Raw genomic sequence first — 57,671 nt, forward strand, 5'->3', positions numbered from 1 at the left:
GATGACCAAGGTCACCTTAAATCTACCGATCCTACAACAGGCAAAGTGATCGAAGGCGATAAGAATGTAACGTATGTATACAAACTGAAGGAAACCCCAGCAGAGCCTAAGAAGGGTGAGGTCATCATCACTTACGTAGATGAAAATGGCAAGGAAATCGAAAAACCTCGTCAAGACACACCAAACTCACCTTATGACACACCATATAACACCACTGAGGAAGGTGAAAAACCTAACACTATCAAGACTCCAGACGGTAAGACCTACAAGATCGTACCGAAAGGTGACTACCCAGTAGGTAAAGTGGATGAAGATGGGCACTTGGAATCATCTGATCCAGTTAAAGGTAAAGTTGACAAACCTAAGTCAATCATCACTTACGTCTATAAAGAAGTGAAGGAAGAGCCTAAGGGTAACGTTTATGTTCACTATGTGGATACAGAAGGCAAGACTATCAAGTCAGATGTGACGGATGAAGACGCTCAACCAGTGGACAAAGACTACGACACAGTGGTAGACAACCGCCCACAAGAGATTGAATTCGAAGGCAAGACTTATGAATTAGTACCTGCAGGTAACTACACAGTTGGTGAAGTGGATGATGAGGGTCACCTCAAGTCAACCGACCCAACAACCGGTAAGGTCATCGAAGGTGATAAGAATGTCACCTACGTATATAAACTGAAGGAAACCCCAGCAGAGCCTAAGAAGGGTGAGGTCATCATCACTTACGTTGATGAAAATGGCAAGGAAATCGAAAAGCCTCGTCAAGACACACCAAACTCACCATATGACACTCCATATAACACCACTGAGGAAGGTGAAAAACCTAACACTATCAAGACTCCAGACGGTAAGACCTACAAGATCGTACCGAAAGGTGACTACCCAGTAGGTAAAGTGGACGAAGATGGGCACTTGGAATCATCTGATCCAGTTAAAGGTAAAGTTGACAAACCTAAGTCAATCATCACTTACGTCTATAAAGAAGTGAAGGAAGAACCAACTCAACCTAAGGGTAACGTTTATGTTCACTATGTAGATACAGAAGGTAAGACCATCAAGTCAGATGTGACGGATGAAGAAAATCAACCAGTTGATAAGGACTACAACACAGTGGTAGACAACCGTCCACAAACAATCGAAAAAGACGGTAAGACTTATGAATTGGTCCCAGCAGGCAACTACACAGTTGGTGAAGTGGATGACGAAGGACACTTGAAATCTACCGACCCTACTACAGGTAAAGTGATCGAAGGCGATAAGAATGTAACGTATGTTTACAAACTTAAAGAAACTCCAGACAAGCCTGTAGAGCCAACCCCAGACAAGCCTGTAGAACCAACTCCAGACAAACCAGTGAATCCAACACCAGACAACCCAGTGAATCCAACCCCAGACAAACCAGTGAATCCAACCCCAGCAAAACCAGTGGATCCAACCCCAGCAAAACCAGTGGATCCAACCCCAGGTAAACCAGTGGACCCAACCCCAGGTAAACCAGTGGACCCAACGTCAGGTAAACCAGTAGAGTCAACACCAGCTAAAGGACAACTTCCAAATACTGGTGAAACTACATCTGTAGGATCAACTGTACTCGGACTAGTTGCAGGACTTGTAGGATTGGCAGCACTTGGACGTCGTAAAGAGGAAGACGAAAAATAATTCTACTTCCTTTGGTGAATGATTGATTTGGCTTCATTCAAAACGGCAGTTCTAATTGGTGACTAGAATAGGCCTTAAAGCCTCGAAAAAGGGGATGACAATCCCCTTTTTCAACTAGTCATACGCTTAACTAAGAAGCATTAAAATGATATAAGACGAGTCTCCCACCATAAACAGTTTAAAAGTTTTATACTGTTTATCTAAAAAAAGGAGGCTCTTTTCTTATAATCAAGAAAGTAAATGTAATTCTAAATTACTTATTTGAAATTAAATATTATAGTAGCTGCTAACCTGATTCAGAGTGATAATCATCTGGAAAAGATCATATAATTGTTGATGAACCGATGATTGATAAAAGCGACAATTCTTAAATTACATATGTAAAAGAGTTTTATTGCCAAAATCTAGATCCTTTATAAAAAGTAGGATAAAAATGAATATCTTTTCAGTGGATAAGTTAAAATTTTTTTGATAGATATTACTATATAAAAAACGCTTTTTGTGGTAAAATAATACAGATCATAAAAGGAGTGACAAAATGGTAGAACCTAAGTATAAACGTATTTTAATTAAGTTATCAGGTGAAGCGTTAGCCGGTGAACGGGGTGTCGGAATTGATATCAAAACGGTTCAAAAGATGGCCCTTGAAATCAAAGAAGTTCATGACCTTGGAATTGAAATTGCTCTCGTTATCGGTGGAGGAAATCTCTGGCGTGGAGAACCTGCGGCGGAAGCAGGTATGGATCGCGTTCAAGCAGATTACACTGGAATGCTTGGAACAGTTATGAATGCCTTGGTGATGGCGGATTCTCTTCAACAGGTTGGAGTAGATACGCGTGTCCAAACAGCGATTGCCATGCAACAAGTCGCTGAGCCTTATATCCGTGGCCGCGCCCTTCGTCACTTGGAAAAAGAGCGTATTGTTATCTTTGGTGCAGGCATTGGTTCTCCATACTTCTCAACGGATACAACGGCTGCTCTTCGTGCCGCTGAAATTGAAGCAGACGCAATCTTGATGGCTAAGAATGGTGTTGACGGCGTTTATAATGCTGATCCAAAGAAAGACAAGACAGCTGTGAAGTTTGAAGAATTAACTCACCGTGATGTCATCAATAAAGGCCTTCGTATCATGGATTCGACAGCATCGACCATCTCAATGGACAATGATATTGACTTAGTCGTTTTCAACATGAATGAGCCAGGGAACATCAAACGCGTTGTCTTTGGAGAAAATATCGGTACTACCGTTTCTAATAATGTAGAAAAATAAGGAAGTTAGAGGAATAAAATGGCAAATCCAATCGTAGAAAAAGCTAAAGAAAGAATGACTCAGTCTCACCAAAGTTTGGGACGTGAATTTGGAAGTATCCGTGCAGGCCGTGCAAATGCAAGTCTCTTGGATCGTATCTATGTTCAATATTACGGAGTTGATACTCCATTGAATCAAATCGCATCGATCACCATTCCAGAAGCTCGTGTGATGTTGATTACACCTTTTGACAAGTCTTCATTGAAAGATATCGAGCACGCTTTGAATGCTTCTGATCTTGGCATTACTCCAGCCAACGATGGTTCGGTTATCCGCTTGGTCATCCCAGCTTTGACAGAAGAAACTCGTCGTGACTTGGCCAAAGAAGTGAAAAAAGTCGGTGAAAATGCTAAAGTAGCGATCCGTAACATCCGCCGTGATGCGATGGATGAAGCCAAGAAGCAAGAAAAAGCTAAAGAAATCACGGAAGATGAATTGAAGAATCTTGAGAAAGAGATCCAAAAAGTAACCGATGATGCTGTGAAACATGTTGATGAAATGACAGCACACAAAGAAAAAGAATTGCTTGAAGTTTAATCATTTCCAGCAGTTTACAGAGGAAATGAACTCAGTTGGCACTGCTGGCTGAGTTTTATTTCCATTAAGGGGCTATTGATGAGCTTTAGCCAGAAAGAAGGAAAAAATGAATACCAACCTCGCACATGATATCGTGGGCCTTGTGACGGATGAGAATGATCGCTTTTACTTTGTCCAGAAGGATGGGCAGACTTATGCCTTGGACAAGTCTGAAGGAGAGCATGCACTTGGAGAATCCGTCAAGGGCTTTGCCTATACGGATATGAAGCAACGTTTGCGTCTGACCACCCTAGAAGTCACAGCCCGTCAGGACCAATTTGGCTGGGGGACAGTGACTGAAGTTCGCAAGGACCTGGGTGTATTTGTCGATACGGGTCTACCCGATAAGGAGATTGTCGTCTCTCTGGATATTTTGCCAGAAATCAAGGATCTGTGGCCGAAAAAAGGCGATAAACTCTTTGTTCGTCTAGAAGTTGATAAAAAAGATCGGATCTGGGGTGTCTTGGCCTACCAAGAAGACTTCCAACGAATTGCTCGTCCAGCCTACAACAATATGCAAAACCAGAACTGGCCGGCCATCGTCTATCGCTTAAAACTTTCAGGGACCTTTGTTTACCTGCCTGAGAATAATATGCTGGGCTTTATCCATCCAAGTGAGCGCTATGCCGAACCCCGTTTGGGACAAGTCTTAGATGCTCGGGTCATCGGTTTCCGAGAGGTGGATCGGACCTTGAATTTGTCCTTGAAACCACGCTCGTTTGAAATGCTTGAAAACGATGCGCAGATGATTTTGGCCTACTTGGAGGGGAATGGTGGCTTTATGACCTTGAATGACAAGTCCTCCCCTGAAGAGATTAAGGCAACCTTTGGAATTTCCAAGGGGCAGTTCAAAAAGGCTCTGGGTGGCTTGATGAAAGCGAAAAAAATCAAGCAAGACCAGTTTGGAACGGAACTAATCTAAGAGGAGCCCTATGCGAAAATCATTTTACACTTGGCTGATGACAGAGCGCAATCCCAAAAGCAATGCTCCGAAAGCCTTGCTAGCTGATCTAGCTTTTCATGAGTCTGCCTTTCCAAAACATACAGATGATTTTGATGAGGTCAGTCGCTTTCTGGAAGAACATGCCAGTTTCTCCTTTAATCTAGGAGAATTTGATGCGATCTGGGAAGAATACTTAGGTCATTAGTAACAGGAGATAGTGGTGAGCCGGGGATGGTCAATTCTCGGTCACTTTGTTATAATAGAGAAAACTTACAGAAATAGAGAGGTTCTTTATTTGAAAGAACATTCAATTGATATTCAATTAAGTCATCCAGATGATCTCTTCCATCTATTTGGATCCAATGAACGTCATTTGCGTTTGATGGAGCAAGAGTTGGATGTGATCATCCATGCACGAACAGAAATTGTCCAGGTCATTGGTCAAGAAGAAGATTGCGAGAAAGCTAGACAAGTCATCGAGGCTTTGCTGATCTTGGTGAATCGTGGTATGACCATCGGGACGCCGGATGTCGTAACAGCTATTCAAATGGTTCGTAATGATGAGTTGGATAAGTTCGTCGCCTTGTATGAAGAAGAAATCATCAAGGATAGCTACGGCAAGCCCATTCGGGTCAAAACGCTGGGGCAAAAGATTTATGTCGATAGTGTCAAGCACCATGATGTGACCTTCGGGATTGGACCAGCCGGGACAGGGAAAACCTTCCTAGCTGTGACTTTGGCTGTCACCGCCCTCAAGCGTGGTCAAGTTAAGAGGATCATTTTGACCCGTCCAGCTGTAGAAGCAGGAGAGAGCCTTGGTTTCCTTCCAGGAGATCTCAAGGAAAAAGTAGACCCTTATCTACGACCAGTCTATGATGCCCTCTACCAAATCTTAGGGAAAGATCAGACTACTCGGATGATGGAACGAGAAATTATCGAGATTGCCCCTTTGGCTTATATGCGGGGACGGACCTTGGACGATGCCTTTGTCATTTTAGATGAAGCGCAAAATACCACCATCATGCAGATGAAGATGTTCTTGACCCGTCTTGGTTTTAACTCCAAGATGATTGTCAATGGAGATACCAGCCAGATTGACCTCCCTCGAAATGTCAAATCCGGTTTGATTGATGCTCAGGAGAAATTGAAGAACATTTCTAAAATTGACTTTGTGCATTTCTCTGCCAAGGATGTCGTTCGCCATCCGGTAGTAGCAGAGATTATCCGGGCCTACGAGCCCATTCCGAATCCAGTCCTCAAAGAAAAACTGGATGTGGAAGAAGAAGCAGAATAAAAAAGGGAGTGGGAAAGAACTCAGACTAATTAAAAAGAGTTCGTTTTCCCACCCCCGCACAGTTGATTAGGTCGTCTTTGGAGCTTTAAAAGCGAACAAAGATGCCAATCAACCACTGCGTCATGTAGTTATTACTATCATACAACGAAGGCTGGACACTTTTTGCCCAGCCTTTTAAATATTAGAAATTAAACCAATTCATCAATTGGTGTGAAGTTGCGTTCTAGACCTTCTGCAACTGGTTGGCTTGTGATATGGCCTTGGTAAGTAGTAACACCTTGGCGCAAGCCTTCGTCGAGGGCGATGGCCTTATGGAAGCCATTGTCAGCCAAAGCTTCGACATAAGGAAGGGTTACATTGGTGAGGGCAATAGTAGAAGTACGAGCGACAGCGCCTGGGATATTGGCAACGGCATAGTGGAGCACACCATGTTTTTCGTAAACAGGCTCCGTATGTGTTGTCACACGGTCTGCTGTTTCGATAACACCACCTTGGTCCACAGCTACGTCCACGATGACAGAACCTGGACGCATTTGTTTAACCATATCGTCTGTCACTAATTTAGGAGCTTTAGCCCCAGGAATCAGGACAGCTCCGATAACAACATCGGCATCACGGACACTGGCTTCAATGTTAAATGGATTGGACATAAGGGTTTGGATTTGATGACCAAAGACATCTTCCAGAACAGCCAAACGTTTAGCGCTGATATCTAAGATGGTCACTTGGGCACCGAGTCCAAGTGCGATCCGAGCTGCGTGGGTTCCAACGACTCCACCACCGATGATGGTAACTTTCCCTTTAGGAACACCAGGTACCCCACCTAGGAGGACGCCAGATCCACCTTCTTGTTTAGTGAGGAAGTGAGCCCCGATTTGCACCGCCATTCGTCCAGCAACCTCACTCATTGGCACCAAGAGAGGCAATTGTCCTTCAAGGTCTCGTACAGTCTCGTAAGCTACCCCAGTTGTCTTGGCAGTCACCATGGCATCAGCTAATTCAGGAGCAGCAGCCATGTGCAAGTAGGTGAAGAGCAAGAGGTCTTCACGAAGGAAGTCGTATTCTTCAGCGAGGGGTTCTTTGACCTTGACCACCAATTCAGCTGCCCAAGCTTCTGCAGCAGTTGCAACGATAGTCGCTCCTTGTTTGGCGTAATCTTCATCGCCAAAGCCAGAACCAAGTCCAGCATTTGTTTCTACCGAAACTTGATGGCCTTTCTTCACCAAGCTTTGTACACCTGCAGGTGTCAAGCCAACACGATTTTCATTGTTTTTAATTTCTTTTGGGATACCGATTAACATGATTATTTCTCCTTACTTAGATATGGGTGTAAAAAGGCCATTGGTGTGAGATTCCTCTCCTAACTCAATGACCTTTTCACTCCTTATCCAACTCTTTTGATTGATTGATTTTATTGTATAGAAAAGTGGGTTAAAAAGCAAGAAAAAATTGAAGTTTCTTTCCTCAAGAAAGTATGGGAAACGAATGGGGGATGAACAAGCTCATTGCTGTTCATGATCAGGACAACCCAGCTTCTGGACGAGTGATGGCCAAATTAGGGATGAAATATTCTCACGAGGAGCCCTACGCGATGCTAGACCTGCATGAAGAAGGGCGAATGGTGACGAGAGTTCATTATGTCCTCACGAAGGAAGAATATTTGGCAGAAAAATGAGTCAGGATATTGACAAAAGGCCACTCTCCATGATATAGTAGATAGGTACTGCTGGTTTAGCTCAGTCGGTAGAGCGCATCCATGGTAAGGATGAGGTCGCCGGTTCAATCCCGGCAACTAGCATAAAAGAAGAGAGAAGCTTAGAGAGGATCTAGGCTTCTTTTTTTGCGAGTCTATCTTTAAAAGTCCGGCTTTTTTCAACAATTTTCAAAAAAACGTTGACAAGCACAGAAATCCGTGGTAAAGTTAGAACAACAAAGAGAAAGGAGAAAACCATCATGAACAAAGTAGATGTTTTGATGACACAATTGAATACACAACTTCTCCAATCTCAGTTGAGTTCCATTTAAAAAATGAATGAAACCCAAGATGGAGGAGTCTGTCTTGGGTTTTTTGTATGCATTTTTGCCTGCCTTAACTGAATTGGTGATAGGCATCAGAAGGCCCAAGTGTGGACTGAGACTGCTCTCAGCTCCTTACTTGGGTTTTTTCTGTGCCAAATTGAAAGGGGAGAAGATGATAGGAGCTTTATGGAAGTACATCTGGGAGCATAAGTGGCTGTATCTCAGCATTGCTGTGGTCCTAGTGATTTATGATTATACAATTTTAATACCGACACAGGTCATTCAACGACTAGTCGACCAGCTGAGCAAGCAGACCTTGACTCAGGCAAGTTTTACGAGAGATATTGCTCTCTTGTTGGGAGCTACTTTTTTAAATTACATTTCTGCTTACTACTGGCATCTGAAGTTGTTTCAAGCTTCGGTCCATTACAAGGCTAGGCTACAGGGGCAAGCTTTTCGTAAGCTCGTAGCCATGAGACGGCCATTTTATGAAAAGTTTCGCTCAGGGGATCTCCTGACTCGTTTTACCACGGATGTAGACGGGATGATGGGGATGGTCGGCTATGGGATGCTGATTGTCCTTTATGGGGGAGGCTTGTTCATCTTTATTATTCCAGCTATGTTCTTGATTTCCTGGCAGTTGAGTTTGATTTCCTTTATTCCTATGAGTTTTCTGGTTTTATCAACCTATCTCCTGGGGAAAAAGGAAGAGATCTATGTGGATGAAAACCGTGATGCCGTGGCTCACTTGAATGATGAGGTCCTAGAATCCATCGAAGGGATTCGGGTTATGCGGGCCTATAGTCGCAAGGAGCGTCAGGTGCGACAATTTCAAGAGCGGACAGAAAGTTTGGCCAAGACGGGCGATAAGATCGCCTCTATTCAAAATGCCTTTGGTCCTTTTGCCCTCTTCTTTATAGGGGTTTCAACCGTCCTTCTTTTGGTCTGTGGGGGCCACTTCTTGAAAACTGGACAGATTAGCTTGGGTCAACTGCTAGGTTTAGAATTGTATCTAGTGGCCTTGATTGAGCCGATGTGGATGCTAGCAGATTTCATCTTAGTCTATCAAACAGCCAAAACATCCCACAAAAAATTGTCAGAATTGGTCGAAGAGGATGATGACTTGGAAAGAGATGGGGACGATTGGCTAGAGGAACTGAATGAGGTAGTTTTCGAAAACTATTCTTTTACCTATCCGATGGCGGAGAAGGAGAGTCTTTCGCAGATTTCTTTGCAGTTCAATAAAGGGCAAACCATTGGGATTGTGGGTCGAACAGGAGCAGGAAAGACAAGCTTGGTCCGTCAATTCTTACGACAATACCCACTTGGGCAAGGGACATTTACCATTAATGGGGAGCCCGTTGCTCGTTACGTGAGACGCTCTATTGAGGAAAAAATCGGTTACGTCTCTCAGGAACACATCCTATTTTCGAAGTCTATTTTAGAAAATATTTCCCTTGGTAAGAAGGGAGCTAGTCAAGAGGAAATCATGGATGCTATCGCTCAGGCAGCCTTCGCAGATGATTTGGAACGGATGTCGGATGGCCTGGATACTTTGATCGGAGAAAAGGGAGTATCCGTATCGGGAGGGCAGAAGCAGCGGATTTCTCTGGCACGTGCCTTTTTACGTGATGCCCAGTTGCTCCTCTTGGATGATTCTTTATCCGCAGTGGATGCCAAGACGGAACAGGCCATTATTGAGACCATTCAAAGAGAGCGACAAGGAAAGACAACCTTGATAGTCTCCCACCGTCTCTCAGCTGTCCATCAGGCAGATTGGATCCTTGTGTTAGATCAAGGACGGATTTTAGAAGAAGGAACAGCTAGTGATTTACTGGCTCAAGAAGGTTGGTATTATGAACAATACCAACGGCAACAAAGACAGGAAGGAGAATAAGATGGGTATTTTAAAACGACTATTACAAAAACTATCCCTTTTTCCTGGTATTTTTGGGCTAGGTTTCATCTGTCTTTTGCTGGCAACGATTTTGTCAGATCTATCGCCATTTATTCTACAAAAAATGATTGATGGTCCCTTGACAGCCTTGAGTCAGGGAGGAGAGTTAGGAGCACTCTATTCTATGGGTGTCCTCTATCTGATTGTTTTGGCAGTGGGTCAGATTTTCAGTTATATAGGCAATCGGGTTTTGATCCATGGAGGCAATAAGGTAACTGCACAGCTACGCGATCAAGCCTTCCTCGTGATGCAACAACTACCGATTTCCTACTTTGATGACAAGCCAGCAGGGAAAATTGCTACACGAATTGTTAATGATACAGAGACCTTACGGACTCAATTTTACAATTCCTGCATGTATTTGGTGATTCATTTGATGCGTTTCTTCTTTATCATGGGAGTTCTCTTTACTATCAATCCCATGATGGGTCTCCTCTTATGCTTGATTTTCCCTATCTTTTACGGGATTCAGGCCTTGTATAAGCGCATGACGGACAAGCCCATGAAGGACTTCTTTGATTCCAGAAGTGAAATCAATACCCTGGTAAATGAACTGCTTCATGGAGCGAGTATGATCCAACTTTACGGACAAGAAGAGCGCGTGATTGAGGAGTTTGATCAGACGACTGAGAAGATGACTGTGGCTAATGATCGTTTGGTCCTAGCAGACTCCATTGCCTCTTGGACCCTGACAGAATTCTTGAAATACATCGTCATTGCAGGAATTTTAACCATTGCAGGCCTATCCTACCTTGGTGGGGATTTGGGGATGACTGCTGGTTTCTTGTTTATCAATCTCAATTATGTTATTCAGCTCTTTGATCTGATGGCCAATTTGATTCGCCGTCTTCCGGATATCCGACGCTCTCTGGAAACAGGGGAGCGGGTCTTGACTTTCCTAGACGAAAAGGTAGAGGCAGATGCAACAGAAGAGATCAAAATAGACAGGGCAGCTGTGGAGTTTGATCATGTCACTTTTGCTTATGAAGAAGGCAAGCCAGTTCTGAAGGACATTTCCATCCAAGCTCATCCGGGTCAAACCCTTGCCTTGGTTGGCCATACCGGTTCGGGTAAATCCTCCATTATGAACTTGCTCTATCGTTTCTATGATCCGCAGGAGGGGGAAATCCGGATCGACGGCCAGAATATTCGCCATTTCTCTAGAGAGAGTCTTCGCTCCCATATGGGAATTGTCTTACAGGATCCCTATCTGTTCTCAGGGACCATTGCTAGCAATGTGGCCATGAGTCTAACAGATATCGACCGTGATCGCGTCTTGGATGCTCTAAAACAGGTCGGTGCCCTGCCTATGATCCAGAGATTAGAAAAGGGAATCGACCATCCAGTGGTTGAAAAGGGATCTGCCTTCTCAAGCGGGGAGCGCCAATTGATTTCCTTTGCGCGGACCCTCTACATGAACCCGAAAATTTTGATTCTGGACGAAGCAACCTCCCACATTGATACGGAGACAGAGGAGATCATTCAGAAGGCTATGGCAGTCCTGCAAAAGGGCCGGACGACCTTTATTATTGCCCACCGCTTATCGACCATTCAAGATGCAGATCAGATCTTGGTTCTATCAGAAGGGCGCATTGTCGAACGTGGGCAACATGCAGACTTGATTGCTCATGGTGGCATCTATGCCCAGATGCAAGCTATCCAACAGACGGTTGAATAAAAGGGCATTCTTCAAATAGTAAAAGTAGCGTGTATTCTAGTATATACGCTATTTTTATGCTATAATTGAAATGATAGTGAGGTGATCCAAGATGTATATTGAAATGGTTGATGAGACCGGTCAAGTCTCTGAAGAAATGATCAAACAAACCCAGGAAATTTTAGAATTTGCTGCAAAAAAATTGGGCAAAGAAGACAAGGAAATGGCAGTGACCTTTGTAACCAACGAACGTAGCCATGAATTGAACTTGGAATACCGGGACACGGATCGCCCAACGGATGTAATCAGTCTGGAATACAAACCAGAGATGGACATTGCTTTTTCAGAAGAAGATTTAGAAGACCACCCAGAATTGGCAGAGATGATGGCTGAATTCGATACCTATATTGGAGAGCTTTTTATTTCTGTAGACAAGGCGCGTGAGCAAGCAGCTGAGTATGGTCATAGCTTTGAGCGCGAGATGGGCTTTTTAGCAGTGCATGGCTTCCTTCATATCAACGGTTATGATCACTATACGCCGGAAGAAGAAAAGGAAATGTTTGGCTTACAGGAAGAGATTTTGACAGCCTATGGACTCACAAGACAATAAACGAAAATGGAAAAATCGAGAACTGATTGCCAGTCTTGAATTTGCTTTAACAGGGATTTTCACAGCCTTTAAAGAGGAACGAAATATGCGTAAGCATGCACTTTCAGCTGTCTTAGCGATTGTTGCAGGCTTCCTTTTTGGCATTTCAGCAACAGAGTGGCTCTTTCTACTCTTAAGTGTTTCTTTGGTCATTGCCTTTGAAATCATGAATTCTGCTCTTGAAAATGTAGTGGATTTAGCGAGCAATTACCACTTTTCCATGCTAGCTAAAAATGCCAAGGATATGGCGGCAGGAGCAGTTCTCGTTATTTCGGGCTTTGCCTTGGTGACAGGTCTTATTATATTTGTGCCCAAGTTGTGGGCTCTAGTATTTGGATAAGAGGGAGACTTCCCTCAAGAAAGGAAACTATGACATTTAAATCAGGCTTTGTAGCCATTTTAGGACGTCCCAATGTCGGGAAGTCAACTTTTTTGAACCACGTCATGGGACAAAAAATTGCCATCATGAGCGATAAGGCGCAGACAACGCGTAATAAGATTATGGGAATCTACACGACCGATAAGGAACAGATTGTCTTTATCGATACCCCAGGGATTCACAAACCCAAGACAGCGCTTGGAGACTTCATGGTAGAGTCGGCCTATAGCACCCTTCGAGAAGTCGATACCGTTCTCTTTATGGTACCAGCAGACGAGCCACGTGGGAAAGGCGATGACATGATCATCGAACGCCTCAAGGCTGCTAAGGTGCCGGTTATTCTGGTGGTCAATAAGATCGACAAGGTGCACCCTGACCAACTCTTGGCGCAAATCGATGACTTTCGTAGTCAGATGGACTTCAAGGAAATTGTGCCGATTTCAGCCCTTCAAGGAAACAATGTTTCGCATTTGATTGATATTTTGAGCGAAAACTTAGAAGAAGGTTTCCAATATTTCCCTGCTGACCAAATTACAGACCACCCAGAGCGTTTCTTAGTTTCTGAAATGATCCGCGAGAAGGTCTTGCACTTAACGCGGGAAGAAATTCCCCACTCTGTTGCCGTAGTGGTGGATTCTATGAAGCGGGATGAAGAGACAGATAAAGTCCATATCCGAGCAACCATCATGGTCGAGCGCGATAGCCAAAAAGGCATTGTCATTGGAAAAGGTGGGGCCATGCTCAAGAAGATCGGAACCCTTGCGCGTAAGGATATCGAGCTGATGCTAGGGGATAAGGTCTTCCTAGAAACCTGGGTCAAGGTCAAGAAAAATTGGCGGGATAAGAAATTGGATCTTGCTGATTTCGGATACAACGAAAAAGAATATTAAGAAGAGGTGGGCAGAAGCCTGCTTCTTGTTTTTGAAAGGAGTTCTATGCCTGAATTACCAGAAGTAGAGACGGTCCGACGCGGTCTTGAGAAATTAATTCTTGGAAAAACCATTCAGTCAGTGGCAGTAAAGTATCCAAAGATGATTCAGACGGATCTGGATGCTTTTCGACAAGATCTCCCAGGTAAAGAAATTCGGGCCATGGGGCGCCGTGGGAAATATCTCTTGTTTTATCTGACGGATCTGGTCCTCATCTCGCATTTGCGGATGGAAGGCAAGTATTTCTTTTATCCAGACGAAGTCCCTCTTCGCAAGCATGCTCATGTCTTCTTTCATTTTACAGATGGTAGCACTCTGGTCTATGAAGATGTCCGCAAGTTTGGGACCATGGAAGTCATCACACCTGACCTTGTCGACAGCTACTTTTTGGCGAAAAAGATTGGTCCAGAGCCGACAGAAGCGGATTTTAAAGAACCAGCCTTCCAAGCAGCTCTTAAACAATCAAAGAAACCCATTAAATCAGCTCTTTTGGACCAAAAATTAGTGGCTGGTCTGGGCAATATCTATGTAGATGAGGTCCTTTATCGAGCCAAGGTTCATCCAGCCCGTTTAGGTCAAAGCTTGACTGCTAGAGAAGCCAAAGCCGTTCGCAAAGAAACAATTGCTGTGCTGGCTCAAGCTGTTGAAAAGGGTGGCTCCACCATTCGCTCTTACAGCAATGCTTTTGGCGAGGATGGCACCATGCAGGAAGAACACCAGGTCTATGGGAAAACAGGCCAGCCTTGTTTGCGCTGCGGGACACCGATTGAAAAAATTCAGCTGGGGGGACGCGGAACCCATTTTTGCCCTCACTGCCAAAAGGAGAACTAGATGGCGAGAATCATCGGATTAACAGGAGGGATTGCTTCAGGGAAGTCGACTGTGACCTCCTATTTGAGAGAAAAGGGGTATCCTGTCATTGATGCTGATCGAGTGGTCCATGACTTGCAGGCACCAGGTGGAGAACTCTATCAAGCTTTGGTAGATCATTTTGGAAGGGACATCCTTCTAGATACAGGAGACTTGAATCGTCCTGCTCTGGCTCAACGCATCTTTTCAACCCAGAAAGAGATTGCCTGGTCCAACCAAGTACAAGGGGACATCATTCGCAAAGCTCTGGCGCGAGAACGGGACCGACTAGCTGCAACAGGAGACCTCTTTTTCATGGATATCCCCTTGTTAATCGAGCAAGGATATCTGGACTGGTTTGACCAAGTCTGGCTGGTCTATGTGACGGAAGATACTCAGTTGCAACGTCTAATGGAAAGAAACGCCCTAACGGAGGTCCAGGCGCGCGATCGTTTGGTAGCCCAGATGCCTCTAGATGAGAAAAAAGCTCTTGTCGATCTCGTGATCGATAACAATAGCCAGCGTGATCACCTCTATCAGGAAATCTATCGGGCTTTAGAACAAATAGAAAGAAGATGATCCTATTTCACTGGAAATCAATTGGCGTAAAAATCTTTTTATTGCCTGGATTGGCTGCTTTTTCGTAGGTGCCAGTCTTTCATTGGTGGTCCCTTTTATGGCTCTTTTTGTGGAGGAGTTGGGGGTAAAAGGTCCGGCAGTTCCTTTTTATGCTGGGATTGCAGTCGCCTCCTCCTCTTTGACTTCCGCTCTAATGGCCCCAATCTGGGGGAGTTTGGCGGACCGTTATGGTCGGAAACCCATGATGTTGAGAGCCTCGATTGCCATGACCTTGACCATGGGAGGAATTGCTTTTGTCCCCTCCGTCTTTTGGTTGTTGCTCCTACGCTTATTAAATGGTGTCTTCTCAGGCTTTGTCCCTAACAGCACGGCTCTCATTGCTAGTCAGGTGCCAAAGAATCAATCTGGATACGCTCTAGGAACCTTATCGACGGGAACTGTTGCCGGTACCTTGATGGGCCCCTTGTTGGGAGGATTGATTGCAGAGCAATTTGGTATGCGGAATGTCTTTCTCCTCGTTGGTTTTTTCCTCTTTCTCGTCTCTGTCCTGACTTGGTGGGGCATTGAGGAAGACTACCAACAAATATCCAAGGAGGAGCACCTTTCAAGCTGGGAATTATTGACTTCTATCCAGCATAAGGACATTTTACTGGGTCTCTTTTTGACCAGTATGACCATTCAGATGATCGGTCAGTCCATTTCTCCCATTCTTCCACTCTATGTAAGAGAGCTTGGCCAGAGCGACAATGTTATTTTTGTATCTGGGCTGATCGTATCAGCGATGGGGATTTCTAGTATCCTGACATCGGGATGGATGGGAAAGCTCGGGGATAAAATTGGCAACCATCGCCTCTTACTTTTAGCTCTTCTCTATAGTGGTATCCTCTATATCTTCTGTGCCCTTGCTCAGACCCCTTTTCAATTAGGCTTTCTTCGTTTCCTATTTGGGATTGGGACAGGAGCCTTAATGCCCGGAGTGACGGCTCTCTTAAACCGCATGACTCCCAAGGAAGGAATTTCTCGGATTTTTAGTTACAATCAACTCTTCTTTTATATAGGGGGAGTTCTTGGTCCCATGATGGGCTCTAGTATTGCTATGCATGTCAATTACCATTGGGTATTCTATGGGACTGCTATCCTAGCCTTTATAGATTTGGCCTTCCTTTTATTCATCTTTAGAAAGTATTTGAAAGTGAGAGAAATCAGTGCGCATTAAAGTACAACTAACCTGCACGAGCTGTGGTAGTCAGAATTATTTGACAAGTAAAAATATGAAGACCCATCCTGAAAAAATTGAAGTTTTGAAGTATTGTCCTAAAGAGAGAAAAGTGACATTACATCTTGAAACGAAATGATTTTTATGGTAAAATAGATAAGATTTTAAGGAGTTTTTTAATTATGACTAAACCGTTGATTACTATTTTATTGGTACTATCTGTATTAATTGTTATTGCTATCTTCATGCAACCAACTAAAAATCAATCTAGCAACGTATTCGATGCAAGCTCAAATGACTTATTCGAACGTTCAAAAGCTCGTGGATTCGAAGCAGTCATGCAACGTTTAACAGGAGTCATGATTTTCCTTTGGTTACTGATTGCGATGATTCTAATGGTATTATCCAGTAAATAAGATAGGCTTAGACATTGTCTTTGCCTATTTTTTCATCTATGGGTCGTTTGATAGGGAGTTTGTCACTTGTAAAGAAATCTCTCTGAAAGAAAGAAAATAAAGGAGGCTGGGTGACCAGCACAAGATATGAAAAGTAAAATTATTGATTATTTAAAACAGGAGGGAAAAGCTCAGGTTGATCAATTGGCTCAAGCCATTGGGAGTACTGACGCCAAAGGTTTTCGTGAACTGATTAAGACCATTTCGCTGATGGAGCGACGTCGTCAACTAACCTTTGAAGAAAATGGTTTTTTAAGTCTCCTTGATGCCAAGCCAAAAGGCGTCATTACTGTGAAAGGGATTTTCCATGCTCATAAGAGTGGCTTTGGATTTGTCAGCTTAGAGGGGGAAGAAGAGGACCTTTTTATTGGACGAAATGATGTCAACCATGCCATTGATGGGGATACAGTTGAGGTTGTAATCACCAAGGTCGCCGATCGGCAAAAGGGGACCGCGGCAGAGGGGAAAATCATTGATGTCTTGGAGCACAGCCTCCAAACAGTCGTCGGCCAAATCGTTTTGGATGAGGAAAAACCCAAATATGCAGGCTACATCCTTTCAAAGAATCAAAAGATTAGTCAACGCATTTACGTGAAAAAACCTGCCCTACAATTAGAGGGAACGGAAGTTCTCAAGGTAGCTATTGAACAGTATCCAAGTCGGAAGCACAACTACTTTATAGCCTCAGTACAAGATGTGGTTGGGCATGTGACAGATCCTGGGATCGATGTCTTGGAAGTTTTAGAGTCTATGGATATCGTCTCAGAATTTCCAGAAGCAGTCCTCAAAGAAGCAGAAAGCATCCCAGACCAGCCTAGTGAGAAGGATATGGAGGGACGTTTGGACCTTCGAGATGAAATCATCTTTACCATTGATGGTGCCGATGCCAAGGACTTGGATGATGCGGTTCACATCAAGCGCTTGGAAGGTGGGAATTTTGAGCTTGGCGTTCACATAGCAGATGTCTCTTATTATGTAACCGAAGGTTCTGCCTTGGACAAGGAAGCCCTCAACCGCGCGACCTCTGTCTATGTCACAGACCGGGTCGTGCCCATGTTACCTGAGCGTCTATCAAACGGGATTTGTTCCTTAAACCCTCAAGTGGATCGCTTGACCCAATCAGCCATTATGGAGATCGACCAGCGTGGTCGGGTCCTTCGCTACCAGATCACCCAAACGGTCATTAAAACGACTTTCCGTATGACCTATAGCGATGTCAATGAGATCATTGCTGGGGACCAGGAGAAGCGTGAGGAATACCAAGCTATTGTGCCAAGTATCGAAGCCATGGTTGCTCTTCATCAGATCTTAGAAGGAATGCGGGAAAAACGAGGAGCTCTGAACTTTGATACCAGTGAAGCAAAAATCCTAGTCAATCCTCAAGGAAAACCAGTAGACATCGTCTTGCGCCAACGTGGGGTTGCAGAACGGATGATTGAATCCTTCATGCTGATCGCCAATGAGACAGTAGCAGAGCATTTTGCCAAACGAAAACTTCCCTTTATTTACCGGATTCACGAAGAACCCAAAGCAGAGAAAGTGCAAAAGTTTATCGATTATGCTTCTAGTTTTGGCCTTCCAATTTATGGGACAGCTAGTTCCATGAGTCAGGAAACCTTGCAGGACATCATGAAGAAGGTAGAAGGGGAACCCTATGCTGATGTCTTGTCTATGATGTTGCTTCGTTCCATGCAACAAGCGCGTTATTCCGAGCACAACCACGGCCACTATGGGCTAGCAGCTGAGTTCTATACTCACTTCACCAGTCCGATTCGCCGGTATCCAGACTTATTAGTCCACCGCATGGTGCGAGAGTATGGAAAAGATTCTGAAGTGGCTAGTCATTTTGAACAGGTCATTCCAGATATTGCTAGCCAATCCTCTAGTCGGGAACGCCGCGCCATTGATGCCGAACGGGAAGTAGAAGCCATGAAGAAGGCAGAGTACATGGAAGACTATGTTGGCGAAGAGTACGATGCTTTGGTGTCCAGTGTCGTCAAGTTTGGTCTCTTTGTTGAATTGCCAAATACCGTAGAAGGTTTGATCCACATCACCACCTTACCTGGTTTTTATCATTTTAACGAGCGAGATTTGACCTTGCGTGGGGAAAAATCAGGCGTGACCTTCCGTGTCGGTCAGGAGATCCGAATCAGGGTCGAAAGAGCGGATAAGATGACTGGCGAGATTGATTTTTCTTATATCCCAAGTGAGCTGGATTTGATTGAAAAAGTCACTAAAACATCGGGTCGTAAAGATCGAAATGGACACTCTAAGCGCGCTTCTTCTAAGAAAGAAGAACGAAAGCAAGGAGGCATTAGAGAGAACAAGCGCAAGCATTCTTCAAAAGACAAGAAGAAAAAGAGTAAGAAATCTTTTTACAAGGAAGTAGCTAAGAAAGGAGCTAAGCATGGCAAAGGGCGAGGGAAAGGTCGTCGCACAAAATAAGAAAGCAAGCCACGATTATACAATTGTTGAAACCATTGAAGCAGGAATGATCCTGACTGGTACAGAAATCAAGAGTGTTCGAGCAGCTCGTATCAACCTCAAGGATGGATTTGCCCAAGTCAAAAATGGGGAAGTCTGGCTCAGCAATGTTCATATTGCTCCCTATGAGGAAGGCAATATCTGGAACCAAGACCCAGAGCGCCGTCGCAAACTCTTGCTGCATAAGAAGCAAATTCAAAAGTTGGAGCAGGAGACTAAAGGAACAGGGATGACTTTAGTTCCTCTTAAGGTTTACCTTAAGGATGGCTATGCCAAGCTCTTGCTAGGCTTAGCCAAAGGGAAGCACGATTATGACAAACGTGAATCCATCAAACGGCGGGAACAAAATCGGGACATTGCTCGTGTCATGAAACAATACAATACGTGTTAAAGTAAGAAATAGGAACAGCTGAAGCAAGAGTCTAAAACTGTTCCTATTTTTAAATTTCTTTTCTTGAAACCGCTTGCATTTTTATCTGGATAAGGGTATACTGAAGGTAGCGTTGGTATAGTTGTTTTTCGTCGGCTTGAAAATGATTTTCTAGCCTCTTTTGTAGTCATAAAGGAGATCGACTATGAGAAAACTACTGGTCAAACTGATGATTGCTTTGATGGCCTTTGCCTTGATTCCAGTTCAAGTTGCGCAGGCCTGCTCAGCCTTCATTGTTGGGAAGGAACTCACGACAGATGGTTCCATGCTCTTTGGGCGGACTGAAGACTATCCTTATGCTCCCGATGGTGGTCGCCACAATAAAACCTATGAAGTGGTACCTGCCAAAGACTATAAGGATGGAGATATGTTGGAGGACGAATCCAACGGCTTTGCTTATCCCCACTTGAGTCATGAAATGAAATATACCGCAACTTATGATGCAGCCCATGGAGATGGTTCCAACGGGAACTTCGGAGCACACGGCTTTAACGAAGCAGGCGTTTCCATGACTTCTACCGTATCTGCAACCCCACACGATAAGATTTTGAAAGCAGACCCACTGGTGAAAAATGGCTTGGCTGAAGCTGCTATGGTGGACTTGGTTCTTCCACGTGTCAAAACAGCTCGTGAAGGAATTGAGTTGGTTGCCAAGGTACTTGATGAAAAAGGATCTGCCGAAGGAAACATCATTGTCGTAGCAGATAAGAATGAACTCTGGTACATGGAAATCCTCTCTGGTCACCAATATGTAGCCATTAAATTCCCTCAAGACCGCTATGCCATCTTTGCCAATACCTACTATCTAGGACATGTGGATTTCAAGGACAAGGACAATGTCATTGCTTCGAAAGATGTGGAAGCAGTTGCTAAAAAGGCAGACCACTACAAGACTGATAAAGATGGTAACTTCCATATTGCAGACTCTTATGGTCCAGATGAATATACCGAACGCAACCGCTCACGGACCTATGCAGGGATTACCTTGATGGATCCTAAAGCGGACATCAAATATGATGATAAGCACTTTGACCTTTTGCGCAAACCAACGGATCCTTCTAAAAAGTATAGTCTAGAAGATGTTTTCGCTGAACAACGGAACCGGTTCGAACACCTCAAACAATACACACCAGATGACTTGGTGGAACCAGGTAAAGAAGTCGATACCAATAAATACAAATATGCTTTGGGAAATGAAAACGTCATTAACGCCCACGTATACCAAATTAAGAAGGACTTGCCGACTCCATTTGGTGGTGTCGTTTGGTTAGGTCTCGCTCAAAGCCGGAACACGCCTTATGTGCCATTCTATGGTATTGTCAACGATACCTATGGTCCGTTTAAGGTACGTTCTGCCAAGTACGATCCAACTTCTTGGTATTGGGCTGTTTGGCATATTGACCAAATGGTCATGAAATACCCAGACCTCTTTGGCAACAGCATCCAAGAGAAGTGGAAAGAAATGGAAGAAGGCTGGATCAAGGAACAAGCTGCTTTGGATCAAAAATACAGTGGACTCACTGATGACCAAGCGAAAGCTACTGCAGACGAAGTAACAAGTGACTCACTTAAACGTGCGGAAACCATCTTCAAACAAATCAAACAAGTTGAAAGTGAGATGGAAGATAAGATTCGTACAGAAAAAGGTTTGGAAGCAGACTTTGTATATGATGGCTACAACAAGGCCAATCTGGTAGCAGCAGCCCAAGCTGAAAAAGATGCATCGAAAGAAACAGATAAGAAGGAAGAAACAGCTTCTAGTCAATCATCTAGCAAGGCAAGTGATTCAAATAGCAGTCTATCTGCCATCTTAGGAGTTTTAGCTCTTGCAGGATTTGGCTTGGCAGGTTTCTACTTTAAAAAATCAAAAAAGAATGAAAATGAAGAATAAAAAGACAGAGACTGTTAGATCAGCATCCTGTCTCAAATAGATTCTAAAAGAGTGGAATAGAAGTCTTCGCAAAAGAAGCTTGCAATTCCACTCTTTTTATTGTTATTTGCATATAATTTTTGTATGATAAAGATAAATAGAAAGAAGGAGAATAGATGGATGTCTGAAAAATTGATTGCCTATAAGCGGATGCCCTTGTGGACCAAGGATACCATGCCTGAAGCAGTCCAAAGAAAACACAATACCAAGGTAGGAACTTGGGGAAAGATTACTGTCCTCAAAGGAAAACTTAAGTTTATCGAGCTGACAGAAGATGGGGAAGAAGTAGCTAGCCATGTTTTTGAAGCAGGTGCGGATAATCCTATGGCACAACCTCAAGCTTGGCACCGTGTAGAGGCCCTTACAGATGATGTGGAATGGTTCTTGGAATTTTACTGTGAGCCCAAAGATTATTTCCCCAAAAAATATAATTGTAACCCCGTCCATTCGGAAGTGCTAGAAGCCATGGAGTCCCTTTCTCCAGGGAAAGCCTTGGATTTAGGGTGTGGACAAGGACGAAATGCTCTCTTTTTGGCCCAGCATGGCTTTGAAGTGACAGCAGTCGATCAAAATGAATTAGCACTAGAGATTCTACAAAGTATTGTAGAACAAGAAGATTTGGAAATGACTGTGGGGCTCTATGATATTAACTCGGCAGCCCTAACGCAAACCTATGACTTGATTGTCTCAACAGTTGTCCTCATGTTCTTGCAAGCGGACCGCATTCCAGCGATTATTCGAAATATGCAAGACCAGACCAATCCAGGTGGCTATAACTTAATCGTTTGTGCCATGGATACAGAGGACTATCCTTGTCAGGTTCCTTTCTCCTTTACATTTAAGGAAGGCGAGCTAGCAGATTACTACGAAGATTGGGAACTCATTAAATACAATGAGAATCCAGGGCATCTGCACCGACGTGATGAACATGGCAATCGGATTGCCTTACGCTTTGCGACCATGTTAGCAAAGAAAAAATAAATAGCTCTCTAGACAAGGAGACCCTTACAGTCGTCCTTGTCTTTTTATGTCTGAAAACCTTCTGAAAATACTTGATTTTTTACAGAAAAGGAGTAGACTGTTAGTGTATCTTACAAGAATTTTGAGGAGAAGCGCGTGAAACTCTATGTTCAACTGATGATTATCTTTACCATCTCTTTAATCGGGGAAGGGATATCGACCCTCTTTCATTTGCCGATTCCAGGAAGTATTATTGGCTTACTGATTCTATTTCTTTGCTTGCAGTTTAAATGGCTTCGTATCCGCCATGTGAATCTGGTCGGATCTTTTCTCTTAGCCAATATGACGATTTTATTTTTACCTCCAGCGGTTGGGATTATGGATAAGTTTGATGTCATCAAGCCCTATTTATTTCCCATCATTTTGATTATTCTAGGGGCTATCATCATCAATGTAACCCTCATTGCCTTAGTCGTCGGTTTTATCAAGACTCGGTATGAGGGGGATTATGAAGGAGGTAAGAAATGATGGAAAGTTTGTGGTCTAATCCTCTCTTTGGGATTTCTTTATCGGTCTTTGCCTATCTGATTGGGATGATGATTTTTCGTCGCTTCCCCCATCCCATCACGACCCCTCTCTTAGTTGCTACAGTGTTGATCATCGCCTTCTTGAAGCTGACAGGGATTTCCTATAAGGCCTATAATGTTGGGGGAACTTACCTTAGTAATTTGATTGTGCCTTCAACGGTTGTCTTAGGTATTCCCTTGTATAAGAGTTTCCATTTGATGAAGCACCATGCCAAGAGTATTCTTTTAAGTAGTTTTCTAGCAGTAGTGGTCAATACAGTTTTCACAGCTGTCTTGGCTAAACTTTTTGGGATGAAGTACTTTCTAGCTATTTCCCTCTTTCCTAAGTCTGTGACAACGGCCATGGCAGTGGGGATTGCTGAAAAAATGCAGGGAATTACTACCATTACCCTGGTTGTCGTTGTAGCGACAGGAATCCTGACCAGTGTGCTAGGACCAACAATTCTTAAATTCATAAAAGTAGAGGATCCTGTTGCCATTGGTTTGGCCCTTGGGGGTACAGGTCATGCGGTGGGAACTGGTACAGCCTTTCAGTATGGTCAAGTAGCCGGAGCTATGGGAGGCTTGGCAATTGGGATAACTGGCGTTTTCTACGTCTTTGTAAGTCCCCTTGTGGCGAGTCTTATTCTTTCTTAAAAAGGATGATAGTGGTCAGAAAAAGCTCGGAAGAAGTTCCGAGTTTTTTATTGTGCAGTTAGATAGAGAAGGTAACTGATAATTTGAAGGTCAAATAATTTTCAGATAGATTACTAATTGGTTACAGTCCTTGTAAGCGCTTGCCAAACCTTAGATCAAAAGGTATACTAAAAGAGGTTATACGGTTAATATCTAGTTAAAGGAGTTCAATATGAAGAAACGTTATGCTCGATCAGCCTTGGGCTTGATCACTGCTCTCTTCCTCTTTGCCCAACCGGTAGAGGCCTGTACAGGTTTTATCATCGGTAAGAAGTTAACAGCAGATGGGAATGCTTTGTACGGACGTACGGAGGACTTAGAACCGAACCACAATAAGAACTTTGTGGTTCGAGAACGAACTTATAACAAAAAGGGAGATGTTTTTGAAGATGCTACCAATGGCTTTAAATATGAGCTTCCGGAAGTAAGTTATAAATATACGGCTGTCCCAGATGTTACCCCAGAACAGGGTGTATTTGATGAAGCTGGTTTTAATGAGCATGGTGTGTCCATCTCAGCGACAGTCTCAGCTTCTGCGAATGAGAACATTCAAAAGGTTGATCCTTATGTAGAAGATGGCTTGGCTGAGTCTGCTCTCACCACTGTCGTTCTTCCGAGTGTCAAAACGGCTCGTGAAGGAGTCGAGCTCATTGCCAAAATTGTGGAAGAAAAAGGGGCGGCAGAAGGAAATATTGTGACGATTGCGGATAAGGAAGGAATCTGGTACATTGAGATTCTTTCTGGTCACCAATATGTAGCGATTCTCTTCCCAGAAGATCGCTATGCAGTCTTTCCAAATACCTTCTTCTTAGGACATGTAGATTTTTCAAATAAGGAACGGACTATTGCCTCCAAGGATGTTGAAAAAGTGGCCCGTGATGCAGGAACCTATAAAGAAATCGATGGGCAGTTCCATGTATCTCAATCCTACAACCCTCCTTTGCATGAGGCAGATCGTTCTCGTGTTTGGTCTGGTATTAAGTCACTGGATCCAGATGCAGATGTGAACTACGATGACGAATATTTTGACTTAATGCATACAACGGATCGGAAATTGACGCTTCGAGATGCGATGAATCTCCAACGCAATCGGTTAGAAGGAACAGACTTCAAACCTCAAGATCAAATGGAGTTAGATGGAAAAGGGATCCCAGAAAAAGGGAAATTTGATGAAGTCTATAAATACCCGATTTCGAACCCGAATGTCATGGAAGCCCATATTTTCCAATTAAAGGACAATGTTCCGGATAGTGCTGGTGGGGGAACCATGTGGTTAGCGATGGGAAGCCCACGAAATGCTCCTTACCTGCCTTACTATGGCAATATCACCAATACCTACCAAGCCTATCAAGAATTAGGGACAGCCTATAATCCCCAATCTTGGTATTGGACCATGTCTCGCATTAATGATTTAGTTGCCAAATATCCTGATTTGTTTGGAGATGGAGCCATCCGTACTGAAATGGAACGCCTAGAATCTCAATGGATGGCTGAGCAAGAAATCAGTGATCAAGAACAAATTGCCCTCGCTTCACAGCCAGAGCAGGCGAGCCTAAAAGCGACAGAAACGAGCATGACTCGGGCTCAAAAGACCTTCGATCGTCTACAAGAAATTCGTCAAGAAGCAGAAGAAAAGGTGATTGCTCAATATGGACAAGGTGCTATTGACGATTTAACAGATGAAGAAGATGCAAACCAAGAAGAAGAGATCAATTTGGTACCATTTGATTATGACTTCGTCATCACGATTGGCTTAGCCCTTGTGACAGTGTTAGGACTAGGTGTCTACTTTATTCAATCAAAGAAAGCAAAGGGAGGTAAGAAGGATGAATAAGTTTCAACGAATATTGCTCTTCCTATTTCTGGTCTTAGCAGGGATTGGGATGGAGTTTGAGCTAGGCTCTCTCTCTCAACAAGAGTTTAGCCAAGTAGCAGGAAGAGATTTGGTTTTAAACCTGCTCGTTTTAGCGGTGATTGTCGTTCCTCTTTATCTCTTTATTAAACGACTTGCAAAAAGATTTGAGGTTCCTCTGCTTGTTTTGTGGGCTACCATGTTTGGCGGTGCTTTTGTTGCTGGCTGGCTCAGCTTTTCAGGGAACAGCCTCATTGACCATTTCAATAGTCATCTCATTCAGGATGTTAGTACCTTTAATAAATGGACAGATGCTTTGACAGCTCCTTTTGCTGAAGAATTTTTCAAAGCTCTAGTGGCCTTCTGGATCCTCTTGATTTTGGGTCGTAAGGATTTGAAATCGATTTTAATTGCCGGCTTTGGATCTGGTCTTGGTTTCCAAATCATTGAAGATCTAGGTTATGTGGCGCGTCAAACGCGATCTGGAGACCTCTCAGCAGTAACGGAGGCGGTGAACCGCATTTCTGGTGGCTTAGCATCTCATGCAGTCTACACAGCTGTTGTATCTGTTGGTGCTTTTCTCATCTTATCTCAATGCACCAAGCAAAAAGAAAAGCTCTTTGGTCTTTGGTGTGTGGTTTCCACGGTGGCCAATCACTTCTTATGGAACTCCCCATTCTATGAAACAGATCATCGGGTTAATATTTTGGTAGGCTTGCTCTTTGCCTTCCAAGTAGGAACCTTTATTGAGGTCGTTCTCTTTGCTCATAAAAATCCGAATCTAAACCTTTTAAAGAAAAACTAAGGAAAGATTCAGTAGGTATCATACATGAAAAAGCTTAGAAACTTTTGTTTCTAAGCTTTTTTTCTAGATTTTATTTGCTTTCTTCTTTTTTCTTTAGACCAAAGAAGGCTAAGACGGATGTCAACAGAGCGAGCATGTAGATAGCAGGAGAGTCGGAAGTTCCTGTTTCTGGTAGGGTAGCAGAGCCCGCTGTGAATGTTTTAGCGACTGTCACTGACAAGTGATGGTTGTTGGCCTTGATCTGTGTATCGTCTTTAGCAGATGTTAAAGTATTCTTTGTTTGGCTAGCTAGTTGATTAGGAGAATTCGTACCAACTAGAGCTGGAATGTATGTTTGATCCATTTTACCGGTAGATGGATTAGTTGGTTGAGCATTTTTACCGGTAGATGGGATAACTGGTTGGTCATTGCTTCCTGGGTAGGACTTTAGATTAGCAGGATCTGTTCCTTGTTTGATTTCCTCAATATCTGTCACACCATCTCCATCTGTATCTTTGCTAGCAGAAATAGAAATGGTACGAGAATTTGGATTGATGGTTGCATAGGCTGTGAGATCTGCCTTAGCAAGGTAATCTGCAAAGGCAACGTCCATGGAAGGACCTTCCTCACGAGCTCCACCTAACATGGTGTAGCCATCCCCTCCTGCTGCTAAGAAGTCATTGGTAGTCAAGTAGTAATCTTTAGCTAGGTTAAGAGGTTCATATTGACCGGTTTCTGGATTTTTAATTTCGATATAGAGGACGCGTTTTTCAGCTGGTAGGGTTGTATCGTAATAAACTTTTGCTCCAGAAACTTGGAGGAAGCCTCCGCTTGGTTCAAGAAGGGGTTGTCCGTTTTCGTCAAGAACAGTTTTGCCATCTTTTTCTTGTAAAATAGATCCAAGAGATTTAGCAAACATATCAGCAATATTCTGACCGGTTACTTTAATTTGAGAGATGGTATTCCCAAATGGAAGAACAGCAATGACGCTTCCTTTGGTGATTGGCTTGTCTTTGGCAATGGTCTCGCGCAAGCCACCACCGTTGGTTACAGCGAGGTTAGTCTTATGACTAAAGCCGGTTTGACCGTATTCGTAGAGGGCATCCGCTACGACATTTCCAAGGTTGGTCTCGCGGACACGGACATTTTCCCGTTGACCATTTAGTTCTACAGGACTATTGTCACGAACGACTTTAGCATTCTCAGCATCGTATTGTTCTTTGATCTTTTGGACCATGGCAGCTACTTTGGCATTTGGCACTACATTTTTAGTTGAAGCTGCTGAAATTTGTTGAGGATTTCCAAGCAATTGGTTGGCTTGGTAGGTGATTTTACCGATATTGTTCAGGTAGCTACCGGTTTGGTTATAGGTTACGTTGTCTCCGTAAGTGGTTGATTGAACAGTATGGGAATGCCCGTCAATAACGGTGACGCGTTTACCTTTCAGTTTTGCATTTTTAGAAAGTTCCTCAGCTAAAGTAGAGCCCCGCCATTCGACTGGAGTGGTTGTATCCACACCTAAGTGAGCAAGGACAACGTAGTTTTTGTAAGTCTTGCCCTCAGCAGTAGCGCGTGCTTCAATCTCATCAATGACCTTGTTTACTTCTGAAATAGGATCTGTGAAAGTAACACCTTGGACATTCTTAGGGTGGGTTTTAGTGGCTGTTTCAGGCGTTGTCACTCCGATGACCACAAACTCATCCCCAACAACATTCTTATCTTTATCGACAATGGTGGAAGCTTCAAATAAGCGAGCACCGTTGATGTAGGTGTTGGAACTGAGAAGTGGGAAGTTTAAGATTTCTTTGTATTTCTTAGCCTCATCCAGACCAAAATCGAACTCATGGTTTCCGACTGCCATGGCATCGTAGCCAATTTCGTTCAAAATTTTAGCTCGTTCTTCACCTTTTGAACTATTTGAAATCGGTAGTCCTTAGAAGGCATCCCCAGCATCTACGACCAATGTAGATGGATTTTTCGCCCGTTCTTCATCGATGACTGCTGCTAATTTAGCATCTCCAATCACACCCTTTTCTTCGACGATCCGACCATGAACGTCGTTGGTATGTAGGATATTTGCTTCAGGCAAGTCAGCTGAATTCTCTGTAGCACCTTTTGAAGTAGCTGTACTGCCTTCTGTTGAAGCAGGAGTAGCATCCGTAGCATTTGTTGAAGTAGCAGCTACTTCAAGGTTAGTTTCAGGAGCTGTTTGCTCATCTGCAGCTACCTGGGAAGCTAGGAAGGCAGGAGCAAGCATTAAGATTGGTAAAAGAAGTTTCTTCTTTTTCATAAACGGTCCTCTTTTCTATTTCGTTCCATACTAAATATTATAGCTAAAAAGGAAAGAAAAGAAAAACGTTTTCTGACACTTGGGCAAATAATCTTGTGTGAGCATTGATGTTTCAGCTAGTTGGCCTTATCCATAAAAAAAGAAAACTTTCGTTTTCTCATTTTCTTATTCAGTTATAGGTTGGTTCCAAGTGGTAAAGTCAGTCACACTTAATACGACCGTTGCGATTTCGATTGGTTCTTCTTTTGCACCAGTTGACAACCATTTCGTGATCACGGCTTCAATCGTAGCTGCAAAGATCTCAACAGCATACTTATAAGGAATTTGGAATTTATTAACCAAATGGTCTTTGGCGTGTGGAGTATCGTCAAGAAGTTGCAGGGTGAAATTTTTCATTAGAAAATGAAACTCTTGATAATCCATCTGCATTAAGGCATAGATAAAGTCATAATTATCTTGAATATATTGAAGTGAGGCGAGAAAATTTGCTCGATTGACAGTGCTTGTAGCGAATAGTTCTCCCAACTCGCCTAAGAGTTCAGATTTTAGCTGGTTGAACATATCTTGTTTGTCTACATAATGGAGGTAGAAAGTACCTCGATTAATGCCTGCTTCCTTTGTTAATTGGCTAATTGTAAGGCTTTCAAGTGATTGTTCAAGAAGCAGGCGTGATAGGGCGCTTCGGATAGCATTTTTAGAATTCGTTTTTCTCTTTTTTCGGGTCATAGTTCCTCCTTTATCATGTAGTTTGGTATAAATATTGTTCACTAATCATCATATTATACAGAAATCAAATTGAATCATCAACAGAATAAAATTTTAGTATCATTCTATAAGTCTAAATAGCTTAAAATCAGGTCTTATTCTTATACTGAGAAAGCCGTTTTGGAAGGATTATAAAATTTTTTCCCAGATCTACTATCAAAAGGGCTATTATATAAAAATGAAAGAAAAACTTGAAATATCAGTTATTTAAACGCAAATAATCATTCATACTTATTTGTTATTATATCACAAACTAAGGAGAGGAGGGCAGATGATGCTTGGAGATTTCTATACCAGGAACTAGATAAGATCAAGCGTTTCCTTGTCTATTTTTGCATAGAAAAGTATTAGTTTTTGCTCCAAATTTCTCCATAAGTTCGTGCCTGTCATAAGCTGGTTCATTTCAGGTATTATAGTCGTTTTAAGAGATTGATTATCCTTGGTCTTCTGGTAAAAAAGGACTATAATAAAGATAGAAACTTGTGTTTAAGTGGGAGAAAAGATATGGCTTATATTGAGATGAAACATAGTTACAAGCGCTATCCATCAGGAGAAACTCACATTATTGCCAATAAAGATGTTACTTTTGAAATTGAGAAAGGGGAATTGGTCATCATTTTAGGGGCATCTGGTGCAGGAAAATCAACGGTTCTCAATATTTTGGGAGGTATGGATACCAATGATGAAGGGGATGTTTTAGTGGATGGGAAAGCCATCTCAAGCTTCTCCTCGCACCAACGAACGGATTATCGCAGAAATGATGTTGGCTTTGTCTTCCAGTTTTATAATCTCATCCCTAATTTGACAGCCAAGGAAAATGTTGAGTTGGCTTCTGAAATTGTTTCTGATGCCCTAGACCCTGAACAAGTCTTGAGAGAGGTTGGATTGGGAGAGCGATTGAACAATTTCCCAGCCCAGCTATCTGGTGGGGAACAACAACGGGTAGCTATTGCGCGCGCAGTGGCGAAGAATCCTAAGATTCTTCTTTGTGATGAACCAACAGGGGCTTTAGACTACCAAACTGGCAAACAGGTTTTAAAGATTCTTCAAGACATGTCTCGTAAGAAAGGGGCAACAGTGATTATCGTCACCCATAATGCTTCCTTGGCACCAATAGCCGATCGTGTCATTCAGATGCATGATGCCCAAGTAAAATCGGTGACCATCAATAACACTCCACTAGATATCGATAACCTAGAGTATTAGGGAGGTTGTTCATGAAGCAAAAAGTATATTGGAAAGATTTATTCCATTCCTTCACTAGTTCCAAAGGGCGCTTTATATCCATTTTAACGCTGATGATGCTGGGTACCTTAGCCCTGGTCGGTTTAAAAGTAACGACCCCAAATATGCATCGAACTGCCCAAATCTTTATAGACCAACAAGAAATGTTGGACCTAGCTGTCATGGGAGATCTTGGTTTGGACAAGACTGACCAAGAAGAGCTAAAAGGATTGACGGGGGCCAGCTTGGAGTTTTCCTATCTGACAGATGTGACGGTTGACGGAAAGGACGAAGCTGTTCGACTCTTTTCTACTCCAGAAACCATTTCACGCTTTCAGCTGGCTTCAGGACGGATTCCGCAGAAGCAAGATGAGGTCGCTCTAGCAGCATTTTGGAAAGATCGTTACCAGATTGGGGATCAGATAAGGATACATGAAAAAGCAGGAAGTCCATCTGTTCTAAAGACAAAAAACTATCGAATTGTTGGATTTGTAAAGTCTGCTGAGATGTGGTCCGAAAAAGACTTGGGACAAGCTAGGAGTGGGAGTGGTTCCTTGGATGCTTATGGCGTCCTCTCAAAAGAAGCCTTTACTAGTCCTGTTTATAGCCTTGCTCGGATTCGGTTTGATGATTTGAGGGGGCTCAATCCATTCTCAACTAGCTACCAAGATCGTCTGGCCTCTCATCAAAAGGACCTGGAAAAACTCCTAGCTGGAAATGGTCAGGAGCGCTATCGAAAACTGCAGGCTGATGGGAAACAAAAGATCCAAAAAGGACAAGAAGAACTTGATGCTGCAAACAAACAGTTAGTAGACGCAAGTGAAAAAGCAGGTCAAGCACAGACACAATTGACGGAGCAATCCAATAAACTGAATCAACTGTCTACACTCTTGCCCCAGGAAGAATTAGAAGCGAGACGACTCGAGTTAGCAGAAGCCCAAAAGCAACTAGATCAGCAATTGGTCAACATACAGACAGGTGAATCAGAACTAGCAACTAAACAGAAGGACCTTGAAAAGGCCAAGGAAGAATTGGAGAATCTAGTTCTACCAAACTATCATGTTTATGATCGAAAAACTATTCCAGGCGGACAGGGTTACCTCATGTATAGTAATGCCAGTGCCAGTATCTCCGCGGTAGGCAATCTATTTCCTGTGGTGCTCTACGCAGTCGCTGCCATGGTCACGTTTACAACCATGACTCGTTTTGTCGATGAAGAGCGGAGCCATGCGGGCTTGTTCAAAGCCTTGGGCTATAGAACAAAAGATATTTTAGCAAAGTTCCTCTTGTACGGCTTGGTTGCTGGAACAGTTGGGACAGGCATCGGAACTCTTCTCGGTCATTATGTTTTATCAGGAACCATTTCGCAGATTATCACTCAGGGGATGGTCGTAGGAACTAGTCAACAGTATTTTTATGGATCCTATAGCATTTTAGCCTTGGGGCTCTCCCTTCTTTCTAGCGTCTTTCCAGCTTATCTAGTTGCTAGGAGAGAGTTGAAGGAAGAAGCCAGTCACCTCCTTCTTCCAAAACCACCAGTTTCTGGATCCAGTATTTTGCTCGAACGGCTTTCGTTTTTGTGGAAACGTTTGAGTTTCACCCAAAAGGTGACCGCTAGAAATATTTTTCGCTACAAACAGCGGATGTTGATGACGGTATTTGGTGTTGCTGGTTCGGTTGCTCTTCTCTTTGCGGGTCTGGGAATTCAATCCTCAGTCGGTGGAGTACCCCAACGCCAGTTTGGGGAAATCCTCAAGTACGATATGATTCTCTCGACCAAATCCAGTCTGACAGACGAAGAGGAAGAATCCTTGAAGAAGCGCTTGAAGCAAGCAGATATTAAAGAGACAGAAGCCATCTTTACAAAACAAGTGGAGGCTTCTTATTCTTCCGGACGTGGAAAACAAAGCTTGACCTTAATGGTGTCCTCTAAAGACAGCTTGGAACCCTTTATCAGTCTCCGCTCAGAAGAGGGAAGACTCGACCCATCCAATGGGGCGGTGATTACCAGTAAATTAGCGCAGCTGGCCAAGGTGGGCGTTGGGGATGACTTGCGGATAGATGGGCATACGATTAAGGTGGCTGCGATTACCGAAAATTATGTAGGCCATTTTATCTATATGAATCAAGCGACCTATCAGAAAACCTATGGAAGAAGCGCTAAGCACAATGCCTATTTGGTCCGATTACAGTCTTCTTCTCAGCAGTTCGTTCAAAAGGTTAGTCGGGACATGATGGACGAAGGGGCGGTGCTTGCTGTTACGCAAAATACTTCCTTGATTACTCTCTTCAATTCTGTAGCCCAATCATTGAATAAGACCATGATGATTTTAGTTCTGGTATCCATTTTGCTAGCCATTGTTATTTTATATAATTTGACCAATATCAATGTGGCAGAACGAATCCGTGAGTTATCAACTATTAAGGTACTCGGCTTCCATCATCAAGAAGTCACCCTTTATATTTATCGAGAAACCATCCTCTTGTCTCTTGTAGGGATAGGATTGGGTTTGCTAGGAGGCTTTTATCTCCATCGCTTCTTGATTGCTATGATCGCCCCAGATGCCATTCTCTTCTATCCGCGGGTAGCCCTTGGTGTCTATCTTTATCCTATCGCTGGCGTCATTCTGATCCTAGCTATCTTAGGAATCTTGGTCAATCATCATCTTCGCAAGGTAGACATGCTGGAGGCTTTGAAATCTGTTGAATAAAAAAGAAACTTCTACCCTAGGGTGGAAGTTTTTTAGAGCTTTGGTATAATGAGAGAAGGAGAAGAGACATGACAAAAATTGCTTTGCTTTCGGATATACATGGGAATACAACTGCTTTAGAAGCTGTGCTTGAAGATGCCAAGCGTGCAGGTGTGGAAGAATACTGGCTATTAGGGGATGTTCTTATGCCGGGGACTGGTAGACGCCATCTCTTGAATCTTCTTGAAGAATTGCCCATTACCGTACAGATTTTAGGAAATTGGGAAGATAGTTTGTGGCGAGCGATGAAGGGATTGCTAGATCCATCAAGGGCTAGCCACCGCTATTTGATGCGCCATTGCCAATATATTCTTGAAGAGATTCATCCAGAAGAAATAGAGGCCATGCAAAGTCTGCCCATGCAAGTGCATCGGGAAGTTTCTGGCTTAAGAGTGGGCATCACCCATCATTTGCCGAACAAAAACTGGGGACGAGAATTAATTCATATAGGGGACCAGAAAGATTTTGATCGCCTCGTAACCAATCCCCCTTGTGATATAGCAGTCTATGGCCACATCCATCAGCAATTTTTCCGATATGGAAGTGGCGGAGAGCTTATCCTTAATCCGGGTTCCATCGGACAACCCTTCTTTTTGCAGGCCAATCTTCGAAAGGATCTCCGGGCCATGTATGCCATCCTGGAGTTTGATGACATGGGCTTGAAAGATGTTGACTTTCGACGGGTAGCCTATGACATTGAGAAAGAACTCCAACTCGCCAAGGATGTGAAACTCCCTTACTTTCAAGTTTACTATGAAAGTTTAGTCAATGGGATTCACCATACCCACAATCATGAGCTTCTACATGAAATAGCCCAGCGAGAGGGACATGATGTAGAAGTAGATGCATGGTTGAGGGACTTTTTTAACTAGTGTAACAGTTGACATTACAACAAATAAGGGTATAATAGACTAAAAGAAAGAACTTTACCGTCGGAAGAATAAATGTACCTAGTTACTGATGGCTTTAGACCCAGTTTAAGACATCCCTATCTAGATGGAAGAGAGGAGTATCCATGCAAATTTCAAGTCGTTTTACTATTGGAACCCATGTATTAGTCATGATCGCTTTAAAAGGAGACTGTACCAAAGTGACCAGTGATATGATTGCTGGCAGCGTCGGGGTGAACCCTGTCATTATTCGGAAAACCTTGTCCCAATTAAAAAAGGCAGGCTTGATCCATGTAGCGCGTGGAACAGGTGGGGCCGAGATGGCCAAAGAATTGGAAGACATAAGTTTGTTAGATATCTACCAGGCGGTTGAATGCCTTGGGAAGACTGGTCAATTATTTGGTTTCCACGAGCACCCAAATCCAGCTTGTCCGATTGGAAATAGCATCCATGGCGTCCTAGATGGGAAGCTGGAAAAGATTCAATTGGCCATGGAAAAGGAAATGGCTCAGACCAGTCTCAAAGAAGTGGTGGAGCAAACCAAGAAACAGATGGAGCTAGCAACCGTTTCTTGATTTGAGTCTGTAAGAAACTTGAAATAAAAAAGCCTTTCAGTATAGACTGAAAGGCTTTTTGTGTTCATTGAGTAAAATAGCAACACTCCTTCTAGCTTTACTTCACTAGGGCTACGAAGCTGACTAGAATAAATCCAATTGCAAAAATCCATGTCCAGTAACGATTAGGAATGAACATGAAGGAAGAACGATCGCGAAAAGCAATGCGTTGTCCTGTTGCTTCATCAATCATATACCGCACTTGATCGGAAACAAATTTTTTTGTCAGTAGATAATTAATGCCAGCAGCAAATATGCCCCAAACACATCCAAAAATAATGCTATCATTTTTTTCGTTTATATTAAGATGCAGAACTGAATAAATCACATTTGCTAAAAATGCTCCGATGATGAAAGCAAGGGGAACGAGCAAGCCTTTACCACGCCAAACAATCATAAAACAATCTCCTTATTACTAACTTAATCAAAATAGAGCAAGTCTTTGCTAGTTTCGGTAAAGAGGCCAAAGCCATCTTTTGTCACATAGCCACAGTCTTCAATCCGAACACCGACTTTTCCAGGAATATAGATACCTGGTTCGACAGAGAAGCACATGCCTTCTTCGATGACCATGTCATTTCCTTCCATGATAGAAGGAAATTCATGCACATCCATCCCAATGCCGTGTCCGAGGCGATGGTTGAAGTATTCGCCGTAACCTGCTTTTTCAATGACACTGCGAGCAGCGCGATCGACGTCGTGAGCCGTCACACCAGGTTTGATCATATCCAGAGCAGCTTGTTGAGCTTCTAAAGTTAAGTGGTAGATTTCTTTTTTGAAGTCATCTGGTTTTCCAACCGCAACGGTACGAGTCATATCGGAAGCATAGCCGTTCACCATACATCCCAAGTCGAAGAGAAGAAGAGCATCCTTTTCAATTTTGTTGCTTCCAGGGATGCCATGAGGGTTGGCTGCATTGTTGCCGGTTAAGACCATGGTTTCAAAGCTCATTTCGTAGCCCAAGCGTTTGATGCCAAAGTCGATCTCTGCGACGATATCAGTTTCAGTTTTTTCCAGAGAGATGGCGTCAAATCCCATGTTGACAGCCTTATCCGCATATTGACCAGCAACTAACATTTTTTGGATCTCATCAGCAGATTTGATCAAGCGCATGCGGTTAATCCGAGGGCTGAGATTGGTAAATGTTGCTTGTTCAAAGACTGAACGAAGTCCATGGTATTTGGTCAAAATCAAATTATCAAATTCCAAAGCGACTTTTTTGGCTTCTGGATTGGCGCTAGCTCCTTTGATTTTTTCCCAAGGATTTTCAGAATCCACATAACCAACCACTTGGAAATCCACAACAGCAGTCGCCCGTTCTACCTCAAGAGCAGGAACAAACAGAAGTGGTTCATGGTCTGGATAGACAAATAGGAAGAGCTGACGTTCGTGAGGATCGCTATAGAATCCTGTTAAGTAGTTGATAGTGACAGGGTCAGAAACTACTGCAATATCCGTTTTTTCGGTTTCAAGAAATGCTACAATTTGATCTAATTTAGACATAAGCTACCTTCTTTCTATTGATAATATTTTGTCAAATTTTTCCTAAAAAATCAAGAGTTTGCAAAAAGATGTTAAAATGCTTGAAAGTGTTTACAAAAAGTGATAGAATGGTTGTTATAGAAGACTGAAAACGAAATTTTCAATAAAGAAAGGAAGTATTATGAATACAGACGATACTGTAACCATTTACGACGTTGCCCGAGAAGCGGGTGTCTCAATGGCAACTGTTAGCCGTGTCGTGAACGGAAATAAGAACGTTAAGGAAAATACTCGTAAAAAAGTATTGGAAGTCATTGAACGTTTGGACTATCGTCCGAATGCAGTTGCTCGTGGACTTGCGAGTAAGAAAACCACAACGGTAGGTGTTGTGATTCCAAATATTACCAATAGTTACTTCTCTACTTTAGCTAAAGGAATTGATGATATTGCAGAAATGTATAAATACAACATCGTCCTTGCCAATAGCGATGAAGACGATGATAAAGAAGTTTCTGTTGTTAATACTCTATTCTCAAAACAAGTCGATGGGATTATATTCATGGGCTACCACTTAACAGAAAAGATTCGTTCTGAATTCTCACGTTCTCGGACGCCGGTGGTCCTTGCTGGGACAGTCGATGTCGAACATCAATTGCCAAGTGTCAATATCGATTACAAGCAAGCGACAATAGACGCGGTTACACTATTGGCTAAACGAAATAAAAAGATTGCTTTTGTAAGTGGCCCCTTAGTGGATGATATCAACGGTAAGATTCGCTTGGCTGGTTACAAAGATGCTTTGAAAGCAAAAAAATTGTCTTATAGTGAAGGCTTGGTCTTTGAGTCTAAATACCGCTATGAAGAAGGCTATAACTTGGCTGAACGCATCATTGCGTCCAAAGCAACAGCAGCCTTTGTGACTGGGGATGAATTGGCAGCAGGTTTGCTCAATGGTCTAGCTGATCAAGGTGTGAAAGTACCTGAAGATTTTGAGTTGATTACCAGTGATGATTCACAAATTACTCGTTACACCCGTCCAAACCTTTCAACTGTTGGCCAACCACTTTATGACTTGGGAGCTATCAGTATGCGGATGTTGACCAAAATTATGCATAAAGAAGAATTGGAAGAAAGAGAAGTTCTTTTAGCCCATACCATCAATCATCGTGGGACTACTAAAAAGTAAAAACCAAGAGGCTGGGACAAAAGTCCTAGCCTCTTAACTGTCTTTGGATTGTCGAGCAAGACTCAGTGATTGAGTGAGCTCTACTACGCTGATTTCATCAGCTTTTACAGAGCTACTCAACTGTGAGGAGGTGGGACGACGAAATCGAATTCTAACGAGTTACCGATTTCTGTCCCACTCTCTTTTTCTTGTCTCTATATGAATCTCCGGTAAAACTTGAAGGGGTCTGCCAAATCGGGTATAATAGAGGGTATGAAAGTTTTACTGTATCTTGAAGGAAAATCCGTTTTACAAAAATCAGGGATCGGTCGTGCCCTCCAACATCAGATGCATGCCTTGGATTTGGCTGGGATTCCCTATACGACAGATATTTTAGGAGATTATGATGTGGTCCATATTAATACCTATGGTCCTCGGAGTTTGTTACTCTTACATGCTGCCAAACGTCGGGGGAAAAAGGTCATTATGCATGGGCATTCCACACGGGAAGATTTCCAAAATTCATTTATCGGGTCCAATTTGTTTGCTTCCTTATTTGGCAAATACTTGGCTCACATGTATAAAAAAGCCGATTTTATTATTACCCCTTCGGAGTATTCTAAGCAGCTGATTCAATCCTACGGGGTCAAGACTCCTATTGTCGCTGTTTCCAATGGGATCGATTTGTCTAAATATAAAAAAGATCCTAAAAAAGAAGAGGTTTTTCGGAAGCACTTTAATATCCAAGAAGGAGAGAAGGTCGTTCTATGTGCGGGTCTCTACTTTAGACGAAAAGGGATTGAAGACTTTGTAGAAGTTGCTCGTCGGATGCCAGATGTCCGCTTTATTTGGTTGGGATCGATTAATAAATGGTTGATCCCTCGCGCTATTCGTCGTTTGGTAGAGAAAGACCATCCGAGCAACGTGGAATTCCCTGGCTATTTTAAAGGAGCTGTTTTCCAAGGGGCCATGACGGGTGCGGATGCCTTCTTCTTCCCATCTTACGAGGAAACGGAAGGGATTGTTGTCCTAGAGGCCTTAGCGGCTCACCAGCATGTCGTCCTCCGGGATATTCCAGTTTATCATGGTTGGGTGGACCAAGAGTCGGCAGAATTGTGTCATTCGGTGGATGAATTTGTGGACTCTCTTGAAAAAGTCTTGTCTGGTCAAGTGGATAAGCGAGATGCGGGAGACCGGGTCGCTCAAAGTCGCTCAATTGATTTGGTAGCCGATCAACTAGTCAAAGCCTATCAGCAGGTATTGGAGATGTAATATGCGTATTGGATTATTTACAGATACTTATTTTCCGCAGGTATCGGGGGTTGCGACCAGTATTCGAACCCTAAAAACGGAATTGGAGAAGTTGGGACATACTGTTTTTATCTTTACGACGACGGATAAGGATGTCAACCGCTATGAGGACTGGCAAATTATCCGCATTCCAAGTATCCCTTTCTTTGCTTTTAAGGATCGGCGGATTGCTTATCGAGGGTTTACCAAGGCTTTGGCCATTGCCAAACAATACAAACTGGATATGATCCATACACAGACAGAGTTTTCTTTAGGACTACTCGGAGTTTGGATTGCTAAGGAGCTTCGGATTCCAGTGATTCATACCTATCATACCCAGTATGAGGATTATGTGCGTTATATTGCTAAGGGGATGGTTATCCGACCAAGTATGGTCAAATACATCGTCCGTGGTTATATGAATGACTTGGATGGGGTAATCTGTCCAAGTGAGATCGTCTATGACCTCTTGCTGAAATATAAGGTCAAGGCTGAAAAACGGATTATTCCAACAGGAATTGAGTTGGCAAAGTTTGAACGACCTGAAATCACGCAAGTGGAGACGCAAGCCCTTCGTGAAAAATTAGGAATTCAAGAGGGTGAAACCATGCTCTTGAGCTTGTCACGGGTTTCTTATGAAAAAAATATCCAAGCAGTTATTGCGGCATTGCCTAAAGTGTTAGAAGAAAATGTGCATATTAAATTGATTGTGGCAGGAGATGGGCCTTATTTAGGGGATTTGAAAAAACAGGTGCAAAAATTAGGCATCGAACAGGCTGTGATCTTCACAGGGATGATTCCACCGAACGAAACAGCCCTTTACTATAAGGCGGCAGATTTCTTCATTTCTGCTTCAACGAGTGAGACGCAAGGTCTTACTTATCTGGAGAGCATCGCTAGTGGGACCCCCTTAATTGCTCAGAAAAATCCTTATTTAGATAATGTGATCAATGATCGGATGTTCGGAATCTTGTATGACCAGGAAGAAGATTTGGCTGCAGCTATTTTAGAAGCGACCATAGCCACCCCAGAGAAGGATGAGGCTAAGTGGGAGGAGAAGCTGTATGAAATTTCTTCTACAAACTTTGGTCGCAGGGTCTATGAGTTCTATCTAGACGCCATTATTTCGAAAGATTTTTATAATGAGCGTCATCCTGAGGAAAGTCGTACCAAACGGGTAACCAAGTCCATTGTGAAAATTCCACAAAAGGTCATCGCTATGCCAGTGAATGGGTCTGTGCGAATCATGAAGGGATCTTTTAAACAGGTCAAGAAAATTCGTCATATCACCAAGTTGTTGGATTAGCCTTTATCCAATAAGCAAGGGGCCTAAAGAAGGGCTTCTTCCTTATTGGATGGGAGTTTTTTTCTCTTGCAAAAATTTTCAATCGTGCTATAATACTAGTCAGAGACATATCAAATCTAGGAAATCTGATAGAGAGCGCGTGGAGCTGGAAATCGCGTAGAGGATGGATTTGGGACTACTCGAGATACTTTTATGCAAACATAAAACGGTGGCCACGTTAGAGCCAATCAGAGGTGAGACTCTTTTTGAGTGTCATAAATGAAGGTGGAACCACGTTGCGACGTCCTTTTTGGATGTCGCTTTTTGTTTTTCTTGATTTAAGACTACAAAATAAGGAAACACTTCTGTTTTAGAAATAATAGATAACCAATATAAGGAGAACATCATGATTAAGATTACTTTCCCAGATGGCGCTGTTCGTGAATTCGAATCTGGCGTTACAACTTTTGAAATTGCTCAATCAATCAGCAATTCCCTAGCTAAAAAAGCTCTTGCTGGTAAATTTAACGGCAAACTCATCGATACGACTCGTGCGATCACTGAAGATGGAAGCATTGAAATTGTGACACCTGATCACGAAGATGCCCTTCCAATCTTGCGCCACTCAGCAGCCCACTTGTTCGCTCAAGCTGCTCGTCGCCTTTTCCCAGACATCCACTTGGGTGTTGGGCCAGCGATTGAAGATGGTTTCTACTACGATACAGACAACCAAGCAGGTCAAATTTCTAACGAAGACCTTCCTCGTATTGAAGAAGAAATGAAGAAAATCGTCAAAGAAAACTTCCCATCAATCCGTGAAGAAGTGACTAAAGACGAGGCGCGTGAAATCTTCAAGAACGACCCTTACAAGTTGGAATTGATCGAAGAGCACTCTGAAGACGAAGGTGGCTTGACCATCTACCGTCAGGGTGAATATGTGGACCTCTGCCGTGGACCTCACGTCCCATCAACTGGTCGTATCCAAATCTTCCACCTTCTCAATGTAGCTGGTGCTTACTGGCGTGGAAATAGCGACAATGCTATGATGCAACGGATCTATGGTACAGCTTGGTTTGACAAGAAAGAATTGAAAAACTACCTTCAAATGCGTGAAGAAGCCAAAGAACGTGACCACCGTAAACTTGGTAAAGAGCTTGACCTCTTCATGATTTCTCAAGAAGTTGGCCAAGGACTTCCATTCTGGTTGCCAAATGGTGCGACTATTCGTCGTGAATTGGAACGCTACATCGTAGACAAAGAGTTGGCTTCTGGCTACCAACACGTCTACACTCCACCACTTGCTTCTGTAGAACTTTACAAGACTTCTGGTCACTGGGATCACTACCAAGAAGATATGTTCCCAACTATGGATATGGGTGACGGTGAAGAATTTGTTCTTCGTCCAATGAACTGCCCGCACCACATCCAAGTATTCAAACATCATGTTCACTCTTACCGTGAGTTGCCAATCCGTATCGCTGAAATCGGTATGATGCACCGCTATGAGAAATCCGGTGCCCTCACAGGTCTTCAACGTGTACGTGAAATGTCTCTTAACGATGGTCACCTCTTTGTGACTCCAGAACAAATCCAAGAAGAATTCCAACGTGCCCTTCAGTTGATTATCGATGTTTATGAAGACTTCAACTTGACTGAATACCGCTTCCGTCTCTCACTTCGTGACCCTCAAGATACTCACAAGTACTTTGACAACGATGAAATGTGGGAAAATGCCCAAACTATGCTTCGTGCAGCACTTGATGAAATGGGCGTAGACTACTTTGAAGCAGAAGGGGAAGCTGCCTTCTACGGTCCAAAATTGGATATCCAGGTTAAGACAGCTCTTGGTAAAGAAGAAACTCTTTCTACGATCCAGCTTGACTTCTTGCTTCCAGAACGCTTCGACCTTAAATACATCGGAGCTGATGGTGAAGAGCACCGTCCAGTGATGATCCACCGTGGGGTTATTTCAACTATGGAACGCTTCACAGCTATCTTGATTGAGAACTACAAGGGTGCCTTCCCAACATGGCTAGCACCACACCAAGTAACCCTTATCCCAGTTTCTAATGAAAAACATGTGGACTACGCATGGGAAGTAGCGAAGAAACTTCGTGACCGTGGGGTTCGTGCCGATGTGGATGAACGCAATGAGAAAATGCAATTCAAGATCCGGGCTTCACAAACGCAAAAGATTCCTTACCAATTGATCGTTGGTGACAAGGAAATGGAAGAGAAGGCTGTAAACGTTCGCCGTTATGGTCAAAAAGAAACAGAAACTATGCCAGTAGATGCATTTGTAGAATTGATTCTTGCAGACATTGCAAACAAGTCTCGTGTAACAAACTAACAGATAGAAGAGAGTGGGACAGAAATCGGTAATTCGTTAGAATTCGATTTCGTCGTCCCACCTCCGTACAGTTGAGTAGGGCTGTAAAAGCTGATGAAATCAGCGTAGTAGAGCCCACTCAACCACTGCGTCTTTCTCGACAATCCAAAAACAATTAAGAGGCTAGGACTTTTGTCCCAGCCTCTTTTGTGGATTGAAAATAATTATTCAAGCGCTGTTTTAGTGACCTCTATGTTGTGATTATTATTTTTTCCATTGCATAACCTTTTTCTTTCTCTTTCTTTACAAATCAAAGTATAACTCCCATTTTTCAAAGAAATTTGCTATAATGAAAGGACAGAGATTTGAAGAAGCAAAGAAAAAATAGAAGTAGGTACATGTATGAAGAAAATTCTTGTTGTAGATGATGAAAAGCCGATTTCGGATATTATAAAATTCAATATGGCCAAAGAAGGCTATGAAGTCTTGACTGCCTTCGATGGGAAAGAAGCACTGGCTGTTTTCGAAGCTGAGAACCCAGATATTTTGATCTTGGACCTCATGCTTCCTGAAATTGATGGTTTGGAAGTAGCACGTACCATTCGAAAGACCAGTAATGTGCCGATTATTGTCTTATCTGCTAAGGATACAGAATTTGATAAGGTCATCGGTCTTGAAATTGGGGCGGATGACTATGTGACCAAGCCATTCTCAAATCGTGAGCTTCAAGCTCGCGTAAAAGCTTTGTTGCGTCGGACAGAACTAACGGTAGAATCACAAACAGAGTCTACATCAGATTCAGAGATTGTGATTGGGGATTTGAAAATCATTCCGGATGCCTTCCTTGCTCAGAAAAAGGGCAAAGAGCTTGAGTTGACCCATCGCGAATTTGAGTTGCTCTATCACTTGGCAACTCATGTAGGCCAAGTCATGACTCGTGAGCATTTGCTGGAAACAGTCTGGGGCTACGATTATTTTGGTGATGTTCGGACAGTGGACGTAACGATTCGACGTTTGCGTGAAAAAATCGAAGATATTCCTGGCCGTCCAGAGTATATTTTAACGCGCCGTGGTGTCGGTTACTATATGAGAAATAATGATTAATCACATCAAAGAAGTCATGACCTCTTATAATTTTGTTTTTATTTTAATCACTCTTGGATTCATTATCGTGGTAGCCTTACTGATCCTAGAAAATCGTCGGGATAACATGAAGCTACGCTTGTTGAATGATAAAATTAAGAGTTTGATTGCTGGAGAGTATTCGGATATCATTGATTTACAAGGGGGTCCTGAATTAACAGAGATTTCCAACAGTATCAATGATTTATCTGAAGTGATTCGTTTGACGCATGAAAATCTGGAACAAGAAACCAAGCGCTTGACCAGTATTCTTTCCTATATGACAGATGGGGTCTTAGCGACCAATCGTCGGGGACAGATTATTTTGGTCAATGAAATGGCTGCCAAACAACTCAATGTCGTGGTCGAAGAGGTCATGAATATCAGTATTCTAGATCTGCTTGGCATTAGTGAAGAGTATGAACTGCGTGACTTGATTACCAATGTTCCAGAATTGACGATCGATTCGCAGGATGAAAATGGGGAGTACATCTCTTTACGGGTTCGCTTCGCTTTGATTCGGAGAGAGTCTGGTTTTATTTCTGGTCTGGTTGCCGTCTTGCATGACACAACCGAACAGGACAAGGAAGAGCGGGAACGTCGTTTATTCGTATCCAACGTTAGTCATGAACTCCGAACACCGCTGACCAGTGTGAAATCCTACCTGGAAGCCTTGGATGACGGAGCCATTTCGGAGCCAGTTGCACCGGAATTTGTCAAAGTATCTTTGACAGAGACCAACCGGATGATGCGGATGGTGACGGATTTATTGAGTCTTTCACGGATCGATAATGAAACCAGTCAATTGGATGTTGAATTGACCAACTTTACAGCCTTTATCACCTTCATTTTGAACCGCTTTGATAAGATGAAGAACCAGGCTGGCGAGAAGAAATATGATATTGTTCGTGATTATCCTATTTCTCCTGTCTGGGTTGAAATTGATACAGACAAGATGACACAGGTCTTAGACAATATCTTAAATAACGCTATCAAATATTCCCCAGATGGTGGGGAAATTCGTGTGGGGATGAAAACAACAGATGCCCAGTTGATTATCTCGATTTCGGATGAGGGCTTAGGCATTCCTAAAAAGGACCTCCCACGAATTTTTGACCGCTTTTATCGCGTGGATAAGGCACGTAGTCGCGCCCAAGGTGGGACTGGTTTAGGACTGGCCATTGCCAAGGAAATTATCAAGCAACACAAAGGATTTATTTGGGCCAAGAGTGAATATGGAAAAGGTTCTACTTTCACGATTGTCCTACCATATGACAAAGATGCTATCCTGGATGATGGATGGGATAATGAGGATGAATAAGAAAACTAATGGATGAAAAAGGGTTTAAGTATAGTATTTTAGCTTCAGGATCGAGTGGTAATTCATTTTACCTAGAGACACCTAAGAAAAAAATTCTAGTAGATGCAGGCTTGTCCGGGAAGAAGATTACAGGTTTGCTTGCAGAAATTGATCGCAAACCCGAAGATCTTGACGCTATATTGATTACACATGAACATTCGGATCACATTCATGGTGTTGGTGTACTAGCTCGTAAATACGGGATGGACCTATACGCCAATGAAGCTACATGGAAGGCCATGGAGGGAAGCAAGTACCTTGGGAAGGTCGATGACTCCCAGAAACATCTTTTTGAAATGGGCAAGACCTTAACCTTCGGGGATTTGGATGTGGAAAGTTTTGGTGTCAGTCATGATGCTGCAGCTCCCCAGTTCTATCGGTTCATGAAGGATGGCAAGAGTTTTGTCATGCTGACGGATACAGGTTATGTCAGTGATCGAATGGCAGGGATTGTTGAAAATGCAGATGGCTATTTGATCGAGTCCAACCACGATGTGGAAATCCTACGAGCTGGCTCTTATGCTTGGCGATTAAAGCAGCGGATTTTATCTGATTTGGGCCACCTCTCTAATGAAGATGGTGCAGATGCCATGATTCGGACTCTAGGCAATAAGACCAAAAAGATTTATCTGGGCCACTTATCGAAGGAAAACAATATCAAGGAATTAGCCCATATGACCATGGTTAATCAACTGGCTCGAGCAGATCTAGCAGTGGGGCATGATTTTGACGTCTTGGATACATCTCCAGATACAGCGACTCCATTAGTAGATATCTAGATGATTAAAAAGAGAGTGGGACAGAAATCGGTAATTCGTTAGAATTCGATTTCGTCGTCCCACCTCCGCACAGTTGAGTAGGGCTGTAAAGCTGATGAAATCAGCGTAGTAGAGCCCACTCAACCACTGCGTCTTGCTCGACAATCCAAAGACAATTGAGAGGCTAGGAGTTTTGTCTCAGCCTCTTTTAGGTCAGTATTGTAGGCTTGAAATGAGTGGAAGGATAGGAGCAGTTAGTTTGAAATATGTATATATAGCAGTAGGGTTTATTTCCTTAGGATTAGGGATTATTGGGATTCCATTACCTATTTTACCAACGACCCCATTTCTTTTATTAGCTATGGCTTGTTTTGCCAAGAGTTCTCAACGCTTTGAAAAATGGTTGCATGGGACCAAGCTGTACCAAACTTATGTTGCAGATTATCGGGAAACAAAATCGATCTCCAAGAAGCGGAAAAAACGAATTATTTTACAAATTTATCTTTTGATGGGGATTTCCATTTACCTGGCTCCACTCTGGTTTGTTAAATTAGGTCTAGTGGGATTAACTATTTTTATAAGCTATTATTTGTTCAAAGTGATTCCGGATAAAGAAGAATGATATAAGGAAAGAATAGGTCCTAAATCCTATCTTGAAAACAAGGGAAAGGAGTGCGATACGCACTCTTTTTTGGTATAAACAAGTCAACCTTACAGCCACAAGGGTTTGAATAGGTTGAATACGAGATTGACTACGACATAAAATTTACAAATTTTTCAACAACGTTATAGCGCTGATTGTCGTTTATGTGCGTGTATAGATCAAGCGTTGTTTGAATGTTATTATGGCCTAATCGGTCTGATATCTCTTTAGGTTGGATACCAGATTCAAACAATAAGCTAGCGTGTGTATGCCGTAACCCGTGGGGGGTGATAGGTTTTAAATTGTATTTCTTGATAAATTTTCTAAGTTTTTTTGAAAATTCATTAGGCACAAACATAGTACAGCATGAGTTTGTAAAAATTAAATTTTCACCTTGTAAAAATGATACGCCATTTTTAAAGTATTGCTTTTTTTGTTCCAGCTTCCAACTCTTTAAAACGCTGATAGTATAATCGTCAATAGGTATAATACGCTTACTTGCTTTTGTTTTTGGGGTTTGTAAAACTTGTTTTCCGTCAACGTAAGCGGTGGTACGACTTACTGATAAAATCTTTTCTTCGAAATTAATATCAGACCATTTAAGGGCTAGTGCTTCACCACGCCTTAAACCCGTATAAGCTATTGTGTGCAGAAGGGTATAAAATAGCGCACTCTCTTTTTTTGCCAAGTTTAGAAAAGCGTTTAACTCTTCTTTAGTGTAACAGTTGTCTTTCTTTTCTACTTCTTTAGATTTCGGTTTGATTATTTTATCAATCGGGTTACTTTTGATAATATCTAACATTACAGCATACTTTAAAATACGATTGATAATCGAAGCATAATTGGCATACATGGAGTATTTTTGACTTAATTTAATAAACAATGATTGGCAAAATATGACTGTTATTTTGTCTATGTTCATTCCTTCAAAATATTCAGCTATCATATAATCAAGTTTTTGTTTCGTATTGAAAGCAGTAGAAGCCTTGACGGTGGTTTTGTAATTTTCAAACCACAGATCCGCTACTTCTTTAAAGGTCTTTTCAGACTGGCTTGAAGAAAGCCCATTTTCTTCCACATTAAGCAATAAATTTCTTTCCGCTTGTTTGGCTTCCTTGATGGTTTTAAACCCCCGGCGCGTGGTCCTTCTCTCTTTTCCAGTCAAAGGATCTACGCCTAAATAAGTTTGGAATAAGTAACGGGTTTCCCCATTCTTCATAGTGTATTTTTTAATCATGTCTTTCCTTTCTTTTGATAGCTTGCCCGCATAGTTGAGAAAGTGAAAGAAAAATGTTAAAATACAAGTGTAATTTTTTTCATGTCCTTCCTTCCTAGCTTGCCAAAGGCCGGGAAGGTTTTTTTATTTGTACAAAAGTTCAATTAATTCTATTCCTGAATCTGAAAAGATTCCTGAATCAATTAATTTTTGTTTGCTGGTTTCCAAATATTCCGGGTTATCTAACCTTTTAGAAATCTCTAATTGTTCGGAATAATAACGCTTAATGAAATTACTTTCTTCACCTTCTAAGCCTTTATACATTCCCTCAACAGATTCGGCAAGAACCCTAACTTCCTTATTTTCCGGGAAGGCTTCACACAACGGCGCTAGTTTAGAAAGATTATCTAAGGTATTTCTTAAAGAATCTGAATAGATTTCAAGATCTGAAGTAGTCATTAACGGAATAGAAGACTTTTCTATTTGTTTCATGGCTTCACTTGCCCCGGCAAGTTGATCAGTTTTTATTTTTTCTTTATCAATTATCTTTATATTTCCATTTATATCAGCTTTTAGAAACAAAGCTACTAAGGCACAATATAAACCAACAAAGAAAGGTACAGTCGTCCAAAAGAAACAAAGGGACAAAAAGCCTTTTTTCTTTTGACCTGAATAAAAGTATTGCGCCCCAAAAATCCCTAAGAATACAGCTAAAAGAATGTACATTAACTTATTACAAATATATTCTTTGGTTTCAATTTTATAGAAGCTGTACCCTACTAATTCAGATTCTGACGCCGTTCGCTTGGTATTATTACGGCTTCCGTTCTTCAATGGCTTCAAAGGGTCTACTGTTGCTTTATGATAAACCTTGTTATAAATGGCCTTTTCAGGGTTCTTAATATAGCCCATTCCTTTTTTTCCATATAAAGGGTTTACTGATCTCTTTAAGGTTCTGTTTATTTTCCCGGTTGTCCTAGCCTTAAAACTCTTTTTAAGGCTGGGCGTTCTAACTCCAATTTTCATTTTTAACTCCTTATCTAAACCAAAGCCTTGTATTCTTCTTTTACCATGATTTCATCTGTGACCGTGGTCAAGTGGTAATACTCCATAAATTTTATATAGTTAAAATCCGCCTTATTTTCTAGTTGTGAAAGGGCGTCTTTTAATAAATGATGGATCATGTTTCTGTTTGCTTCGTTTTCACAGCGTACCCTAGCATTAGTATATTCCGCCGTGGTATGGTCCAGGTGGCCCAATTCATGAAGCAATACCTTTATTCTTTCCTTTTTATTTAGCTTATCAGAAATAAAGGCTGTTCTAGTGATAGGATCATAAAAACCAACTTCATCCGGTAACAAGTCGCCGTTAAAAGTATGTACAGTTATATCATGATCTTTTAAAATTTCTTTTTCAGTCAAGGTATTATACCCCTAATCATTCGTTTCCTTTAAATAGGCTTCTATTATGGATTGAATGATTTTTTTCTTTTCATCTGTTAGTTCCCGACCACCGAAAAGCATGACATTATTGGCCATATCTTCAATATTGATCTGGGCGGGTTTATCAATATGATCACTAGAAGCATGATTAGGGTTTTCCGAACGCCCTAATAAGTAATCAGTTGAAACACCGAAATAATCGGCTATTTTTGCTATATGTTCCGCCGAAGGGGCTTTTTTATTTTTCAAACTATATAGGTAATTTGTACTAAAACCTAAATCTTCAGCAATTTTTTGCAAGCTAATTCCTTGTTTTTTAGCTAACATTTTTATTTTTTCGAATGTCTCGAACATTGATTTATCAACCTTTCTGAAGGATTGACAAAAAATATTTATATTTTTGTGTAAAAATGCTTGACAAATTTTACACGAAAGTATAAAATAGTTTTTGTAAGTGAGAAACAACTAAAAAAACAACTAAAAAGATAAACAATAAATTAAGTTTTGGCGAACCGGTTTTATTGTTAATATCAATGTTTTTATTATGCCTTCATTTTACACAAACGAATAAAATAAGTCAAGAAATAACACAAAAAAATAGTTGAAATTTTAGTTGTTTTCTTCTTACAAATTAAAAAAGGAGGAAACATATATGCCGGATATTGACGTAGGACGCAAGAAAGTAGTTGCTTTCCTAGAAGCAAACAATATCAAAAAAAGCGATTTGGCTTCTGTATATGGGCGGGACCGCCAGGAAGTAACAAACATTTTGAGCGGTTCAACCCGTGGGCCAAAAGCCAACAAGTTTATTTTGCAAGTCATAGCTGATTACAATATCGACTAACAAAGAAAGCGCCCAATAGAAAATTGGAACGCTTCGGAAATTTTAACTACTTACATTATAACACAACTAAGCTTGCCCGCATAGTTGAGGGGGTGAAGGATGGAAAATATAAATTTACCGCCTTTGTTAAATGACGAAATAGCAAAGATGGCTATTAAAGAACTTCTTCAATTTGCAAAAGAAGAAGTTAGAAAAGAGTTGGAAGCGGAACGGCTACCAATCAACCAGAAAGATCTTTGTAAAAGGTTTGGCTTTGACCACGGTTACATTAAGAGATTAAGACGCCGGGGCTTGAAGTACAGAAAGCAAGGACGGGAAAAGATGTACGACCTGAAGGACGTATATGAGATTTTAGAACAAGAAAAGGAAATTGAAAAATGTTAGAACCAAGTTTGACCAGTCAAGTGGCCGGAGTGCTACTAGTTGCCGGATTTTCTTTCACAGCCGGTTTTATTACCGCTGTAAGAGATTACCGAAAAGCGGAACGCAAAAAGAAACAAGCTGAAAAAGTAGCTGAATTACAAGCCCTTTGGGAAGATGAAATTAAGGCGCACGATCAGAGAGTTATTGAAGAATACAACAGCCAAATGGCCCTATTAAGAAAAGCTTCAATTTCTGATAATGATTGGGGAATGGCTGAAGTTCTTTAAAAGAAAGGAATGAAAAATGGCTACTTTATACGAATTAACAGGCCAATATTTAGACATTTACAATTTAGAAATTGATGATGAAACTAAATTAGACACAATCGAAAGCCTGGGACTTGATGAAGAAATTGAAGCAAAGGCAGAAAATTACGCTAAACTGATCCGCAACCTTGAAGCTGATAAAAAGGTTTATAAGGATGAAGAAGAACGCTTCAAAAAGAAAAAAGAAAGCACTGATAAGAAAATTGAGCGCTTAAAACGTGACCTTCAGGCTTCGATGGAAATCACCGGGAAAACAAAAATCAAAGGTGAACTATTCACCATTTCAATCCAAAACTCAAAAGCTAGTGTCATTGTTGATGAAGCAAACCTACCTAAAAAATATTGGGTTAAAAAGGTAACTGAAAGCCCAAATAAAAAGGCACTTTATGAAGTTTTGAGCGAAGGCAAGAAAGTAAAGGGCGCTACACTTCAAGAAAACCGTAGCTTACGGATCAAGTAAATGAAAATTTTAGCTATTGATCCATCATCAAACAAGGCAGAAGATAGCACTTCTGGGATTGCCTATCTCAATAATGCCCGTTTGATTAATCATTGGGTGGTGCCTAAAGGGCTACCAGCTATTAAACAGTGGTTTGATGAAGTAGGCTATGAACTAGCCCCGGACGTGGTAATTATTGAAAAATTCGAAGCGCGTGACAATGACTTATCAAAGGATAATTCAGTTTTGGAAACTATCGCTTACTTTCAATTATTTTTCCCGGAAGCTATTTTGCAACGTAACGCCGGCTATCAATCAGATATACCAAATGAACTACTAAAGGCCCTGAACCTTTGGAAGTTTGACAAAAGCCATCACCAGGATGTGAGGGCGTCGGTCCGGCTGGGCTTGTTTTGGGCCGTAAGAAATGACATTGAAGAAGTTGTTTCGGATATTGGGAAGGTGGTGATAGAAAATAGCAATACAGCTTAAAAAATGGCAAAAAGAAGCCGTTAAGCGTAGTGATAGACTAACAAACGGGATCTTTTTGGAAGCCCTTGGGGGCCGTGGCAAAACAATTTGCGCCCTTGAAATCTGTAAGCACAAGAAAGCTAAGAAAGTCTTAATCTTAAATAACCGCTTATCCATTCTTGAGGGTTGGAAAGAAACGGTTGAAAAGTTCAACTATTCGGATAATTGCGATTTTGAAATTATCACGGATAAAACTTTACAGAATAGGGTCAAAAAGGGCTTTAAAATCGCTTGTGACGTCTTAATAATAGACGAATGGCAGAATATGTCAAGCGACAAATTGAGCACCTTATATCGCAAAATAAAGCGTAAATACGCTATTGGGTTATCTGCTACCCCAATCCGGAAGAAAGGGCAGAATTTCTACCCTTTGGAAAAAACAATTTTCGGTTATGCTACGCCTAATCAGAATTTTGAGTGGCAGAAAACACATGGCCAAATGGTTTATGATCCGTTTTCTTACTCTAAGGAGAAGTGGAAAGACTTCAAAGATTATGAAAGCTACGTCAACAATCTCCCTAACTTCTTCCGCTGGGAAGAAATCGAAAAGATTGAGCAAGCAACGGAAAACAACGGCTACAAGATCCGCTTTTATAAAAACACTTTGAAAGTCGGAAATCCGGAACTTTTAAAGAAATTCAGGAAGCTGAATTTAGTAACGGTTGATGGAAAGACGGCCATAGCTAAACAATCCTTTGGCCGGGCTACCTTTGAACGCTATTTAAAACAAACCGGGGTGGAAGTTGACTTTCCAAAGTTAAAACCAACAAACAAAGAAACCCCGCTTTTGACCACGCTTGACGGTTTAATAGACCGAACCCCTGAAGATATGCTGATAGTAAGTAAGTCTAAACAGGTTGTGAACGTGATCCACGAAAGACACCCGGAAATAGGAATATGGACCGGGGACCGACAGGAAGGCCTAGAAAAAAAAGTAGTGGTTGCTACTAGTCAAGTTTTAGGTGTCGGAGTGGACGGCTTACAGCATAAGTATAAGACTATCGTAGTGCTGGACCCGGTAAGTGAAGAATCCGGGGAATATGACGATTATAGGCAACTACTTTGGCGGGTTACTGGGAGCCGGCAACAAAATGATGTGAACGTTATTGAATTTTATTTTAAGGAAGGATAACAGATGAATATTGAAGCTATCGTATTCGGTACACTAATTTTTATGGTAGGTTTCCTTTTAGGGGAACGCGCAACAAAAGACGAAAAGAAAGAAAAAGAGGAACAAAACAATGACTAAAGTAACAGCTAAATACTATGTATTCCGTGACAAAAAAGAAGGCGAATTTTTGGAAAGCTACGAAGACCGCGGACGCCTAGCTTTTCAAAATGACTACACTGACGAAATTCAAAACGCCTTAACTATGAGCGAAGAAGGTTATGAAAAACAAAAGAAAGAACTCAAAAACCTTGCGAAAGCCTTTGGTGCTGAAATTATTGAAGTCAATGCAACTTACGAACTCACTTATCCTAACGGTGATGAAGTCCGCGAAATTGAAAAAGATGATTCAGATGAGCTTAAACAAATTTTGGCAAAAACATTAGTAGATGGACTTGTTGGACGAAAACCATTCTGGAGAGGTGAATAAAATGGCCTTTAAACTACCTGAAAATAAACCACAGATACCAAAGGACACCCCGCGAAATTTCTTCCTCTACGGTGAAACCATGTCAGGTAAAAGCTACCTTGCAAATGAGTTCCCGGCGCCTATCGTCTTAAATACAGATGGTAACGCTGAAGCGAATACCGTACCTTCAATCCAGCTTGTGAATGAAAAGGACGAACAAGGGCGAATTACTAAAAGCGTCATTTCTCAAATTGGTGAAATTCTTTTGGCCTTACAAACTCAAAAGCACACATACCAAACCGTGGTAGTGGATGTTATTGATGATGTGATTGAAATGATCAAAATTGCCGTTTGTGATGAATTGACACCGCCCGGAAAGCCCCGCTTGAAATCCTTGTCAGAAATTCCTTACGGGAAAGGGTATGACTTCTTCAATCAGGCGATCACTGAAATGGTAATTGACTTAAAGGCCCTTCCTATGAATGTCATTTATATCAGCCGGCAAGTTTCCGAATATGATGATAACGGCAACGCTACCAAGGATAAACCAAGCCTTAAGGATAAGTATGTAAACCTAATCAATGGTAATTCTGACTTGATGATCCACACCGAAAAAGTAGGCAATAACTACAATAGGGAAGTAGAACGCAAACGCAAGAAATACTACATGGATCAGGTTGATGATAAAGAAATTTTGAAAATCTTATCAACAATCCGCGGGGCATTGGAACCAGCAAAAGCACCAAGCAAGCCGGCACCAGCCAAAAAAGAAGAAGTCAAAAAAGAAGCACCGAAACCACAGAAACAGGAAAATGTTTCTGAAGATGATCTTTTCTAATACAACAATTTTAAATAAATAATTTAAACACAAAAGGAGAATTAAACAATGAGTTTATTGGATATTGCACAATCAATCAAAAAAGAAGGGTTTGACCCTCGTAAGGACAGCGCAAACGGCCCGGCACCGATTCCAGCCGGTGAGTACCAAGCTATTCTAAAATCTGTACAGTTTAATGTAGCAGAAAGCGGATGGGAAAGCCTACAATACCGTTTTGAGATCCGTGGTGGTGATTATGATGGCCGGACTGAATACGTTTCATTTGGAACGCTTGACACCTGGAACGGAAAAGACATTGGTTGGTCAGTACAGCGTACTATCAAATTCTTCCAAAAAGCTTTGGCCTTTGCGGATGACGCACCTTTAAAATCTGACTTTGAAGATGGTAAGGCCCTTGAAGACGCCCTTAACCGGAAAGCGGTAGGAACCTACTATACCTTGGTAATCATTGAAACAGAAAGCAAGGGTAAAACATACCGCAATTATGACCTTAATGAAGCTGAAGGCCTACCAAATACCGACGCTATTGAAATCAATGATGATGATCTACCATTCTAACATTTAGGAGTAAATAGGAATGGCTAGCATGAAGGACTACGCTTTACAGTATCAAAAGTTAGGCTTTGCCGTCATTCCTATCAACCCTAAAAATAAAAGGCCTATGATAGAGTTTGCGGACAAGCCAAAAATGACAGCGGAAGAAATAGCGAATTTTTGGGACCAGCACCCAAACGCTAACATAGCCTTGAAGACTACTAATTTCTTTGTGATCGATATTGACAAGCACGGCAAAGAAAACGGGTTTGAATCACTCAAACGCTGGAAATATTTAAACCTGATTGAACCGACCTTACAAGCCAAAACCGCAAGCGGTGGGAAGCATTTATTCTACTTCAAAAGGGAAGATATACCAATCTCTCAAATGATTGGCTTTCTTCCGGGTGTGGATATAAAAGCACATGAAAATAATTATGTTTTGGTTGCACCTTCCGCGACGGATAAGGGAATGTATGAATGGGACTTGGAGAAATCAAGTGAAGGCGGAACAATGGTAACTCCTTCAAAAGAATTGATCCAGGCCATCAAGAAAACCTACCAGGAGAATCACGGGTATAGTTCGGAAGGGCTTAAAAACCTAAAAGAAAGAAGTTTGACCCGTGACCGCAACCAAACAACGGAATTATTTGAAACTATCGCGGTAGGTTTTGGTGATGAAGGCGGACGCAATGACAAACTAACGAAGTTTGTAGGCGGTTTGTTATTCCGGGCCGTGGATGATGAATATATTCTAAGGCTTGCAGAAATCGCAAACAGAAACAGCGTCAACCCTTTACCTGAAAGTGAGGTAAGGCGGACGGTGGAAAGTATGATCAAGAAAGATAGAAGGGGGTGAGAAAGATTGGTAATGTAATAAGCATAGACAAAAACCCTAAATTAGTTTTAACGGCTAGCGGGGATATTAAAAGCACCAGCCCGGCGAATGTGGTGATGTCTTTAAAGGCGGATGAACAACTAGGGCAATATCTAAGGCGCAATGACTTTTCACAAGAATATGAACTTACGCAAGAAATCCGGCTAGGAAATACCACGTTTCCAGCCGGGGAATTGCCCGCTAGTTTTGTAAGTGTGCTTACAGTGTACTTTGAAAATAATTTAGGGGTTGTTTATTCGCCCAACGCCATGAAAGCCGGCCTTGAAACTTTCTTTTCTGAAAGATCCCATAACCCGGTAATGGAATACACGGAGCGCGTGGCCAAAGAGTGGGACGGCCGGGAACGAATCGGGAAAATGTTTCAGCACTACCTAGGTGCTGAAGATACCCCCTTAATTTCCAAGATTGCGAAAATGTGGCTAGTCGGAGCCGTGGCCAAAGTCTATGAACCCTATACCAAGTTTGACTACGTTTTGGACTTGGTAGGTGGTCAGGGCGTGGGGAAAACGTCCCTACTTCAGAAAATCGGTGGCCCTTGGTACACCGACGCGGTAACAGATTTTAACAATAAGGATAACTTTGACATTATGTTAAAGAGCCTAATCGTTAATGATGATGAAATGGTGGCAAGTAACCGAATGTCATTCGCTGAAACCAAAGCTTTTATTTCAAAAACTAGCTTACGTTACCGCCGGCCTTATATGTCCAAGACGGAAGAATTTGCCAAAAACTTCATTTTGGCCCGGACCACTAACCAGGTGGAATATCTAAAAGATAAAACCGGAGAACGGCGCTTCCTTTCCGTGATGGTGGATGGTGCTAGACAGAAAAAACACCCTATGGAAATCGAACAAGCTACAATAGATCAAATTTGGGGTGAAGCTGTTTCGATCTATAAAGAAGGTTTTGAACTAAAATTTGACTCTGAAACGGAAGCTGAACTTGAAACATACCGGGAAAAATTCATGTACCGGGATGAAGTTGAAATACAGGTAATGGACTATCTTGAAATGCCTATTCCTTCACATTGGGAAAAAATGACGGTACAAAAACAGCACCAATATACCGCTTCATGGTTTGATAATTCTTCAGAAGTCGAATTTGGGACGGAAGAACTCAAAAGAGTTTCAACCCGTGAAATCATGTACAACTTATTTATGAAAGGTTCGAATGATCGGAAGCTTTCCGCGAAAATCAATCTGATTATAGGACACCTCCCGAATTGGGAGAAAAAAGCTTATAAAGCAAACGGAAAAACTATAAAAGGTTTTGTTAAAATTAACTAAAATATTATAACTTTGTGAAAAAAATTTACGGTAACTGATCGGTAACCTACGGTAACTTTCGGTAACTTTTGGGGTGGAGATCGGTAACTTTTCGGGAGAACGGTAACCTTACGGTAACCGTGAAAACCCTTGGTATTACTGACTTTATTAATACTATTTATATAAAAGTTACCGAGTTACCGTATTTTATAAAAAAAGTATAAAAATATTTATAAATAATAAGAAAGCCTATTATATCAACGTTTGTTAAAAATAAAATTAAAAAAGTTTTAAAAATACGGTAACTCGGTAACCCGGAAAATTTCACAAACTTTTTGAAAGGATAAATATGGAAAAAGAAAAGAGTTTTGAACAAGTAATTTCTGAAATGATGGAAGAAGATTTGATCCATCAACCGAATCATTACAAAGGTAAAAATGGAATGGAAGTCATTGACGTGATCAAAAATTTTGCGCCATGTCCAGAATATGCGGAAGGTTTCTTTTTCGGAAATGTCGTTAAGTACGTCTTGCGACATTCGCAGAAAAACGGCCTGGAAGATTTAAAAAAAGCCCAAGTATATTTAGGCTGGTTAATTGAAGCCTTGGAGGGTGGACATGGACAGGGAACAAATTGAGAAGGCTATATCTCACTATGAAGATTTACTAGCTGACAAAGAGCATTTTGAACGGTTACGGCCCCAATTTACAAAAGGGGCGGTAGCTAACCGTAAGAGGTAGCTAAGATTAAGAATCAAAGAATTAAAGGAGTTACTGGAAAATGGAACTGAATAAAAAAGTAAGTGATTTACTTTTTAACACTAAGAACTGGTTTTTGGCGCGTGGCATTGATCAAGGCGATATTGACAAGCAAGGTTTGAAATTGATTGAAGAAACCGGCGAACTAGTTTCAGGCTATCTAAAAGGAAAGCATGAAATTATAATGGATTCAATCGGGGATGTCGCCGTGGTTGTTGTGGGTTATGCTATGATGGCCGGCGTCAATCCGGAACAAGTGTTTTTCACAGAAAAAGACGATTATATCCCTGATTTTGGCGGGGTGACAGCTTGGATTTGGATGATCACAGATAGCGCCTTTCAGGCTAAAGTTGCGCAAGATTTAGGGATTGAAAATTCTCTTTTGGCTAACCTTCAAAATATTATTTGTTACCTTGATCTTATTTGTCGGGAATTGGGCTATAACTTTGTGAGTTGCTTTGAACAAGCCTATAACGAAATTAAAGACCGAAAAGG

57 protein-coding genes, 1 tRNA gene and 2 pseudogenes (1 of these 60 running past the window's edge) are annotated in these 57,671 nt (G+C 42.0%); 51 read left to right on the top strand and 9 right to left on the bottom strand.

Annotated elements, in window-relative coordinates; genetic code table 11:
• Nucleotides 1-45 precede the first annotated feature (45 nt).
• The 6 genes from EAI95_RS00005 to EAI95_RS00030 all read left to right on the top strand — a co-directional run bounded on the left by EAI95_RS00005 (nt 46) and on the right by EAI95_RS00030 (nt 5,787).
• Entirely contained in the window at nt 46-1,665 is a 1,620-nt protein-coding gene (locus tag EAI95_RS00005) for an LPXTG cell wall anchor domain-containing protein (RefSeq protein ID WP_238662889.1), read from the top strand.
• Nucleotides 1,666-2,203: 538 nt separating this feature from the next.
• Nucleotides 2,204-2,935 carry a UMP kinase gene (pyrH, locus tag EAI95_RS00010; protein ID WP_006595852.1) on the top strand — a complete coding sequence of 244 codons (732 nt, stop codon included), beginning with the start codon at nt 2,204-2,206 and terminating at the stop codon, nt 2,933-2,935.
• 18 nt (nt 2,936-2,953) lie between these two features.
• Complete coding sequence (gene frr, locus EAI95_RS00015; protein WP_048689643.1) at nt 2,954-3,511, top strand: ribosome recycling factor; 558 nt, start codon at nt 2,954-2,956, stop codon at nt 3,509-3,511.
• 106 nt (nt 3,512-3,617) lie between these two features.
• Nucleotides 3,618-4,472: an RNA-binding virulence regulatory protein CvfB gene (gene cvfB, locus EAI95_RS00020; RefSeq protein ID WP_048717452.1), complete on the top strand. Its 855-nt coding sequence runs from the start codon at nt 3,618-3,620 to the stop codon at nt 4,470-4,472.
• Between the two features lie 10 nt (nt 4,473-4,482).
• Nucleotides 4,483-4,698, top strand: coding sequence for a YozE family protein (locus EAI95_RS00025; protein ID WP_048689636.1), 216 nt, complete (start codon nt 4,483-4,485; stop codon nt 4,696-4,698).
• A 90-nt stretch (nt 4,699-4,788) separates the two neighbouring features.
• Nucleotides 4,789-5,787: a PhoH family protein gene (locus EAI95_RS00030; protein ID WP_155223211.1), complete on the top strand. Its 999-nt coding sequence runs from the start codon at nt 4,789-4,791 to the stop codon at nt 5,785-5,787.
• A gap of 188 nt (nt 5,788-5,975) precedes the next feature.
• On the opposite strand, the gene ald is transcribed toward EAI95_RS00030, so the two are convergent.
• Nucleotides 5,976-7,088 (bottom strand): alanine dehydrogenase, encoded by a 1,113-nt coding sequence (gene ald, locus EAI95_RS00035; protein WP_129821823.1) that lies wholly within the window; start codon nt 7,086-7,088, stop codon nt 5,976-5,978.
• A 188-nt stretch (nt 7,089-7,276) separates the two neighbouring features.
• Here ald and EAI95_RS00040 point away from each other — a divergent pair.
• From EAI95_RS00040 to EAI95_RS00140, 20 genes and pseudogenes are all read left to right on the top strand, one after another.
• Nucleotides 7,277-7,462 (top strand): annotated as a pseudogene (locus tag EAI95_RS00040) (GNAT family protein); the annotation flags it as partial.
• Nucleotides 7,463-7,512: 50 nt separating this feature from the next.
• Nucleotides 7,513-7,585, top strand: a tRNA-Thr gene (locus EAI95_RS00045).
• Between the two features lie 393 nt (nt 7,586-7,978).
• Nucleotides 7,979-9,703, top strand: a complete 1,725-nt coding sequence (locus EAI95_RS00055) for an ABC transporter ATP-binding protein (protein WP_129821824.1) — start codon at nt 7,979-7,981, stop codon at nt 9,701-9,703.
• Between the two features lies 1 nt (nt 9,704).
• Entirely contained in the window at nt 9,705-11,441 is a 1,737-nt protein-coding gene (locus tag EAI95_RS00060; protein WP_129821825.1) for an ABC transporter ATP-binding protein, read from the top strand.
• A 91-nt stretch (nt 11,442-11,532) separates the two neighbouring features.
• Nucleotides 11,533-12,030, top strand: coding sequence for an rRNA maturation RNase YbeY (gene ybeY / locus EAI95_RS00065; protein WP_048689623.1), 498 nt, complete (start codon nt 11,533-11,535; stop codon nt 12,028-12,030).
• A complete protein-coding gene (locus EAI95_RS00070) occupies nt 12,011-12,409 on the top strand; it encodes a diacylglycerol kinase (protein ID WP_129821826.1) in 399 nt (132 codons plus the stop codon). The genes ybeY and EAI95_RS00070 overlap by 20 nt, the downstream gene beginning before the upstream one ends.
• A gap of 29 nt (nt 12,410-12,438) precedes the next feature.
• Entirely contained in the window at nt 12,439-13,338 is a 900-nt protein-coding gene (era, locus tag EAI95_RS00075) for a GTPase Era (protein WP_016465947.1), read from the top strand.
• Between the two features lie 45 nt (nt 13,339-13,383).
• Complete coding sequence (mutM, locus tag EAI95_RS00080) at nt 13,384-14,208, top strand: DNA-formamidopyrimidine glycosylase (protein ID WP_129821827.1); 825 nt, start codon at nt 13,384-13,386, stop codon at nt 14,206-14,208.
• Nucleotides 14,209-14,805, top strand: coding sequence for a dephospho-CoA kinase (gene coaE, locus EAI95_RS00085; RefSeq protein ID WP_129821828.1), 597 nt, complete (start codon nt 14,209-14,211; stop codon nt 14,803-14,805).
• Nucleotides 14,806-14,821: 16 nt separating this feature from the next.
• The gene (locus EAI95_RS00090; RefSeq protein WP_314368690.1) at nt 14,822-16,021 is read left to right on the top strand and encodes a multidrug efflux MFS transporter; all 1,200 of its coding nucleotides are present in this window, start codon (nt 14,822-14,824) and stop codon (nt 16,019-16,021) included.
• Nucleotides 16,011-16,160, top strand: a complete 150-nt coding sequence (gene rpmG, locus EAI95_RS00095; protein ID WP_081453577.1) for a 50S ribosomal protein L33 — start codon at nt 16,011-16,013, stop codon at nt 16,158-16,160. The genes EAI95_RS00090 and rpmG overlap by 11 nt, the downstream gene beginning before the upstream one ends.
• A gap of 43 nt (nt 16,161-16,203) precedes the next feature.
• Nucleotides 16,204-16,437 (top strand): preprotein translocase subunit SecG, encoded by a 234-nt coding sequence (gene secG / locus EAI95_RS00100; protein WP_048689602.1) that lies wholly within the window; start codon nt 16,204-16,206, stop codon nt 16,435-16,437.
• Between the two features lie 126 nt (nt 16,438-16,563).
• Nucleotides 16,564-18,921, top strand: coding sequence for a ribonuclease R (gene rnr / locus EAI95_RS00105; protein ID WP_129821830.1), 2,358 nt, complete (start codon nt 16,564-16,566; stop codon nt 18,919-18,921).
• Entirely contained in the window at nt 18,884-19,351 is a 468-nt protein-coding gene (smpB, locus tag EAI95_RS00110) for an SsrA-binding protein SmpB (protein ID WP_129821831.1), read from the top strand. The genes rnr and smpB overlap by 38 nt, the downstream gene beginning before the upstream one ends.
• Before the next feature lie 184 nt (nt 19,352-19,535).
• Entirely contained in the window at nt 19,536-21,281 is a 1,746-nt protein-coding gene (locus EAI95_RS00115; RefSeq protein ID WP_129821832.1) for a C69 family dipeptidase, read from the top strand.
• Nucleotides 21,282-21,440: 159 nt separating this feature from the next.
• Nucleotides 21,441-22,301: an SAM-dependent methyltransferase TehB gene (tehB, locus tag EAI95_RS00120; RefSeq protein ID WP_129821833.1), complete on the top strand. Its 861-nt coding sequence runs from the start codon at nt 21,441-21,443 to the stop codon at nt 22,299-22,301.
• Nucleotides 22,302-22,436: 135 nt separating this feature from the next.
• Complete coding sequence (locus EAI95_RS00125) at nt 22,437-22,808, top strand: CidA/LrgA family protein (protein ID WP_129821834.1); 372 nt, start codon at nt 22,437-22,439, stop codon at nt 22,806-22,808.
• Nucleotides 22,808-23,503, top strand: coding sequence for an LrgB family protein (locus EAI95_RS00130; protein WP_129822330.1), 696 nt, complete (start codon nt 22,808-22,810; stop codon nt 23,501-23,503). Before EAI95_RS00125 ends, EAI95_RS00130 begins: the two co-directional genes overlap by 1 nt.
• 211 nt (nt 23,504-23,714) lie before the next feature.
• Entirely contained in the window at nt 23,715-25,376 is a 1,662-nt protein-coding gene (locus EAI95_RS00135; protein WP_129821835.1) for a C69 family dipeptidase, read from the top strand.
• Nucleotides 25,369-26,199 (top strand): PrsW family glutamic-type intramembrane protease, encoded by an 831-nt coding sequence (locus EAI95_RS00140; RefSeq protein WP_129269621.1) that lies wholly within the window; start codon nt 25,369-25,371, stop codon nt 26,197-26,199. The genes EAI95_RS00135 and EAI95_RS00140 overlap by 8 nt, the downstream gene beginning before the upstream one ends.
• Before the next feature lie 70 nt (nt 26,200-26,269).
• On the opposite strand, the pseudogene nt5e reads toward EAI95_RS00140, so the two are convergent.
• Both nt5e and EAI95_RS00150 read right to left on the bottom strand, forming a co-directional pair.
• Nucleotides 26,270-28,468, bottom strand: a pseudogene (gene nt5e, locus EAI95_RS00145) (cell surface ecto-5'-nucleotidase Nt5e).
• A gap of 165 nt (nt 28,469-28,633) precedes the next feature.
• Complete coding sequence (locus EAI95_RS00150) at nt 28,634-29,194, bottom strand: TetR/AcrR family transcriptional regulator (protein WP_006597026.1); 561 nt, start codon at nt 29,192-29,194, stop codon at nt 28,634-28,636.
• A 543-nt stretch (nt 29,195-29,737) separates the two neighbouring features.
• Here EAI95_RS00150 and EAI95_RS00155 point away from each other — a divergent pair.
• From EAI95_RS00155 to EAI95_RS00170, 4 genes are all read left to right on the top strand, one after another.
• Nucleotides 29,738-30,439 carry an ABC transporter ATP-binding protein gene (locus tag EAI95_RS00155; protein ID WP_129821836.1) on the top strand — a complete coding sequence of 234 codons (702 nt, stop codon included), beginning with the start codon at nt 29,738-29,740 and terminating at the stop codon, nt 30,437-30,439.
• An 11-nt stretch (nt 30,440-30,450) separates the two neighbouring features.
• Entirely contained in the window at nt 30,451-33,168 is a 2,718-nt protein-coding gene (locus EAI95_RS00160) for an FtsX-like permease family protein (RefSeq protein ID WP_129821837.1), read from the top strand.
• 68 nt (nt 33,169-33,236) lie between these two features.
• Nucleotides 33,237-34,079 (top strand): metallophosphoesterase family protein, encoded by an 843-nt coding sequence (locus EAI95_RS00165; RefSeq protein WP_129821838.1) that lies wholly within the window; start codon nt 33,237-33,239, stop codon nt 34,077-34,079.
• A gap of 143 nt (nt 34,080-34,222) precedes the next feature.
• Nucleotides 34,223-34,672: an Rrf2 family transcriptional regulator gene (locus tag EAI95_RS00170; protein WP_006595883.1), complete on the top strand. Its 450-nt coding sequence runs from the start codon at nt 34,223-34,225 to the stop codon at nt 34,670-34,672.
• 97 nt (nt 34,673-34,769) lie between these two features.
• Here the strand turns inward: EAI95_RS00170 and EAI95_RS00175 are convergent, their stop codons facing one another.
• A complete protein-coding gene (locus EAI95_RS00175) occupies nt 34,770-35,108 on the bottom strand; it encodes a hypothetical protein (RefSeq protein WP_129821839.1) in 339 nt (112 codons plus the stop codon).
• Between the two features lie 23 nt (nt 35,109-35,131).
• Nucleotides 35,132-36,214, bottom strand: a complete 1,083-nt coding sequence (locus tag EAI95_RS00180; protein ID WP_120701743.1) for a Xaa-Pro peptidase family protein — start codon at nt 36,212-36,214, stop codon at nt 35,132-35,134.
• 160 nt (nt 36,215-36,374) lie between these two features.
• On the opposite strand from EAI95_RS00180, the gene ccpA reads away from it, so the two are divergent.
• The 8 genes from ccpA to EAI95_RS00235 all read left to right on the top strand — a co-directional run bounded on the left by ccpA (nt 36,375) and on the right by EAI95_RS00235 (nt 46,124).
• Nucleotides 36,375-37,379 (top strand): catabolite control protein A, encoded by a 1,005-nt coding sequence (gene ccpA / locus EAI95_RS00185; protein ID WP_129821840.1) that lies wholly within the window; start codon nt 36,375-36,377, stop codon nt 37,377-37,379.
• A 252-nt stretch (nt 37,380-37,631) separates the two neighbouring features.
• Nucleotides 37,632-38,630, top strand: a complete 999-nt coding sequence (locus tag EAI95_RS00195; RefSeq protein WP_120701745.1) for a glycosyltransferase — start codon at nt 37,632-37,634, stop codon at nt 38,628-38,630.
• Between the two features lies 1 nt (nt 38,631).
• The gene (locus EAI95_RS00200) at nt 38,632-39,954 is read left to right on the top strand and encodes a glycosyltransferase family 4 protein (protein ID WP_129821841.1); all 1,323 of its coding nucleotides are present in this window, start codon (nt 38,632-38,634) and stop codon (nt 39,952-39,954) included.
• Between the two features lie 385 nt (nt 39,955-40,339).
• Nucleotides 40,340-42,283 (top strand): threonine--tRNA ligase, encoded by a 1,944-nt coding sequence (gene thrS, locus EAI95_RS00210; RefSeq protein ID WP_129821842.1) that lies wholly within the window; start codon nt 40,340-40,342, stop codon nt 42,281-42,283.
• Nucleotides 42,284-42,664: 381 nt separating this feature from the next.
• Nucleotides 42,665-43,366, top strand: a complete 702-nt coding sequence (gene yycF / locus EAI95_RS00220) for a response regulator YycF (RefSeq protein ID WP_048689541.1) — start codon at nt 42,665-42,667, stop codon at nt 43,364-43,366.
• Complete coding sequence (gene vicK / locus EAI95_RS00225) at nt 43,359-44,705, top strand: cell wall metabolism sensor histidine kinase VicK (protein ID WP_129269605.1); 1,347 nt, start codon at nt 43,359-43,361, stop codon at nt 44,703-44,705. The genes yycF and vicK overlap by 8 nt, the downstream gene beginning before the upstream one ends.
• An 8-nt stretch (nt 44,706-44,713) precedes the next feature.
• Nucleotides 44,714-45,523, top strand: a complete 810-nt coding sequence (locus EAI95_RS00230; RefSeq protein ID WP_048689535.1) for an MBL fold metallo-hydrolase — start codon at nt 44,714-44,716, stop codon at nt 45,521-45,523.
• 238 nt (nt 45,524-45,761) lie between these two features.
• Nucleotides 45,762-46,124, top strand: a complete 363-nt coding sequence (locus EAI95_RS00235; RefSeq protein WP_129821843.1) for a YbaN family protein — start codon at nt 45,762-45,764, stop codon at nt 46,122-46,124.
• A 130-nt stretch (nt 46,125-46,254) separates the two neighbouring features.
• On the opposite strand, the gene EAI95_RS00240 is transcribed toward EAI95_RS00235, so the two are convergent.
• The 4 genes from EAI95_RS00240 to EAI95_RS00255 form a co-directional block, all read right to left on the bottom strand.
• The gene (locus EAI95_RS00240) at nt 46,255-47,382 is read right to left on the bottom strand and encodes a site-specific integrase (protein WP_129821844.1); all 1,128 of its coding nucleotides are present in this window, start codon (nt 47,380-47,382) and stop codon (nt 46,255-46,257) included.
• Nucleotides 47,383-47,505: 123 nt separating this feature from the next.
• Nucleotides 47,506-48,387, bottom strand: a complete 882-nt coding sequence (locus EAI95_RS00245; RefSeq protein ID WP_129821845.1) for a TM2 domain-containing protein — start codon at nt 48,385-48,387, stop codon at nt 47,506-47,508.
• A 14-nt stretch (nt 48,388-48,401) separates the two neighbouring features.
• The gene (locus EAI95_RS00250) at nt 48,402-48,782 is read right to left on the bottom strand and encodes an ImmA/IrrE family metallo-endopeptidase (RefSeq protein ID WP_129821846.1); all 381 of its coding nucleotides are present in this window, start codon (nt 48,780-48,782) and stop codon (nt 48,402-48,404) included.
• A gap of 12 nt (nt 48,783-48,794) precedes the next feature.
• The gene (locus EAI95_RS00255; RefSeq protein WP_129821847.1) at nt 48,795-49,157 is read right to left on the bottom strand and encodes a helix-turn-helix transcriptional regulator; all 363 of its coding nucleotides are present in this window, start codon (nt 49,155-49,157) and stop codon (nt 48,795-48,797) included.
• A 298-nt stretch (nt 49,158-49,455) separates the two neighbouring features.
• On the opposite strand from EAI95_RS00255, the gene EAI95_RS00260 reads away from it, so the two are divergent.
• From EAI95_RS00260 to EAI95_RS00320, 13 genes are all read left to right on the top strand, one after another.
• The gene (locus EAI95_RS00260) at nt 49,456-49,647 is read left to right on the top strand and encodes a DNA-binding protein (RefSeq protein WP_129821848.1); all 192 of its coding nucleotides are present in this window, start codon (nt 49,456-49,458) and stop codon (nt 49,645-49,647) included.
• A 99-nt stretch (nt 49,648-49,746) separates the two neighbouring features.
• Complete coding sequence (locus tag EAI95_RS00265; protein WP_129821849.1) at nt 49,747-50,031, top strand: hypothetical protein; 285 nt, start codon at nt 49,747-49,749, stop codon at nt 50,029-50,031.
• Nucleotides 50,025-50,297: a hypothetical protein gene (locus EAI95_RS00270; protein WP_129821850.1), complete on the top strand. Its 273-nt coding sequence runs from the start codon at nt 50,025-50,027 to the stop codon at nt 50,295-50,297. The genes EAI95_RS00265 and EAI95_RS00270 overlap by 7 nt, the downstream gene beginning before the upstream one ends.
• A gap of 16 nt (nt 50,298-50,313) precedes the next feature.
• Nucleotides 50,314-50,796 (top strand): siphovirus Gp157 family protein, encoded by a 483-nt coding sequence (locus EAI95_RS00275; protein WP_129821851.1) that lies wholly within the window; start codon nt 50,314-50,316, stop codon nt 50,794-50,796.
• The gene (locus tag EAI95_RS00280) at nt 50,797-51,267 is read left to right on the top strand and encodes a hypothetical protein (RefSeq protein ID WP_129821852.1); all 471 of its coding nucleotides are present in this window, start codon (nt 50,797-50,799) and stop codon (nt 51,265-51,267) included.
• Nucleotides 51,251-52,438, top strand: a complete 1,188-nt coding sequence (locus EAI95_RS00285; RefSeq protein WP_129821853.1) for a DEAD/DEAH box helicase family protein — start codon at nt 51,251-51,253, stop codon at nt 52,436-52,438. Before EAI95_RS00280 ends, EAI95_RS00285 begins: the two co-directional genes overlap by 17 nt.
• Nucleotides 52,439-52,547: 109 nt before the next feature.
• Entirely contained in the window at nt 52,548-52,904 is a 357-nt protein-coding gene (locus EAI95_RS10010; RefSeq protein WP_238662872.1) for a hypothetical protein, read from the top strand.
• A 1-nt stretch (nt 52,905) separates the two neighbouring features.
• A complete protein-coding gene (locus tag EAI95_RS00295) occupies nt 52,906-53,721 on the top strand; it encodes an AAA family ATPase (RefSeq protein WP_129821854.1) in 816 nt (271 codons plus the stop codon).
• A gap of 48 nt (nt 53,722-53,769) precedes the next feature.
• On the top strand, nt 53,770-54,279 hold the full coding sequence (locus EAI95_RS00300; RefSeq protein ID WP_129821855.1) for a DUF669 domain-containing protein: 510 nt from the start codon (nt 53,770-53,772) through the stop codon (nt 54,277-54,279).
• A 19-nt stretch (nt 54,280-54,298) separates the two neighbouring features.
• Nucleotides 54,299-55,114: a bifunctional DNA primase/polymerase gene (locus EAI95_RS00305; RefSeq protein ID WP_129821856.1), complete on the top strand. Its 816-nt coding sequence runs from the start codon at nt 54,299-54,301 to the stop codon at nt 55,112-55,114.
• A complete protein-coding gene (locus tag EAI95_RS00310) occupies nt 55,111-56,439 on the top strand; it encodes a virulence-associated E family protein (protein ID WP_238662873.1) in 1,329 nt (442 codons plus the stop codon). The genes EAI95_RS00305 and EAI95_RS00310 overlap by 4 nt, the downstream gene beginning before the upstream one ends.
• 328 nt (nt 56,440-56,767) lie before the next feature.
• On the top strand, nt 56,768-57,055 hold the full coding sequence (locus tag EAI95_RS00315; RefSeq protein ID WP_129821857.1) for a DUF3310 domain-containing protein: 288 nt from the start codon (nt 56,768-56,770) through the stop codon (nt 57,053-57,055).
• Nucleotides 57,056-57,198: 143 nt separating this feature from the next.
• Nucleotides 57,199-57,671: the 5' portion of a MazG-like family protein gene (locus EAI95_RS00320; protein WP_129821858.1), read on the top strand. It continues 43 nt past the right edge of the window; 473 of the gene's 516 nt are visible here — the first part of the coding sequence; the start codon lies at nt 57,199-57,201; the stop codon falls past the right edge of the window.

The organism is Streptococcus sp. bf_0095 (genome assembly GCF_004166885.1).
Lineage (GTDB): Bacteria > Bacillota > Bacilli > Lactobacillales > Streptococcaceae > Streptococcus.

What these genes read in the sequence shown, in the direction of transcription:
- pyrH (WP_006595852.1), top strand. Translation starts at nt 2,204, where the DNA reads ATGGTAGAACCTAAGTATAAACGTATTTTAATTAAGTTATCAGGTGAA.
- frr (WP_048689643.1), top strand. Translation starts at nt 2,954, where the DNA reads ATGGCAAATCCAATCGTAGAAAAAGCTAAAGAAAGAATGACTCAGTCT.
- cvfB (WP_048717452.1), top strand. Translation starts at nt 3,618, where the DNA reads ATGAATACCAACCTCGCACATGATATCGTGGGCCTTGTGACGGATGAG.
- EAI95_RS00025 (WP_048689636.1), top strand. Translation starts at nt 4,483, where the DNA reads ATGCGAAAATCATTTTACACTTGGCTGATGACAGAGCGCAATCCCAAA.
- ald (WP_129821823.1), bottom strand. Translation starts at nt 7,088, where the DNA reads ATGTTAATCGGTATCCCAAAAGAAATTAAAAACAATGAAAATCGTGTT.
- EAI95_RS00055 (WP_129821824.1), top strand. Translation starts at nt 7,979, where the DNA reads ATGATAGGAGCTTTATGGAAGTACATCTGGGAGCATAAGTGGCTGTAT.
- EAI95_RS00060 (WP_129821825.1), top strand. Translation starts at nt 9,705, where the DNA reads ATGGGTATTTTAAAACGACTATTACAAAAACTATCCCTTTTTCCTGGT.
- ybeY (WP_048689623.1), top strand. Translation starts at nt 11,533, where the DNA reads ATGTATATTGAAATGGTTGATGAGACCGGTCAAGTCTCTGAAGAAATG.
- EAI95_RS00070 (WP_129821826.1), top strand. Translation starts at nt 12,011, where the DNA reads ATGGACTCACAAGACAATAAACGAAAATGGAAAAATCGAGAACTGATT.
- era (WP_016465947.1), top strand. Translation starts at nt 12,439, where the DNA reads ATGACATTTAAATCAGGCTTTGTAGCCATTTTAGGACGTCCCAATGTC.
- mutM (WP_129821827.1), top strand. Translation starts at nt 13,384, where the DNA reads ATGCCTGAATTACCAGAAGTAGAGACGGTCCGACGCGGTCTTGAGAAA.
- coaE (WP_129821828.1), top strand. Translation starts at nt 14,209, where the DNA reads ATGGCGAGAATCATCGGATTAACAGGAGGGATTGCTTCAGGGAAGTCG.
- secG (WP_048689602.1), top strand. Translation starts at nt 16,204, where the DNA reads ATGACTAAACCGTTGATTACTATTTTATTGGTACTATCTGTATTAATT.
- rnr (WP_129821830.1), top strand. Translation starts at nt 16,564, where the DNA reads ATGAAAAGTAAAATTATTGATTATTTAAAACAGGAGGGAAAAGCTCAG.
- smpB (WP_129821831.1), top strand. Translation starts at nt 18,884, where the DNA reads ATGGCAAAGGGCGAGGGAAAGGTCGTCGCACAAAATAAGAAAGCAAGC.
- EAI95_RS00115 (WP_129821832.1), top strand. Translation starts at nt 19,536, where the DNA reads ATGAGAAAACTACTGGTCAAACTGATGATTGCTTTGATGGCCTTTGCC.
- tehB (WP_129821833.1), top strand. Translation starts at nt 21,441, where the DNA reads ATGTCTGAAAAATTGATTGCCTATAAGCGGATGCCCTTGTGGACCAAG.
- EAI95_RS00130 (WP_129822330.1), top strand. Translation starts at nt 22,808, where the DNA reads ATGGAAAGTTTGTGGTCTAATCCTCTCTTTGGGATTTCTTTATCGGTC.
- EAI95_RS00135 (WP_129821835.1), top strand. Translation starts at nt 23,715, where the DNA reads ATGAAGAAACGTTATGCTCGATCAGCCTTGGGCTTGATCACTGCTCTC.
- EAI95_RS00140 (WP_129269621.1), top strand. Translation starts at nt 25,369, where the DNA reads ATGAATAAGTTTCAACGAATATTGCTCTTCCTATTTCTGGTCTTAGCA.
- EAI95_RS00150 (WP_006597026.1), bottom strand. Translation starts at nt 29,194, where the DNA reads ATGACCCGAAAAAAGAGAAAAACGAATTCTAAAAATGCTATCCGAAGC.
- EAI95_RS00155 (WP_129821836.1), top strand. Translation starts at nt 29,738, where the DNA reads ATGGCTTATATTGAGATGAAACATAGTTACAAGCGCTATCCATCAGGA.
- EAI95_RS00160 (WP_129821837.1), top strand. Translation starts at nt 30,451, where the DNA reads ATGAAGCAAAAAGTATATTGGAAAGATTTATTCCATTCCTTCACTAGT.
- EAI95_RS00165 (WP_129821838.1), top strand. Translation starts at nt 33,237, where the DNA reads ATGACAAAAATTGCTTTGCTTTCGGATATACATGGGAATACAACTGCT.
- EAI95_RS00170 (WP_006595883.1), top strand. Translation starts at nt 34,223, where the DNA reads ATGCAAATTTCAAGTCGTTTTACTATTGGAACCCATGTATTAGTCATG.
- EAI95_RS00175 (WP_129821839.1), bottom strand. Translation starts at nt 35,108, where the DNA reads ATGATTGTTTGGCGTGGTAAAGGCTTGCTCGTTCCCCTTGCTTTCATC.
- EAI95_RS00180 (WP_120701743.1), bottom strand. Translation starts at nt 36,214, where the DNA reads ATGTCTAAATTAGATCAAATTGTAGCATTTCTTGAAACCGAAAAAACG.
- ccpA (WP_129821840.1), top strand. Translation starts at nt 36,375, where the DNA reads ATGAATACAGACGATACTGTAACCATTTACGACGTTGCCCGAGAAGCG.
- EAI95_RS00195 (WP_120701745.1), top strand. Translation starts at nt 37,632, where the DNA reads ATGAAAGTTTTACTGTATCTTGAAGGAAAATCCGTTTTACAAAAATCA.
- EAI95_RS00200 (WP_129821841.1), top strand. Translation starts at nt 38,632, where the DNA reads ATGCGTATTGGATTATTTACAGATACTTATTTTCCGCAGGTATCGGGG.
- thrS (WP_129821842.1), top strand. Translation starts at nt 40,340, where the DNA reads ATGATTAAGATTACTTTCCCAGATGGCGCTGTTCGTGAATTCGAATCT.
- yycF (WP_048689541.1), top strand. Translation starts at nt 42,665, where the DNA reads ATGAAGAAAATTCTTGTTGTAGATGATGAAAAGCCGATTTCGGATATT.
- vicK (WP_129269605.1), top strand. Translation starts at nt 43,359, where the DNA reads ATGATTAATCACATCAAAGAAGTCATGACCTCTTATAATTTTGTTTTT.
- EAI95_RS00230 (WP_048689535.1), top strand. Translation starts at nt 44,714, where the DNA reads ATGGATGAAAAAGGGTTTAAGTATAGTATTTTAGCTTCAGGATCGAGT.
- EAI95_RS00240 (WP_129821844.1), bottom strand. Translation starts at nt 47,382, where the DNA reads ATGATTAAAAAATACACTATGAAGAATGGGGAAACCCGTTACTTATTC.
- EAI95_RS00245 (WP_129821845.1), bottom strand. Translation starts at nt 48,387, where the DNA reads ATGAAAATTGGAGTTAGAACGCCCAGCCTTAAAAAGAGTTTTAAGGCT.
- EAI95_RS00255 (WP_129821847.1), bottom strand. Translation starts at nt 49,157, where the DNA reads ATGTTCGAGACATTCGAAAAAATAAAAATGTTAGCTAAAAAACAAGGA.
- EAI95_RS00260 (WP_129821848.1), top strand. Translation starts at nt 49,456, where the DNA reads ATGCCGGATATTGACGTAGGACGCAAGAAAGTAGTTGCTTTCCTAGAA.
- EAI95_RS00265 (WP_129821849.1), top strand. Translation starts at nt 49,747, where the DNA reads ATGGAAAATATAAATTTACCGCCTTTGTTAAATGACGAAATAGCAAAG.
- EAI95_RS00270 (WP_129821850.1), top strand. Translation starts at nt 50,025, where the DNA reads ATGTTAGAACCAAGTTTGACCAGTCAAGTGGCCGGAGTGCTACTAGTT.
- EAI95_RS00275 (WP_129821851.1), top strand. Translation starts at nt 50,314, where the DNA reads ATGGCTACTTTATACGAATTAACAGGCCAATATTTAGACATTTACAAT.
- EAI95_RS00280 (WP_129821852.1), top strand. Translation starts at nt 50,797, where the DNA reads ATGAAAATTTTAGCTATTGATCCATCATCAAACAAGGCAGAAGATAGC.
- EAI95_RS10010 (WP_238662872.1), top strand. Translation starts at nt 52,548, where the DNA reads ATGACTAAAGTAACAGCTAAATACTATGTATTCCGTGACAAAAAAGAA.
- EAI95_RS00295 (WP_129821854.1), top strand. Translation starts at nt 52,906, where the DNA reads ATGGCCTTTAAACTACCTGAAAATAAACCACAGATACCAAAGGACACC.
- EAI95_RS00300 (WP_129821855.1), top strand. Translation starts at nt 53,770, where the DNA reads ATGAGTTTATTGGATATTGCACAATCAATCAAAAAAGAAGGGTTTGAC.
- EAI95_RS00305 (WP_129821856.1), top strand. Translation starts at nt 54,299, where the DNA reads ATGGCTAGCATGAAGGACTACGCTTTACAGTATCAAAAGTTAGGCTTT.
- EAI95_RS00315 (WP_129821857.1), top strand. Translation starts at nt 56,768, where the DNA reads ATGGAAAAAGAAAAGAGTTTTGAACAAGTAATTTCTGAAATGATGGAA.